The 45,290-nt window shown below is 39.6% G+C and carries 48 protein-coding genes; 16 read left to right on the plus strand and 32 right to left on the minus strand.

Annotated elements, in window-relative coordinates; all coding sequences use genetic code 11:
• Positions 1-216, plus strand: a 216-nt coding sequence (locus tag ACOXY8_RS15025; protein WP_458332428.1) for a hypothetical protein, incomplete at its 5' end; no start/stop codon positions are given.
• 80 nt (positions 217-296) lie between these two features.
• Here the strand turns inward: ACOXY8_RS15025 and ACOXY8_RS15030 are convergent.
• Positions 297-2,009, minus strand: coding sequence for a lamin tail domain-containing protein (locus tag ACOXY8_RS15030; protein WP_458332429.1), 1,713 nt, complete (start codon positions 2,007-2,009; stop codon positions 297-299).
• A gap of 63 nt (positions 2,010-2,072) precedes the next feature.
• Positions 2,073-3,095: a hypothetical protein gene (locus ACOXY8_RS15035; RefSeq protein ID WP_458332430.1), complete on the minus strand. Its 1,023-nt coding sequence runs from the start codon at positions 3,093-3,095 to the stop codon at positions 2,073-2,075.
• Positions 3,096-3,129: 34 nt separating this feature from the next.
• On the opposite strand from ACOXY8_RS15035, the gene ACOXY8_RS15040 reads away from it, so the two are divergent.
• Genes ACOXY8_RS15040 through recO form a run of 3 tightly spaced genes read left to right on the plus strand, consistent with a single transcriptional unit; the run spans position 3,130 to position 4,747 of the window.
• Positions 3,130-3,453 (plus strand): 2Fe-2S iron-sulfur cluster-binding protein, encoded by a 324-nt coding sequence (locus ACOXY8_RS15040; protein ID WP_458332431.1) that lies wholly within the window; start codon positions 3,130-3,132, stop codon positions 3,451-3,453.
• Positions 3,453-4,055, plus strand: a complete 603-nt coding sequence (locus ACOXY8_RS15045) for a thymidine kinase (protein ID WP_458332432.1) — start codon at positions 3,453-3,455, stop codon at positions 4,053-4,055. The genes ACOXY8_RS15040 and ACOXY8_RS15045 overlap by 1 nt, the downstream gene beginning before the upstream one ends.
• A gap of 11 nt (positions 4,056-4,066) precedes the next feature.
• Positions 4,067-4,747 (plus strand): DNA repair protein RecO, encoded by a 681-nt coding sequence (recO, locus tag ACOXY8_RS15050; RefSeq protein ID WP_458332433.1) that lies wholly within the window; start codon positions 4,067-4,069, stop codon positions 4,745-4,747.
• A gap of 48 nt (positions 4,748-4,795) precedes the next feature.
• Here recO and ACOXY8_RS15055 read toward each other — a convergent pair whose 3' ends face one another.
• The gene (locus ACOXY8_RS15055; RefSeq protein ID WP_458332434.1) at positions 4,796-5,527 is read right to left on the minus strand and encodes a superoxide dismutase; all 732 of its coding nucleotides are present in this window, start codon (positions 5,525-5,527) and stop codon (positions 4,796-4,798) included.
• An 88-nt stretch (positions 5,528-5,615) separates the two neighbouring features.
• Between ACOXY8_RS15055 and ACOXY8_RS15060 the strand changes: the two genes are divergently transcribed.
• Entirely contained in the window at positions 5,616-6,587 is a 972-nt protein-coding gene (locus tag ACOXY8_RS15060; protein ID WP_458332435.1) for an isopenicillin N synthase family dioxygenase, read from the plus strand.
• 83 nt (positions 6,588-6,670) lie between these two features.
• Positions 6,671-7,846, plus strand: coding sequence for a chromate efflux transporter (gene chrA / locus ACOXY8_RS15065; protein WP_458332436.1), 1,176 nt, complete (start codon positions 6,671-6,673; stop codon positions 7,844-7,846).
• Here chrA and ACOXY8_RS15070 read toward each other — a convergent pair.
• The 12 genes from ACOXY8_RS15070 to ACOXY8_RS15125 form a co-directional block, all read right to left on the minus strand.
• Positions 7,836-8,735, minus strand: a complete 900-nt coding sequence (locus tag ACOXY8_RS15070; protein ID WP_458332437.1) for a S66 peptidase family protein — start codon at positions 8,733-8,735, stop codon at positions 7,836-7,838. The genes chrA and ACOXY8_RS15070 overlap by 11 nt on opposite strands.
• Positions 8,736-8,828: 93 nt before the next feature.
• The gene (locus tag ACOXY8_RS15075; RefSeq protein ID WP_458332438.1) at positions 8,829-9,386 is read right to left on the minus strand and encodes an OmpH family outer membrane protein; all 558 of its coding nucleotides are present in this window, start codon (positions 9,384-9,386) and stop codon (positions 8,829-8,831) included.
• A gap of 28 nt (positions 9,387-9,414) precedes the next feature.
• Positions 9,415-9,948: an OmpH family outer membrane protein gene (locus ACOXY8_RS15080; protein ID WP_458332439.1), complete on the minus strand. Its 534-nt coding sequence runs from the start codon at positions 9,946-9,948 to the stop codon at positions 9,415-9,417.
• A gap of 2 nt (positions 9,949-9,950) precedes the next feature.
• Positions 9,951-12,611, minus strand: a complete 2,661-nt coding sequence (locus ACOXY8_RS15085) for a BamA/OMP85 family outer membrane protein (protein WP_458332440.1) — start codon at positions 12,609-12,611, stop codon at positions 9,951-9,953.
• 8 nt (positions 12,612-12,619) lie between these two features.
• A complete protein-coding gene (locus ACOXY8_RS15090; protein ID WP_458332441.1) occupies positions 12,620-13,357 on the minus strand; it encodes an isoprenyl transferase in 738 nt (245 codons plus the stop codon).
• A gap of 76 nt (positions 13,358-13,433) precedes the next feature.
• A complete protein-coding gene (porG, locus tag ACOXY8_RS15095; RefSeq protein ID WP_458332442.1) occupies positions 13,434-14,132 on the minus strand; it encodes a type IX secretion system protein PorG in 699 nt (232 codons plus the stop codon).
• 52 nt (positions 14,133-14,184) lie between these two features.
• On the minus strand, positions 14,185-15,063 hold the full coding sequence (locus tag ACOXY8_RS15100) for an NAD kinase (protein WP_458332443.1): 879 nt from the start codon (positions 15,061-15,063) through the stop codon (positions 14,185-14,187).
• 46 nt (positions 15,064-15,109) lie between these two features.
• Positions 15,110-15,775, minus strand: a complete 666-nt coding sequence (locus ACOXY8_RS15105) for a CBS domain-containing protein (RefSeq protein WP_458332444.1) — start codon at positions 15,773-15,775, stop codon at positions 15,110-15,112.
• Entirely contained in the window at positions 15,772-16,539 is a 768-nt protein-coding gene (locus ACOXY8_RS15110) for an alpha/beta fold hydrolase (RefSeq protein WP_458332445.1), read from the minus strand. The genes ACOXY8_RS15105 and ACOXY8_RS15110 overlap by 4 nt, the downstream gene beginning before the upstream one ends.
• Positions 16,540-16,576: 37 nt before the next feature.
• Positions 16,577-17,155 (minus strand): anthranilate synthase component II, encoded by a 579-nt coding sequence (locus ACOXY8_RS15115; RefSeq protein ID WP_458332446.1) that lies wholly within the window; start codon positions 17,153-17,155, stop codon positions 16,577-16,579.
• Positions 17,145-17,666 (minus strand): CvpA family protein, encoded by a 522-nt coding sequence (locus ACOXY8_RS15120; protein WP_458332447.1) that lies wholly within the window; start codon positions 17,664-17,666, stop codon positions 17,145-17,147. Before ACOXY8_RS15120 ends, ACOXY8_RS15115 begins: the two co-directional genes overlap by 11 nt.
• A 6-nt stretch (positions 17,667-17,672) precedes the next feature.
• Complete coding sequence (locus ACOXY8_RS15125) at positions 17,673-18,122, minus strand: GatB/YqeY domain-containing protein (protein ID WP_458332448.1); 450 nt, start codon at positions 18,120-18,122, stop codon at positions 17,673-17,675.
• Positions 18,123-18,263: 141 nt separating this feature from the next.
• Between ACOXY8_RS15125 and ACOXY8_RS15130 the strand changes: the two genes are divergently transcribed.
• The 4 genes from ACOXY8_RS15130 to metK all read left to right on the plus strand — a co-directional run bounded on the left by ACOXY8_RS15130 (position 18,264) and on the right by metK (position 21,875).
• On the plus strand, positions 18,264-18,992 hold the full coding sequence (locus ACOXY8_RS15130) for a pyridoxine 5'-phosphate synthase (RefSeq protein ID WP_458332449.1): 729 nt from the start codon (positions 18,264-18,266) through the stop codon (positions 18,990-18,992).
• Positions 18,976-19,734, plus strand: a complete 759-nt coding sequence (locus tag ACOXY8_RS15135; protein WP_458332450.1) for an alpha/beta fold hydrolase — start codon at positions 18,976-18,978, stop codon at positions 19,732-19,734. The genes ACOXY8_RS15130 and ACOXY8_RS15135 overlap by 17 nt, the downstream gene beginning before the upstream one ends.
• A 47-nt stretch (positions 19,735-19,781) precedes the next feature.
• A complete protein-coding gene (locus tag ACOXY8_RS15140; protein ID WP_458332451.1) occupies positions 19,782-20,507 on the plus strand; it encodes an SAM-dependent methyltransferase in 726 nt (241 codons plus the stop codon).
• An 84-nt stretch (positions 20,508-20,591) separates the two neighbouring features.
• A complete protein-coding gene (gene metK, locus ACOXY8_RS15145) occupies positions 20,592-21,875 on the plus strand; it encodes a methionine adenosyltransferase (protein ID WP_458332452.1) in 1,284 nt (427 codons plus the stop codon).
• 757 nt (positions 21,876-22,632) lie between these two features.
• Here the strand turns inward: metK and hpf are convergent.
• From hpf to ACOXY8_RS15185, 8 genes are all read right to left on the minus strand, one after another.
• Positions 22,633-22,935, minus strand: coding sequence for a ribosome hibernation-promoting factor, HPF/YfiA family (gene hpf / locus ACOXY8_RS15150; RefSeq protein WP_458332453.1), 303 nt, complete (start codon positions 22,933-22,935; stop codon positions 22,633-22,635).
• A 29-nt stretch (positions 22,936-22,964) separates the two neighbouring features.
• Positions 22,965-23,834, minus strand: coding sequence for a tyrosine-type recombinase/integrase (locus tag ACOXY8_RS15155; RefSeq protein WP_458332454.1), 870 nt, complete (start codon positions 23,832-23,834; stop codon positions 22,965-22,967).
• Between the two features lie 57 nt (positions 23,835-23,891).
• Entirely contained in the window at positions 23,892-24,086 is a 195-nt protein-coding gene (gene rpsU / locus ACOXY8_RS15160; RefSeq protein ID WP_458332455.1) for a 30S ribosomal protein S21, read from the minus strand.
• 138 nt (positions 24,087-24,224) lie between these two features.
• On the minus strand, positions 24,225-25,739 hold the full coding sequence (locus ACOXY8_RS15165; protein ID WP_458332456.1) for a GH3 auxin-responsive promoter family protein: 1,515 nt from the start codon (positions 25,737-25,739) through the stop codon (positions 24,225-24,227).
• A 13-nt stretch (positions 25,740-25,752) separates the two neighbouring features.
• On the minus strand, positions 25,753-26,484 hold the full coding sequence (lptB, locus tag ACOXY8_RS15170; protein WP_458332476.1) for an LPS export ABC transporter ATP-binding protein: 732 nt from the start codon (positions 26,482-26,484) through the stop codon (positions 25,753-25,755).
• A gap of 3 nt (positions 26,485-26,487) precedes the next feature.
• Complete coding sequence (gene recJ, locus ACOXY8_RS15175; protein WP_458332457.1) at positions 26,488-28,194, minus strand: single-stranded-DNA-specific exonuclease RecJ; 1,707 nt, start codon at positions 28,192-28,194, stop codon at positions 26,488-26,490.
• 935 nt (positions 28,195-29,129) lie between these two features.
• Entirely contained in the window at positions 29,130-30,530 is a 1,401-nt protein-coding gene (fumC, locus tag ACOXY8_RS15180) for a class II fumarate hydratase (RefSeq protein ID WP_458332458.1), read from the minus strand.
• Between the two features lie 91 nt (positions 30,531-30,621).
• Entirely contained in the window at positions 30,622-31,170 is a 549-nt protein-coding gene (locus tag ACOXY8_RS15185) for an RNA methyltransferase (RefSeq protein WP_458332459.1), read from the minus strand.
• A 287-nt stretch (positions 31,171-31,457) separates the two neighbouring features.
• Between ACOXY8_RS15185 and ACOXY8_RS15190 the strand changes: the two genes are divergently transcribed.
• Positions 31,458-32,564, plus strand: a complete 1,107-nt coding sequence (locus tag ACOXY8_RS15190; RefSeq protein WP_458332460.1) for a hypothetical protein — start codon at positions 31,458-31,460, stop codon at positions 32,562-32,564.
• A gap of 195 nt (positions 32,565-32,759) precedes the next feature.
• Here ACOXY8_RS15190 and ACOXY8_RS15195 read toward each other — a convergent pair whose 3' ends face one another.
• Positions 32,760-33,899 (minus strand): acyl-CoA dehydrogenase, encoded by a 1,140-nt coding sequence (locus ACOXY8_RS15195; RefSeq protein WP_458332461.1) that lies wholly within the window; start codon positions 33,897-33,899, stop codon positions 32,760-32,762.
• 189 nt (positions 33,900-34,088) lie between these two features.
• Here ACOXY8_RS15195 and ACOXY8_RS15200 point away from each other — a divergent pair, with 189 nt between their 5' ends.
• The 5 genes from ACOXY8_RS15200 (at position 34,089) to ACOXY8_RS15220 (ending at position 39,946) form a co-directional block, all read left to right on the plus strand.
• Positions 34,089-35,411, plus strand: a complete 1,323-nt coding sequence (locus tag ACOXY8_RS15200; RefSeq protein WP_458332462.1) for a UDP-glucose dehydrogenase family protein — start codon at positions 34,089-34,091, stop codon at positions 35,409-35,411.
• Position 35,412: 1 nt separating this feature from the next.
• Positions 35,413-36,399, plus strand: coding sequence for a UDP-glucuronic acid decarboxylase family protein (locus tag ACOXY8_RS15205; protein ID WP_458332463.1), 987 nt, complete (start codon positions 35,413-35,415; stop codon positions 36,397-36,399).
• A gap of 9 nt (positions 36,400-36,408) precedes the next feature.
• Entirely contained in the window at positions 36,409-37,437 is a 1,029-nt protein-coding gene (gene galE / locus ACOXY8_RS15210) for a UDP-glucose 4-epimerase GalE (protein ID WP_458332464.1), read from the plus strand.
• Positions 37,438-37,475: 38 nt separating this feature from the next.
• Entirely contained in the window at positions 37,476-38,528 is a 1,053-nt protein-coding gene (gene rfbB, locus ACOXY8_RS15215) for a dTDP-glucose 4,6-dehydratase (protein ID WP_458332465.1), read from the plus strand.
• Between the two features lie 251 nt (positions 38,529-38,779).
• Positions 38,780-39,946: an AIR synthase related protein gene (locus tag ACOXY8_RS15220; protein WP_458332466.1), complete on the plus strand. Its 1,167-nt coding sequence runs from the start codon at positions 38,780-38,782 to the stop codon at positions 39,944-39,946.
• 91 nt (positions 39,947-40,037) lie between these two features.
• Here ACOXY8_RS15220 and ACOXY8_RS15225 read toward each other — a convergent pair whose 3' ends face one another.
• The 8 genes from ACOXY8_RS15225 to ACOXY8_RS15260 all read right to left on the minus strand — a co-directional run bounded on the left by ACOXY8_RS15225 (position 40,038) and on the right by ACOXY8_RS15260 (position 45,089).
• A complete protein-coding gene (locus ACOXY8_RS15225; RefSeq protein ID WP_458332467.1) occupies positions 40,038-40,349 on the minus strand; it encodes an addiction module antidote protein in 312 nt (103 codons plus the stop codon).
• Entirely contained in the window at positions 40,328-40,627 is a 300-nt protein-coding gene (locus ACOXY8_RS15230) for a type II toxin-antitoxin system RelE/ParE family toxin (RefSeq protein ID WP_458332468.1), read from the minus strand. The genes ACOXY8_RS15225 and ACOXY8_RS15230 overlap by 22 nt, the downstream gene beginning before the upstream one ends.
• 202 nt (positions 40,628-40,829) lie before the next feature.
• Positions 40,830-41,681: a GNAT family N-acetyltransferase gene (locus ACOXY8_RS15235; RefSeq protein ID WP_458332469.1), complete on the minus strand. Its 852-nt coding sequence runs from the start codon at positions 41,679-41,681 to the stop codon at positions 40,830-40,832.
• Between the two features lie 271 nt (positions 41,682-41,952).
• Complete coding sequence (locus tag ACOXY8_RS15240) at positions 41,953-42,810, minus strand: hypothetical protein (RefSeq protein ID WP_458332470.1); 858 nt, start codon at positions 42,808-42,810, stop codon at positions 41,953-41,955.
• 152 nt (positions 42,811-42,962) lie between these two features.
• Positions 42,963-43,298, minus strand: coding sequence for a helix-turn-helix domain-containing protein (locus tag ACOXY8_RS15245; protein ID WP_458332471.1), 336 nt, complete (start codon positions 43,296-43,298; stop codon positions 42,963-42,965).
• A 233-nt stretch (positions 43,299-43,531) separates the two neighbouring features.
• Positions 43,532-44,110 carry an NAD(P)H-dependent oxidoreductase gene (locus tag ACOXY8_RS15250; protein ID WP_458332477.1) on the minus strand — a complete coding sequence of 193 codons (579 nt, stop codon included), beginning with the start codon at positions 44,108-44,110 and terminating at the stop codon, positions 43,532-43,534.
• 5 nt (positions 44,111-44,115) lie between these two features.
• Complete coding sequence (locus ACOXY8_RS15255) at positions 44,116-44,454, minus strand: hypothetical protein (protein ID WP_458332472.1); 339 nt, start codon at positions 44,452-44,454, stop codon at positions 44,116-44,118.
• Positions 44,455-44,507: 53 nt separating this feature from the next.
• On the minus strand, positions 44,508-45,089 hold the full coding sequence (locus tag ACOXY8_RS15260) for a Crp/Fnr family transcriptional regulator (protein WP_458332473.1): 582 nt from the start codon (positions 45,087-45,089) through the stop codon (positions 44,508-44,510).
• Positions 45,090-45,290: the final 201 nt, after the last annotated feature.

The following is a 45,290-nucleotide window of genomic DNA, read 5'->3' on the forward strand; positions in this document are numbered from 1 at the left end:
TTACGCAAAGAACCGCAAAGGATTAGGTTTCTTCTCTGCGATCTCAGCGTCTTCCTTGGCGATTCTCTGCGTTTAAATTCTTCTTTTTTCTTAACCGCAGAGGGCGCAGAGATTTACGCAAAGAACCGCAAAGGATTAGGTTTCTTCTCTGCGATCTTCGCGTCTTCCCTTGGCGATTCTCTGCGTTTAAATTCTTCCTTTTTTAAACCGCAATGAACACACAGTTTTCCACAAAGGAATTGAATCAATGCAGCAATGATTTTCAATATTAAAAAAACTGCTAAAGGAATAAATACTTAAAACCGCGTAGCAACCACTATAGTTTCCTTAAAAGATCGCAGTCGACCTTCCATATCATAAATTTCAAAAAGGACGATATAATAACCAATTCTGGCTTTTCGACCAGTTTGATCTGTGCCATCCCAAGTGAAAAAACCCTCAGTGCCCAATAATTCATTTTGAGCTACTTTCTTAATTTCCCGCCCTAGCACATCAAATACGGTGATATTGGCGACATTGCCTTGGTTGGCAAATTGGTAGGAAATAGTAGCGAAATTGGGCGTACCTGGATCGTCGGGAGCAAAACTCTTCGGTTCAATGCTGAAGTTCTCTGCAATTCCATCCACTTGCAATCTTTGGGCGTTTTGATACCCCGGCGTAGCATATCCTTCTGACTGCACACCCGAAGTCCAATTTTCTCTGCTCTCGGTTGGTGTATTTACGGAAATCCGTTCAAGCGAAACCCCTTTGTAATCCTTCACCAATGGATGATGCAAATCTTCATCGTAATTGAGCTGATCGAGGATGGTCACATTATCATCAATCAATATCACACTTCCGCCAGATTGGGGATAGCTGGGCAAACTCATTTGGAGAAATCGCTCGCTTTTACCCTTTGGATATTCAATTGCTAAAACGCTAGAATCATCCGTAAAAACTAGATATTCCTGCGGACCAAACAGAAATACATCTGAAGTAATGGTTCTAAAATTATCTGGATCGCCTGCTGAATTGGCATTTGCCAAACGCCAATTTTGAAGATTTAAAATCTTTTCAGAGGAATTATAAATTTCCACAAACTTAGCTCCTCCCGTTCGTGGGTTTGGGAGTATTTCGTTGATCACAACATCCAATGGTGCGGCTGGAGAAGGAAGACCGAAGTTTGCGCTATTGACAGTTTCGTGAAGTAAATTGCCACTGCAATCTGTAATACCATTCACTTGTATGGAATAATAGATTCCTTCAACAGCTTCATCATTCAGCCGAACAATTACCTCCCGCATGTAAGGCTCCATTATTCCAACACTTTCAATTGCGAGCATTGGCTCAATTTGGATTGAGGCATTTAGTGCCGAAATAGGATCTAACTTTTCATTAAAAATAAGCCTGAGCTGATTTGAATTATCCAAGGCCACTCTTTGTAAAATTGGGCCTTCAGTATCCGGATTCTCCGCCAATACACTGTTTTCTCTCCCTGGCGTTCCTCCACTTTGATCGTCCGACGCGCGCCAATTTGCTTGCGCTACACAAGGAAAATTTAGATCAATTATTTCCAAACTATATCCACCATCAGCTTTGATATTATCTCTATACCAAGTGTCGCTATAGCTAATCGTAAACACCAATTCACCATTTGGTCCTTTGAGGCTAAGGTCATCGCCACCCACATTCAAGGTAGGCCACGGACTAAGCGGAATGATTTTGAAATCTGTGTAATCTTCCCAAAGATCGAGTCGTGTAGCTGGAACGAGAAGCAAATATTCTCCAGCCCGAATGGTTACATCCGGCAAAGGCACTGCACGTGTAGCATCGCTGAAAGTGAAATTCAGAAGAGAAATGGCTGTGGTGCCGGGATTGTGAATTTCTGCATATTCTGAGTCCGGCAATTGGGTACGGTCAGATGGGCGCGCCATTATTTCTGTGATCAACAAGTCGTTGAAAGAATAAAATTGCGCTTGCACTCCTATGCTGCAAAAGCATAAAAAAACTCCAAAAAGAAACCGTTTCATGTTTTCCCTTTGGAGCTAACTTACAAAATTTATATAATAATTACCAGCTAAAATTAAATATTATCACACACCGAAACGGCGAGCAATCAATTCTAAGAATTCTCCAACCTGCTCAGAGTCAAGATTCCAGTTATATTTATCCACATATTTAGAGCTTAGCAAGCCTTCTGCTTCATCATAGTTGGCGCAGGCGTCGAAGGCATCGAGCGCTTTAATAAATTCCTCTCTATTTCCATCGAAAAGCTCATTAGTGAACATGAATTTCTGATTGATCGTCATGATTTTGCTCAGGCTCTCAATCTTTTTATGGCTATGAATATCGGCCAAAGTTCTTTTGGAGTCTACCGCAATTGTATCATAAAAAGTCTTCGATTGATTTCCTCCCGCTTCTTCTTTCTTTGGTTGATTGGCAGGAGCGTTTGATGACACTTTTTCTCTAATTTGATCTTTTACCGAGTGGCCAACATTGTTTGTATACAATATATCTAAATCAGGTGCTGATACTTCCGACAAGGCTTTGATATGCGGGAGGGTATCGTCCAATTCTTCGTCCATCTCCTGCCATACTTTCTTCAGGAATTCTTGCGCTTCCAATACGCCAACGGTGCGCCCCGCCACTTTTGCTTCTAAACCAGTAATCAATCCTGCATTGGTTTTAATGTACTTTTTGAAAGAAGCAATTTCTTCATTACCCACATTTTGCAATTTACCAATGGCGCGATGCATCCACGTAAATGGATCAAAAATCAAGGTGATGGTATCTTTTACCGCTTCTTCGAGCAAGGGTTTAAAATCCTTCTCGCTAATGGAGATATTTCGAGAAAGCACGTTCATCAGCTCATCCATTTGCTCTTGCACTTCCTTAGCATTGAAATCGAAATACGGCGACATCAATTGCCGACGTTCTTCATTCCAGCGATTAAAGAGATTCATAACAATAAGCAGATTTACTTGCTTACTTTGCTTGAGCTTGAGAATATCCGGCCCACTGAGCTTTTTAGTGCTTTTGAACAATTCGGTACAGAATACTTTTACATAATCCTTGCTGTATTTGCTTAGTGAGGCTTGATTGAGCTTGTTCTCCATAACTGAATTTCTTTCTTTTGTAAAGCTAAAAAATATGCTTGAGTTAGTCATCCAAAATTTCCATAATAAGAGCTTCAAATCGTCGCGTGAATCTCAAACCTTGCTAAAGCTCGCTCAAGACCATTATATGGACTGGATGCATGCTTGTGGTGGCAAAGGACGCTGCACAACTTGCCGTGTGGAAGTGATTGATGGCTCCGCAAACTTAGAGCCGATTACTGATGCAGAGCAAAGGTTTTTTGATTTGAACAAACTTAAGCCCAATGAAAGGTTGGCTTGCCAGGCAGTTTTAAAGGGAAAAGTAGTCGTAAAAATCCCTGATAGTTGTAAATTTCCACATCTAGACTATTCCGAGTAGTGTCATTATTTATCGAACCCAACTTCAGGAGCTTTCGCTCCGACAATAAAAATCGCACTGGCTGCATCGAGGTCATTTGTGGATCTATGTTTTCCGGCAAAACGGAAGAACTTATCCGCAGGCTCAATCGAGCTAAAATTGCTCGACAAAAAGTGGAGATTTTCAAGCCTAGCATTGATACGCGCTACCATGAGGAGGAGGTAGTTTCGCACAATGAGAATAGCATTCGTTCCACGCCCGTTCAATTTGCAAATGATATCATGCTACTTGCAGGTGATTGCGATATTGTGGGTGTAGATGAAGCTCAATTTTTTGATGAGGACATCGTAAAAGTAGCTTCATCATTGGCCGATGCTGGCAAAAGAGTGATCTTGGCTGGCTTGGATATGGATTTCGCAGGTAAGCCATTTGGCTCCATGCCTGAGTTAATGGCCATAGCAGAATATGTCACGAAGGTACATGCGATATGTATGGTTTGTGGCGATATAGCGGCCTATTCCTATCGACTGAAAGCATCGGAACAGCAAGTGTTGTTGGGCGAAAAAGAAGCTTATGAAGCTCGCTGCCGAAAATGCTTCAAACAAGGGATGAGCAATAAATAAGGAGAAAAGCCATGCGCTACAAAACTTACGGCATTGTGCTCAGTAATATCAAATACAGGGAGACATCCATTATTGTACGCATCCTAACGGAGAAATTTGGCTTGCAAACCTATATTGTAAATGGCGTCCGCTCTGCCAAAGCCAAAGGGAAAATCTCTCTATATCAGCCACTCACTTTGCTCGATTTGGTGGTGTATCATAAAGGTGATGGCCGAATGAGTAGAATTTCCGAGTTGCATTGTTCACATCCTTATCAGAGTATTCCTTATGCATTTAAGAAAACTACCATTGCCATTTTCCTTTCAGAGGTTTTAGAAAAAGTAGTGCGGGAGGAAGAAGAAAATAATGAGCAGTTTCAATTCCTTTACTCTGCACTCAGGATGTTCGACGAAAAGCGGGAGGGTTTCGAGAACTTCCACCTTCAGCTATTACTCAAACTCACCCAATACTTGGGTATTTATCCCGATTCGCCTGAAGATTTTTACCGAGATACCAATACCTCACTCAAAGGCAATGAGCATATTGCCAGCCACATTTCAGCCCTGATCGATGAGGACTTTGACCATACTTTTCAAATTAGCGGTGCCCACAGAAAGGCCTTATTGATGCAAACGTTAGAGTTTTACAAAACCCATATCGATGGATTTGGAGAACTCCGCTCTTTGGAAATTTTACAAGAAATTATGCATTAAAAAAGCCGAAATTAATTCGGCTTTTCTATATGCTATTTCAAACTGATCTTAACTCATTCTTGCGGCAACTTCATCGTAATTCACCAGGTTCCACCAGTTTTTCACATAGTCGCCTCTTAGGTTTTGGTAGTGGAGATAATAGGCATGCTCCCATACATCTAAACCTAAAAGTGGTGTGCCTTTCAATTCTGACACATCCATCAGTGGATTATCTTGGTTTGGTGTGCTGCCGATCATTAGTTTGCCATTCGACTCGACCAACCAAGCCCAACCTGAGCCAAATCTGCCTGTCGCCGCTTTTGAAAATTCTTCTTTGAATGAATCCATAGAGCCAAATGAAGCATTAATGGCTTCACTCAGTTTGCCAGGAACTTCATTTCCACCCGGCTTCATGATATTCCAAAACAAATCATGGTTGTAGTGCCCTCCCGCATTGTTGCGGATAGCGACAGGATGATTGGATACATTGGCCAAAAGCTCTTCGATATTTGCAGCTGTAATGTTATTTTCTGTTAATGCATTATTGAGATTGTTTACATATCCTGCATGGTGCTTTCCATAATGTATTTCCATGGTCATGGTATCGATATGCGGTTCTAATGCATCAAATGCATAAGGCAATGCTGCCTGAGCAAAACTCAAAGGCGTTTGCTCCATAGTTTCTTCGTTTTCATCTCCTCCCGCTCCATCGGCACATGAACTTAGCATAGGAATACCTGCTCCCACCAAAATAGACGCTTGAAGGCTCTTTTTAATAAATACTCTTCTGTTTGATCTCATAATATGATAGCTATCTGTTAAATACAATTTTACTAAAATTACGTACTTTTGTGACCAACATCAATAAAAATTACAAAAGCTTAACCTTATGGCTGATAAACTGTTTGAAGAAATCCCGTCGTTAGACCTAAATGATTTCACAAAAGGTACTCCTGACCAAAAAGCTGAATTTGTTCGTAAGCTTGGCGAAGCATATACGAGCATTGGCTTTATAGCAGTGAAAAATCACGGTCTTTCTGATGAGTTGAGAGATAAGCTTTATGAGAGTATCATTAAGTTTTTTCAGCTTCCGGACGACGTGAAGAAGAAATATGAGGATGCAGAACTAGCCGGGCAGCGTGGCTATACGGGTAAAGGAAAAGAACATGCAAAGGGCAGATCTACTGGCGATTTGAAGGAGTTCTATCAAATTGGACAAATGGTAGAAGACGGCGATCCTGTGAAGGAAGAATACCCTGATAATATATGGCCTACAGAAATCGCTGAAATGGAAGCGACTTGTACCGAAGCTTACAAAACTTTGGAGAAAGCTGGATTCCAAATTCTAAAGGCTGTGGCAACTTATCTTGGCTTGGAAGAAACGTATTTCGATAATAAAGTGAAAAATGGCAACAGTATTTTGCGTTGCATTCACTACTTCCCAATCGAGAATCCCGACGAAGTGCCTGCAGATGCAGTACGTGCTGCAGAACATGGCGATATCAATCTAATTACGCTCCTGATGGGTGCAAGTGCCGATGGCCTGCAAGTATTGCGTCGCGATGGCAAATGGATACCAATTACCGCTTTGCCGGAACAAATTGTGGTGAATATTGGCGATATGCTTGCACGTCATACAAATGACAAATTGAAATCGACTATCCACCGAGTAGTGAACCCTCCAAAGGAAAAAATGAATGCTTCGCGTTATTCCATTCCTTTCTTTATGCATCCTAAGTCCAATATGGATTTGACTTGCCTAGACAGCTGTGTGGATGAGCAAAACCCTAAGCAGTATGAGGACATTACTGCAGGTGAATTTCTGGATGAAAGACTTCGAGAAATTGGTTTGAAGAAATAAATAGAAAAGCCGGCTAAATGTCGGCTTTTTTGATGCTTTGCTTTATCCATTCTATTGCCTATTTTTCAAGATAATAAAAGCCATTGATAAGGAAAGTTCGCTATCTCATCTTTCTTAAAGACATTCTCATTTTGTCTGTTACTTGCTTTGGTGGAGCGCAAGCACATCTTGCGTTTTTCCTTGAGCGTTTGGTTAAGAAGAGAGCTTATCTCACAGAAGATGATTTGATGGAGCTTACCGCTCTCACATCGATTCTGCCCGGCCCAGCCAGCACTCAAATACTTACATCGCTTGGATTCAAAATCGGTGGGCCAAATCTTGCTTATCTCACACTGCTAGTATGGATAATGCCTGGTGTAATTCTTATGACTACACTTGGAATATTCATCAATTACTTGAACGCTAATAATTTAGACTTAAGCTTTACTAAGTTCATTCAGCCAATGGCTGTGGGCTTTGTAAGTTATGCTGCATTGATGATAAGCACCAAATTGGTGAAATCTAAAGACGCATTGGCCATTATGGTTGTGAGCATCATTGTGACTTATTATGTGAGCTCTCCGTATTTATTTCCAGTATTATTACTTGTGGCTGGTTCGCTTACTGCCTTCAAATACGAACGCCAATCCATTGAAGAAAAGGAGAAGATTAATGTCAAATGGGCAAATTTTCTTTTGTGGGGTGGCGTGTTCATCGCTGCTGCTGTTACTGGTGCCATTACCCAATGGAAAGGAATGTTGATCTTCGAAAACTTCTACAGGAATGGGTCCCTAATATTTGGAGGCGGACAAGTCCTTATTCCTCTTATCTATACCGAATTTGTTGAGTTTAAGGCCTTTTTGAGTTCTGAAGAATTCCTGATTGGCTATGGCTTCGCTCAAGGATTACCCGGCCCGACATTCGCTTTTAGTGCATTTATTGGTGCGCTTTCGATGCGGGAAATGGGCATTGGTGGTGAAATTGGGGGAGGAATACTAGCTTCATTGGGCATATTTCTTCCAGGTACATTTTTGATCTTTTTTGTGATTCGTATTTGGGAGGGCCTAAAGAAATATAGAGTAGTACGTGCTTCACTCGAAGGAATCAATGCCGCCTCGGCAGGGATGGTGGCTGCGACAGCGATCATTCTTTTCGATCCAATTGATGGAAATTTTATAAATATCATGGTGATTGTAGGCACATTTTGCATGCTTTACTTCACCAAAATTCCTGCTCCACTAATCATCCTTGTCGGACTCATTGCAGGGGTCATTTTTTGAAGCTAATATAAGCGATATTTTCAATCACTTTAATTTCAGCTTGTGCTCCCATAATAACTGGGAAGTGTGGAAATTCGTGACCAGAAGGGAAACCGAAAAATACCGGCAAATTGTACTCAGCTACCAAATCTAGGATTAGTTCTTCTAAACTGTCTGAATAATCCTTCTGCTCAGAAATATTTGTGAAATAGCCCAAAAGCAAGCCACTTAAATTCTCGAGCAGGCAAGCTCTTTTTAGCTGCCACAGCATTCGATCTATCTTATACATGGGTTCTCCCACCTCTTCGATGAAGAGTAGTTTTCCTTTGGATAAAGAAAAGTCTTTAGTGCCAATTAGATGGGTGATGAGCGAAAGGTTACCTCCTATAATTTGCCCACTGGTATTTCGAGGACGGTCGTTTTTGGTAATGGGAAAACTCCATTCGGCATTCGTTCCAAATAAGAAACTACGAAGAAGCGGGAGGGATGTCAATGCTTCTTCTTTACCCAAGGCAGCCGTCATCATCGCATGAATCGATGCAACACCTTGTTGCTGAATAGCAAAATGTAAAGCAGTAATATCGCTATACCCAATAATCCATTTTGGATTTTTCGAAAAACCACTCCAGTCGATACGATCTAATAAATGGCTAATTCCAAAACCCCCTCTATTGCAAAAAATAGCCTTGATTTTAGGATCATCGAGTGCTGATTGCAGATCGGCTAATCTTTGCGATGAAGTTCCGGCAAACCTCCCGCTTTTTATCAAGGCATGCTTCCCAATCTTCACTTTCAAGTCCCAGCTTTTCAGTATTTCTACTCCAGAAGATAGTGCCGTTTCTTCAACACATCCTGATGGAGATATAGCTGCTACAAAATCGCCTTTTCGTAAGTACGGAGGAAAAATCATCTAATTGTATTTGCTCTCAATTAAAGCAATAGATTGAACATAAAAAAACCCTGCCTTTTTGAAAAAGCAGGGTTTCAAATATCTTTTTATCGATTAATTGTTGTCGATAATAGAGCTTTCATTTTCTTCGCCATCAGCGGGAGGAGTAATACCCAACTTAGCAAATACTAAATTGGTAATGTTGTCCTGCTCTGGAGCTACAAGTAAAATAGCACCATTTCCATCACTGAACACATAAGTATAACCGTTTTCCTTAGCTACATCTTCAATGGCCTTTTGTGCTTTATCATAAGCAGGTTGTAGCAATTCATTTCTTTTTCTTGTTAGTGACTGTTGAGCCTCAGCTTGGAATTGCTGTAAACTATTGTACATAGTTTGCAACTCAGTTTGTAAAGCTAACATTTGCTCTTCGGTAAGAGTAGCAGCCGTTTTCTCATATGTATCCTGCTTTACTTGTAATTCCTGCTGTTTTGCTTGGAACTGTTGACCAAGTTTAGTCTCGAAAGAGGTAAATTCATTTTCAGCCGCTCTAGTTTCTGGTAATTGGCTTACAATTAAGTCTATGTTAGTATAGCCTATTTTAAGCTGGGCTTGGGCTGCAAAACTCAATGATGTTACTAATGCAACTAGAATGAAAAATTTCGATTTCATGGGAATGTTCATTTAATTAATAATTTTTTTAGTTTCCGGGATTATTTGGATTGTTAAGCCCAAGTTCTTCTAACACAAAGTCTGTATAGTCATGCCTTGGATTTGTAAAGAGCATCACCATCTCACCTGACTTATCAAACAAAAAATCTAATCTTTGTTTTCGACAAACGGTTTCGATTGCTTCGTAAACTTTGTCGTGTATAGGTCGAGTTAGTTCTTGCTGCCTTACAAAGAAGGTGCCATTTGGTCCAAAGATAGAGGATTGAAAATTTTCTACCTCTTGTTCTTTTAATTTAATGGAAGCAAGTCGCTCTTCCTTCATTTCCTTTGTCAACAATACCTCTTCTGCCTGTAAGGCATCGTATAAGCCTTGCACCTCTATTCGCAAATTCTGTACCTCTTTTCTCCAGTCGGCAGCCAAGTCATCCAACTGCTTTTGTGCAGCTGCATATTCAGGCATTTTGCTCAGCACATATTCAGAATCAATATACCCAAATTTCTGTGCATGCGCAGAAAATTGAACGATAATAAATAAAGCTATAAAGGCACAAAACTGTTTCATTACTACCTGAATTGTTGACCAATTGTAAAGTGAACTTGTGCACCACTAGGGGTAGTACTGCCAGGAAGTCTGTCGAAGCCATAGCCCCAATCCACACCAAGTAATCCAAATGCTGGCATAAATACTCGAGCACCTACTCCAGCAGAACGATAAAGGTTGAATGGATTGTATTCCTGATAATTGTTGAATGTATTTCCACCCTCAGCAAAACCTAATAAATAGATTGATGCTTGTGGATTCATAGAAACTGGATATCGCACTTCCATTGTGAATTTATTATACATAATACCTCCACGGAAATTCGTTTGCTGATCAACCGGCTGAATCGTATTATCATCATAACCTCTTAGCGCAATGATTTCCTGCGCTAAAATAAAGCCTTGCTGCCCTGCCAATCCGGAACCACCCATAATAAAGCGCTCGAATGGGCTAAAGCCAGTACGATTATTATACTGACCAATAAAACCCAAATTGGTTTTGGCCATAAGAACAAACTTAGCCGGCAATGGAATGAAGAAGGAAGCATCAAACATCCACTTATGATACTCAACCCATCTGAATTGCTCAGCAGGTTCTAGATCTGAATAAACTTTATCCTTATTAAATACCGAGTATGGAGGAGTAAGATTAGCTGTTAGCATTACAGATCCACCAAATTGAGGGAATCTAGGGTTTGCAATGCTATTTCTAGATATTACTGTATTGAAAGTAATATTGTTAGACAATCCATTATCGAAACCAAGTAGGCTACCAAAGTTATTTACATTATACACCATGTAGGTGACGGAGTTTTGGATTTGGAAGAAGTTATCTGGCCATTTTACTCTGCGGCCTAAACCTACAGTAGCACTAGATACTTTGAATGAGCCTAACTGCTGATTTGTTACAAAATCTATGTTTCGCTGAATTGATCTATTCAAATTGAATGAAAAAGCATTAGGCTTTTTGCCACCTAACCAAGGCTCGGAAAAATCGAAACTATAGCTTTGAAATCTTCTACCATTTGCTTGAATTCTAAGTCCTAGTGATTGTCCATCTCCTACTGGTAATGGTCTCCAAGTACTAGGTTTAGTGAGGTTCTTCGTCGAGAAGTTATTGAAACGGAGACCTACGGTACCTACGAATCCGAAAATACCGCCCCAACCCCCAGAAAGTTCTATTTGATCACTCGGAGTTTCTTCTAAGTCCCAAGCAATATCCACTGTTCCATCATTTTGGTTAGGAATAGGTCTTGGGTTTATTGTTTCAGGGTTAAAATAACCTAAAGCAGATAGTTCACTTTGTGTACGAATAATATTGCTTCGGCTAAACTTCTCGCCAGGTCTGGTAAATAGTTCGCGAATTACCACATGATCGTTGGTGCGGTCATTCCCTGCAATAATCACTTTGTTAATAGTGGCTTGTGGGCCTTCGAACATGCGAATTTCCAAGTCAATGGTATCGTTCTCTACTCTAACTTCAGCAGGATTTGCTTGGAAAAACAAATAGCCATTGTCCATATATAATGAGGCCACATCTTCTTGTGGATCAAAATTTAATTTTCTGTCTAATAATTCTTGATTGTAGATATCACCTCTTTGTACACCTAAAATTGCGGCAAGTTCTTCATCGGTATGAACATAATTGCCAACCCATTTTACATCACCAAAATAGTATCTATTTCCTTCATCAATTCTTAGCAGCACATCTAGTGTGCTTTCACCGGATTTATAAACAGAATCTTGAACTATGGTAGCATCTCTGAAGCCTCTAGCATTGTAAAAGGCAATAACCTTATCCTTATCTTCACGAAATTTATTATCAACAAACTTAGAGCCTCCGAATATATTCAACTTCACGTTATCATAAATGTAGTTCTTTGCAACCTCGAACTCCATTTTTTCTCTTTTGGTAAAGAAGTTTGCCACTTTCTTCGGCGTCAGCTGAGTAATGCCTTTTATGAGATTGCCTACCAAGTGAAATCTAACCTTTTCGTTAGTTCCTTTCATTTGGCCTTTTAACCTTCTACTGTCAAATTCATCATTACCAACAATATGAATATCCTTGATATTAACTTTTTGTTTTTTGTCAACAATAAACGTTAAACGATCTCTTGAACGCATTACAGTATCACGCTCTAATTCGGTTCTAATCGTGGCATTCAAAAAGCCTTTCTCATCAAAGTGCTTTTTGATAATTAATTCCGAATTTTTGATAAGTGAATTTGTAGGAACCTTACCAATTAAATTAACCTTTTCGATCAATTCAGATTGTTCTGTTTTCGTAACCCCAACCCAGTTCACTCGATTTACCGTGCCTCTTTCTGCAATGTAAATGATTAAGGAAACCTTGTCGCCAACAGCATCGGTCACATAAATACCAACATCATCTAGGAATCCTTGATCCCACAGTTTCTTGGTGGCTCTTGAAATTTGCTCTCCAGGAATAGTAATTTTGTCGCCTACATTCAATCCTGCCAAGTTTCCCAGAATGGCTGAATCTAGAATATTTGCTCCTACTACACCTATGGACTCAATCTCATATGTTTTGGGATTGGTATAGGAAAGGTCAATTACATTGATCTCTTCTGGTTTTGTTTCTTGTGACCTCACTCCATATCTAATCTGTGCTTGCAGACTGAAAATGGTCATTAAAAATAATGAGGTAAGTATAATTTTCTTCATGCCAACCACTACGATTTCACTTGTTCACTAATTTTGCCAAATCTTCTTTCTCTTTGTTGATAAGCATAGATTGCATCGTACAAATGCTCTTTGCGAAAATCTGGCCAAAGCACTTCTGTAAAATACAATTCACAGTAAGCCAATTGCCACAAAAGGAAATTGCTAATTCTCATTTCACCGCTCGTTCTTATCAATAACTCTGGATCAGGGAACGCATTCGTATTAAGATGCTCAGAAATTGTATTTTGGCTTATTTCTTCACTAGAAATTTCACCTTTTTTTACTTTTTCGGAAATAATCTTCACTGCTTCCGTTATTTCCCACCTTCCAGAATAGCTCAAGGCCAATATTAAATTGAGCCCCGTATTACTTCTTGTCTCTTTTATTGCTTCTTCCAACTCTGCTTGACAGCCTTTTGGAAGCGAGGTCAAATCGCCAATAGAGTGCAATCTAACGTTATTTTTGGTTAGCACGCGCAGCTCTTTTCGAATGGTGGATACTAATAAACTCATAAGCGCATCTACTTCCTCCCGCGGTCTTCCCCAGTTTTCAGTTGAAAAAGCATACAAAGTCAAATAGTTTACACCTAATTCCGCACAACTTTCCGTGACTTCTCTTACAGATTTGATGGCATTTTTGTGCCCAAAAATGCGCTGAGCGCCCTTTTGCTTGGCCCATCTGCCATTTCCATCCATGATCACCGCTATATGCGACGGAAGTTTATTTTTATCAAGCTTTTCCAGCATGCCTGCTATTGTCCCAAAATTAAGGCTACAAAATTGGCTATTTATTTTTAATAAATCGAATCGAGAGCAAAATCCTTTAGAAATAAGGGTTTGTTGGACAATCGGAACGGAAAATGGTATAGGTCAAATGAACTCCTAAGTAATAATACCAGTCCCGCTTATAGGGGTTGCCGCCAGTGTAGCTTTTGGTAATTGGAGCTTCACTTATATTGTCCAAAGTGTAGGAATAGGCTTTTCTAGCGCTGAATTCTACATCCAAAGTCCATTTGTAAGATACTGGGAAGCGGAGACCCCCACCAATTGGAATAGATGGATTAAATTCTGAATAATCTTCCTCGGCTTGATCTTCGGCAGATAGATAATAGCCAGCAAGTCCTGCGAAAACATAGGGGCTAAAACCATAAGGTGCCCTTTTATCAGTGAAATCGAAAAACTGATATTCTAATAAAGCCGCGCCTTCGAAAATAATTCCTTTAAAGAAGTTGGCGCGATTCACACTGTATATGTCTCTTTGATCTTCTTCGCCTTTTATTCCACCCACTGTACCTGCAATTCGCACGCTGAAAGGTTTTGCCAAATGCTTTTTGTAAAAGATTGTACCAGCAATTCTATTTTGATCTATAGCATATCCTTGCTGCAAATCGCCAGTATAACTAATGCCTCCTAACCCAAAACCAACAGCGGAATCTTGCGCTTTCACGGATGTAGCGCACAAAATCCCAAAAGCTAAGGATAAGTAAAGGGGAAGTATTCGAATGGAAAATAATTGTTTCAAGAAAACCATTTGCATCTAAACGCTAAACTCAATTTTATTATATAATTTGGAATTAATTTCTGGCGTCTAGCCCCCAATTTAGTTTTTGTCTGAGGGTATCAAAAAAACTGTATCCATCGAATTTCACCAATTTGGCCGAAAAATTTTCTTTTCTTACTGCCAAAGGTGTACTTATATCTACTACTTGCGAACGTGAATCTACAGAAATCATCGCATTGCCTAATCTACATTCCACTTCAAAGGAAATGACACTTGCATCGGATACGACCATTGGGCGCACTGTTAAGTTATGTGGGCTCACCGGAGTGATTACAAAATTACTTGATTGAGGCAAAACTAATGGCCCTCCACAACTTAGACTATAGCCTGTAGAGCCGGTTGGCGTGGCGATAATAAGGCCATCTGCCCAATAAGAGTTAAGGTATTCGCCATTAATATAGGTGTGTACCGTAATCATCGAAGACGTATCCGTTTTCAATATGGTGACTTCGTTCAACCCGAAATTTATTCCGCCAAAAAGCTCTCTATCTGACTCTACTTTTACCAAAGTCCGCTTGTCGATACTGTAAGCGTTTTTGAATAGATCATTTATGGCTTTCTTGGTTTGGTCGCGGGGAGTAGTGGCCAAAAAGCCTAAACGTCCCGTATTTATCCCCACAATAGGAATTTCTAATTCGCGCACATGCGTTATGGAATCAAGCAAAGTGCCATCACCGCCTAGACTGAAAAAGAAAGAAACTTTGTGCAAATCGCTCTTTTCATGGTAAACCTTGGCGGCACCGATATTTAGATTTTTGTGTGCAAGTAATTGTTCGTGAAAAGATTGGCTAATTAAAATCTGAACCTTGCGTTGATGAAGTTCATCAAAAAGATCCTGAACATAATTCAGTGATTCACTTTTCAAACTTCTACCATGAATAGCAATTTTCATTTATAATTGGTTATCGTGTTGGTGTAGCGGCGGGAGGATATAAAACTCAAATACTCAAATATTTCATTAACAAATCCCAGCGACTTTTATCATCAGATTCGGTGACTGCGTCTTGGAAGCGGCCTATGATTTTGTATCCAAATCGCTCCAAAGTGGCGATAATATGAGATAAGTTCGTCCTATTAATTTTTAATGTGAGTTTGATTTTAGAAGCATCAAGATGATCGTCTGTAACACAGCAACTCAATATTTTGGCCTCATTTTCTTCTATCAACCGGCTAATTGCAGATAATGAATAATCAATCTGATTCATCGAAAGCACTATTATCGCTCCTGGACTTTGTACTGAAGCCGTTTGAGCAAAGGCAGTGATGGTGTCTTCAATAGTAATTACTCCTTCGTATTCATTGAGATTATTCAGCACAGCAACCATTTTTACATGGTGCTCTGAGGCCATTTTTAATACATTATAGAAATGCTCGTCTTCCTTCACCCAACAATCTTGGCCTATCAAGGGAAAGCTTTTAATTTCTAACTCCGCATTATTCGATTCGAAAATGATGTCTTCACTTATAAAACCAATGAACTTTCCATCTTCTAAAACAGGAATTTCAGAAATTCGCATTTCTTCCATCCAAGAAATTGCCTTTGAGGCAAGATCCGTCGGCTTAAGTGGCGGAATCATTTGATTTATAAGTTCGGCTGCGATCATACGGCTACATTTTCTTCTAATAAAAAGGCTTCCAATAATTCATTGAATTTTTCTGGCTGCTCCATCATCGGTGCATGACAACACTTATCTATAAACCTAAGTTTGGAGTTTTTGATTAATCTATTGAATTCATACCCAACTAAAGGCGGAGTAATAGTATCATTAAGCCCCCAAACTAATAATGTGGGCTGTTCAATTTTCACAATCTCCTCAGCCATATTATGTCGCTGTGCCGACTTGGCAATTGCAACAATCCGAAGGCATTTTGGAATGCTCGTAGTGATTTCAAAAATTTCATCCACAAACTCCTTAGAAATGATTTTTGGATCATAGAAAGTATATTCTACTCTGTCCTTTATATAATCGTAGCTTCCTCTGCGCGGGAATGATCCTCCCATGGAATTTTCGAAAAGGCCGGAGGAACCAGTCAATACTAGATTCTTCACTTTCTCTGGATGCTTAAGTGTGTAGATCAATGCAATATGTCCACCAAGTGAATTGCCCATCAGTGTCATCTTATCAAGCCCTTGTTGCTTAACAAACTCATGAACAAATTCTTCAAGATTATCCAAACCTGCTTTGCGCAGAGGCATTTCATAAATTGGAAGCATTGGGATGATCACCCGATGCGTTTTAGAAAATTTGTTTACCACACCTTCCCAATTACTCAAGGCTCCAAATAAGCCATGAAGTAAAAGCAAAACCTCACCCTCACCTTCATCTATGAAATCAAATTTTCCTTTATGTTTAATTTTTAAGGTCATATAAATAAAGCTTTAAAGCAATATACTCAAAATCTATTTAAGACAGCAAGATATCATCAAGCCAGTTTTTAATCAAAGCTAATCCATTTTGGGTAAGCACGGCTTCAGGATGATACTGCACTCCACAAATGGGCAAAGTAGCATGACGCATTGACATTAGCTCAGCTTCTTGACTTATAGCAGTTTGAATAAGTTCTGTCGGCAAATTATCTAATACTAGCGAATGGTAGCGCACCACATCAAACTGATTAGGCAAGTCTTTGTATAATCCTTGCTGTTCCAAAATCTTGATGGTAGAAATTTTTCCATGCATAGGTTTTAGCCCTTTTTTCAAATTAGCGCCAAAAAACTCACCAATGGCCTGATGACCTAGACATATTCCAAATATTGGCAACTTATCATGAAAATGCTCAACAAATTGCATGAGATTGCCAGCCTTCTGCGGGCTTTCCGGCCCTGGCGATAATACCAAAGCATCTGCTTGTAATTGTTGAAGCTTGGCTAGCGATACGTCGTTTCGTATTACTTGTAATTGAACTCCGCAGCGATGAAAATAATCAACCAGATTCCATGTGAAAGAATCATAATTATCGACAAGTACAATATTAGCTGCCATCGAGCAGAGCCCTTACGATCGTATCGAAGTTTTCGACAATTGAGAAATGGCTAACCATATAATTATAGACATTATAGGTGTACGGTTGGATTACTGCTAATACTTTAGACTCCTCCCGCTGTTCTGTCAAAAATCCAAAGAGCGATGAAATCCAAAAGAACACAGAAATAAAGATGGTAATTTTTACCAAGCCCAAAACAGCTCCTGCAATGCCATCTATTTTCTTTAGAAACAAAGCTTTTAAGATTGTTCTCAAAAACTCAGCAACTGTCGAAAAAACAACCATCACCACAATAAAAATAATCAAGGCTATAATTATTGGCAGATATTCCGATTCATTCACACCCATTGACGTAAGCAGCCCTACTAAGCCATTGGACAAAGTAAGTGCTGCAACTACTCCAACTATAATCCCTAGGACATCTAATAGGCCTTTGACAAAACCCGTACGATACCCAGATGAAATACCGAGTATTAAGGCTATGATTAATATAATGTCAACAAGTGCCATTGTATGCTAGGTGAGTTTGCTTTTTACTAATACTGAAATGGCTTTTCCATCTGCCTTACCAGCAAGTTTTTGGCTGGCAATACCCATCACTTTGCCCATGTCTTTCATTCCTGAAGCGCCAGTTTCTTTAATAATCGCATCTACTTCAGCTTCTAATTCTGCTTCTGTAAGCATTTTTGGAAGGTAACGGTTAATCACTTCGATCTCGCCTTCTTCTACGGCAGCCAAATCCTCCCGCCCTTGAGCTTTGTAGGTTTCGGCAGATTCTTTTCTTTGCTTTACAGCCTTGCTTAGCAATTTCAATTCATCCGCTTCTTCCAATTCTTCTTTGGCTCCTGCTTCTGTTTCGGCAAGTAATATCATCGATTTGATAGCACGTAATGCACGCAACTCATCCTTCTCTTTTGCCAACATCGCTTTTTTGATGTCAGCATCTATAGTTTGCTTTAAGCTCATATCTGTACGATTATTTTTTATAATTTCGATTCAAAATTAAGAAAAGGAATTGATACCATAATTTTTGGGTTACAATTCAATGAATTTCTGTTTAGTAATTCAATACTATACAGTGTTGTAAATAACGATAAATTTTTAGAAATGACACGATTAAGCGTCAATATCAATAAAATTGCTACTTTGAGAAATGCGAGAGGTGGCAACAATCCCGATGTGCTTAAGACAGCATTGGATTGCGAAACATTTGGAGCGGAAGGAATTACCGTACATCCAAGACCCGACGAAAGGCATATCAGATACTCCGATGTGATTGATCTCAAAGATAGAGTGACTACAGAATTTAATATCGAAGGCTATCCTGATGAGCGTTTTTTCGAGTTGGTAGAAATCGCCAAACCTGCACAAGCTACACTCGTACCGGACGGCCCTGATGTGCTTACTTCCAATGCAGGATGGGATACGGTGAGAAATCAGGATTTTTTGAAAGAGGTGATCGACAGATTAAAAGCCCTAGGCACGCGAGTAAGCGTATTTGTGGATCCTAGCATAGAAATGGTGGAAGGAGCCAAAGCAATTGGAGCCGATCGCATCGAGCTATATACCGAACCTTATGCAAGCCAATATGCTATTGATAAAGAAGCTGCTGTAAGGCCTTATACACTTGCGGCTCAGAAGGCCACAGAAATTGGCTTAGGTGTAAATGCTGGCCACGATTTGAGCTTGGAAAACCTAGCTTATTTCATAAAAATGGTGCCCAATGTAGATGAAGTTTCCATTGGACACGCACTTATTTGTGATGCACTTTACTATGGGCTTGAAAATACGATAGGACTTTATTTGAATCAGATTAAGAATGGAACTCAACTTTAAGAAATTAGGCTCTGGGAAGCCAATGGTCATTTTGCATGGCTTGCTAGGCACTTTGGATAATTGGATTACTCTTGGCCGACAGTTTTCGGAAAACTTCAAGGTATACCTAGTGGATTTGCGCAATCATGGGCTTTCGCCTCATTCGGAGGAATTCACCTATGATGCAATGATGGAAGATGTATTGGAGCTTTTCGAGGCTGAAGGAATTGAAAAGCCGATATTATTAGGCCATTCGATGGGTGGCAAAGTGGCTATGAACCTAGCATTGAACTCGCCCAAAAGTATCGAAAAACTAATTGTTGCTGATATTGATGCCAAAGCCTATCACGTACAGCATGAGCAAATTCTGAATGGGTTAAATGCACTGCCAATAGATAAAATCAGCTCTCGCAAAGAAGCCGACGATGAACTCGCCAAATATGTGGATGAGTTTGGAATTCGCCAGTTTCTACTCAAAAATCTGGACAGAACGGCTGCTGGATTTTCGTGGAAAATGAACCTACCTGTAATTACCCGAGACATTGAAAAGGTAGGAGTTGAGATTGGAAAAGGCCAAAGTACTGATTTGCCAACTTTGTTCATCCGAGGAGCAAACAGCAATTACATAAAAGATGAAAATTGGAATGCGCTCAAAGAAAAATTTCCAAAAGCCAAACTCAAAACCATTGAGAATGCTGGCCATTGGCTACATGCAGAGCAGCCTGAAGAGTTTTACAAAATTGTAATGGACTTCGTGAAATAGCGTGTTTTGCTAATTCATTATCTACCTTCACAAAATAAATCTAGATTTTGACAAAAGCAGAAATACAAAAAGGACGTCTATTTTTAATACCTTCCTTGCTATCGGCAGGAGAAATTGATAAAACCATTCCAAAGGGCACGATCGACAATTGCCGTAATCTTCGGTATTTTCTCATGGAAAATCCGCGGGAGGGTAGACGATTCCTCAGCAAATTGCAAATGCCTGTTCCTATCCAAGAACTTCATATTCAGCAATTGGATAAAAATACTTCTGTGGAGTCCATTGGAGAATTGCTGTCTCCACTAAGCGATGGACATGACATGGGTGTGATTTCCGATGCTGGTTGCCCTGGTGTGGCTGATCCTGGCAGCATGGCTGTAGAATATGCGCATAAAATGGGATTCACGGTAATTCCACTTGTCGGCCCATCTTCCTTTTTGTTGGCATTAATGGCTTCAGGTTTTAGCGGACAGTCATTTGCGTTCCATGGCTACATCCCTATAGATAAGCGTGAAAGGAATACTTACTTGAAGCAAATGGAGGAACAATCTTTCCGCAAAAAGGAAACGCAGATATTTATGGAAACACCTTATCGCAATAATAGTCTCCTCGAAAGCTTACTAAGTAGCTGCCGAGGAAATACCCAATTATGTATTGCTGCTGACATCACTGGTGAAGGTGAATTTATTCGCACCCTCCCGCTTTCTTCGTGGAAAAAGGAAAAACCAGATTTGCATAAAATTCCAGCCGTTTTTCTTCTATTTTGTGAATAACAAAAAGAAGCTTTTTCCTTTTTCAAAATTCTTCTATTTTTGACCCTTTATACAATTCTATCTTTGAAACTTAACTAATTCATAATGTCATATTTATTTACATCAGAATCCGTATCAGAAGGCCATCCGGATAAAGTTGCCGATCAGATTTCTGATTCATTAATTGATCATTTTTTAGCTTTTGATAAGGACTCCAAAGTAGCCTGCGAAACACTCGTAACTACTGGCCAAGTAATTCTTGCAGGCGAAGTAAAATCCAATACCTATTTGGATGTGCAGGAAATTGCAAGAGATGTAATTCGTAAAATTGGTTATACAAAGAGTGAATATATGTTTGAGGCAAATTCTTGTGGTGTGCTTTCCGCCATCCATGAGCAAAGCCCAGATATAAACCAAGGTGTAGAAAGAGCAAATATCGAAGACCAAGGTGCTGGTGACCAAGGGATGATGTTTGGCTATGCAAGTAGAGAAACGGACAATTACATGCCGCTTCCATTGGAGCTTTCACACTTGTTGCTTTCGGAATTGGCTGCCCTTCGTAAGGAAGGCAAGAAAATGAAATACCTCCGCCCGGATTCGAAAAGCCAAGTAACTATTGAATATAGCGATAAAGGTAAACCACTTAGAATTGATACAATTGTAATTTCTACACAGCACGATGAATTTGTATTGCCAAATGGCAATAAGACTAAAGAAGTAGCTGAGGCGGAAATGCTAGCGGTGATCAAAAGAGATGTGGAGCAAGTATTATTGCCTAGAGTGAAAAAACTATTGCCACAGCGTGTAAAAAGGCTTTTTGGTGATGATGTGATATTATTGGTAAACCCAACTGGCAAATTCGTAATTGGTGGGCCACATGGTGATACTGGACTTACAGGTCGTAAAATAATTGTGGATACTTATGGCGGCAAAGGTGCTCACGGTGGTGGTGCATTTAGCGGTAAAGACCCATCAAAAGTAGACCGCTCTGCAGCTTATGCTACTCGCCATATTGCTAAAAATATGGTAGCAGCAGGTATTTGTGATGAGGTAACGGTACAAGTAGCATATGCCATTGGTGTAGCGCAGCCAGTAAGTTTATTTGTGAACACCAACAAATCTGCAAAAGTGAAAATGACCGATGGAGAAATCTCTGCCAAAATAAAGGAGATATTCGATATGCGTCCTTTTGCAATTGAGAACAGATTTAAGTTGAGAACTCCGATATATGCTGAAACTGCTGCATATGGCCACATGGGTAGAAAGCCAGAAATCGTGGAAAAATCATTTAAGGATGGGTCTGGAAAAATTAAAACCATGAAAGTGGAGCTTTTCCCATGGGAAAAGGAAGATTACACAGATCAGCTGAAAAAAGCATTTGACTTATAAAGCAAAAGGGCTTCGAAAATTCGAAGCCCTTTTTATTTCTATTTATCCGCGACTACAAATGCGGAATCAGTTTCTCTTTATGCTTTTTGATTTGTCTTTTCCAGACTTTCTCATTTTAGCACTTTTGAAAGATTTGCTTATCACCAATACATATATTAAAAAATTCTTGAAGTTATAGCGTCGAATTTCATTTGGAAGATGAGTTTTTAATTTGGTCTTCTTCCTATTTCTTACCTCCTCGGCCTAAGAGATTTTCCTGTTAAGAAATATGTGGAGTAAATAGGCTTCCGAGATTCAAAGACTGTTTGAGTGCAGCGTTTTCTTTGAATCGCCTATTTATGGAACATATTTTAGGGAAAAGATCCTCAGCCTTGCCTGCCAGACAGGCTTGATTTTTTGCTTCTTTTGTTTCAAAAGAAAGAAAAGGAGGGGTTAGCTGATAAGTTTGCAATTACGCATTGCAATTCTTTTCAATACAAAGAGTTGTTAATGAATTTCTTTATATTATTGAATTGAGAAGCTTTTTGGAATTTTTCTTGTTACTTTTTGTCATTGCCACAAAAAGTAACCAAAAAAGTCTAGACAAAAAGAAGCTTCCTCGCTCAAGGCTCGCGCCGGCCCGCCTTTTTGTCCTCCTACCCGCAAACAGCCGTAATTAAATTAATATGATGGTTACATTCTATTCCAAAAACATTTGGCTTATAAAGCAAAAGGGCTTCGAATTTTCGAAGCCCTTTTTATTTCTATTTATCCGCGACTACAAATGCGGAATCAGTTTCTCTTTATGCTTTTTGATTTGTCTTCTCAATGCTTCAATTGCATCGTCTGTAGCTGCTTCGAATGAGGCTGACCGCCCACCAGCAAATAATTGCTTCCCAGGAATGTTTAATTTTATTTCGGTGATCTTATTTTCATTGACATCACTTTTATCAAGTTTTAGGAAAACCTCTCCGTCAATAATTCTATCATAAAAGGTTTCCAGCTTATCTGCTTTCTTCTGAATAAATTCCAATAGCTTGACATCTGCGTCAAAATGGATAGAGTGAATTTGCAGCTTCATAATCGTTAGTTTTTGTGTTAAAAAATTCATTAAGCTTTTGGGTGAGCCTTTTCAAAAACTGCCTTTAGCTTTTCCATGCTATTGTGTGTGTACACTTGTGTGGCGGCTAGATTGGCATGTCCCAAGAGATCCTTTATGGCATTGATATCTGCGCCATGATTTAGTAAATGTGTTGCATAGGTATGTCTTAATAAATGTGGACTAGAATTTCCTCTTTGTATGTATTTGCGAACTATCCTTTGAATCATCACCGGATAGGCTTGCTCGCCTTTACTATTTACGAAAAACCAAGCTAAATCTTTGCCATTAAAGGCAAGTTTTTTTTCAGTCTGATAGATTTTTATTTGCTCCCCTAATTGAGGTAAAATAGGAATGACCCTTTGCTTATTTCGCTTACCTGTCACTTTCAATGTGTTGGCAAACAAATTCACATCCTCATCCTTCAAATTCAGTAATTCGGAAAGACGGATACCGGTACCATAAAATAATTCTAAAATAAGTCGGTCACGATAGCCTGCATAGTTTTGTGGAAAATTTGTCTCGTCAAGAAATTGATCTAGCTCCTGCTCACGCAAAAAATCAGGCAATTTCTTACCCGTCTTTAGACTTTTCAATCGAAGGGCTGGATTGTCCGAACGGTAGTTTTCCTTTTGGAGATAATTGAAAAAGGAGTGTAAAGTCGCAATTTTCCGGTTGACGGAGCGGGAGGTAATACCTTGCTCCATCAAAAAAATAACCCAAGACCTCAAAATGCTAAAATCAGCATCTGCGGCTTGGGTATTAATATGATGATTTGACAGGTGTTCAGTAAATTGAGTTAAGTCATTTTCATAAGCCACAATGGTGTGCTTACTATATCTCTTCTCAAATTCTAAAAACTGTAAAAATGATTTTATCATCGGTCGAAACTATTTAGCTTCAACTTAGCGAAAATCGTTGAGAATACCTGTTGTTAATTAAATATTATCTGCGTCCTGCATTTTCTGACGGTAAGCAGCACGAATTTTCTCGTGTCTTCTTACCACAGAAGGCTTTTCGAACTGCATTCTGCTGCGAAGTTCTTTCAACACACCTGTACGCTCGAATTTCTTTTTGAAACGCTTAAGAGCCTTATCAATCGACTCGTTTTCTTTTACGTTAACTATAATCATTTCTTTCCTTTGATTTCAAATTGGGATGCAAAGTTAAGGATAGATTTTAATCTTCCCAATATCGTGGATGAAAGTTTTCGAGATTTGCCTTATAAATAGGGATTTAGAACAAAGGAAATACTCTGCAAACCTTCCTTATTAAAGCAAGGCTAATAAATCATCGATATAATCTCTATTATTACTTAGTCTTGGCACCTTATTTTGCCCACCTAATTTTCCTCTACTTTTCATCCACCTATAAAACGTGCCTTCGGGCGCCATGTAAACTTTTGGCAACTCTAAGGCAATATCCTTGTAGCGCTTAGCATCATAGTCAGAGTTGATCTCACGTAGCTTCTGATCCATCAGGCGAGTGAATAAGTCTATATCCTCAGGCTGTTGGTCAAACTCTATTACCCACTCATGGCCAGCTCTTTTTCCCTCTGCAAAGTATTTAGGTGCAGCAGTAAAGTTGGCTATGCTTGCTTTTGTTTCTTTAGCTGCATGAGTGACTGCTTGCTCTGCATTTTCCACAATTACTTCCTCACCAAAGGCATTCATAAAATGCTTGGTACGACCTGAAATCTTGATTCTGAAAGGCTCTAAGGAAGTAAACTTAATTGTATCGCCAATCAAATACCTCCAAAGTCCGGCGTTGGTACTTATAAGCAATACATAGTTTTGACCAATCTCAACCTCATGCAAGGCTAGCACTTTTGGGTCATCGCTTCCATATTCTTCTGCTGGAATGAATTCATAAAAAATTCCATAATCCAGCATCAAGAGCATTTCATCTGAATTGGGTTGATCTTGAATTCCAAAAAATCCTTCGGATGCGTTGTAAGTTTCCAAATAACGCATTTTGGAGGAAGGAATTAGTTTATTGAATACGCTCTTATATGGTCCAAAAGCTACAGCCCCATGCACAAATAGCTCTAGATTAGGCCAAACTTCATGAATATGCGATTTGCCGGTTAATTCGAGGATTCGCTCAAGCAATATAATGGTCCAAGTAGGTACTCCAGCCAAATTGGTTACATTCTCTTTGGAAGTGATTTGCGCCATTTTATCAATTTTGCTTTCCCACTCATCCATTAGTGCTATATCCAAACTTGGCGTTCGAGTGATTTGCACCCAAAATGGCAAGTTCTGCATGATCACAGCAGACACATCACCATAATAGGATTCACCCTGCTTATCAAACTGATTGATTTGATGACTTCCGCCAATTCCTAAACCCTTGCCTGCAAACACCTTGGTGTCCGGATAGTTATTCACATAGATAGAAAGTAAGTCTTTCCCTCCTTTGAAGTGACAATCCTCTAGTGCTTCCGTCGTCACAGGAATGAATTTACTTCGCGCATTTGTAGTACCTGACGACTTGGCAAACCACTTTACTTCTGTTGGCCAAAGGAGCTTTTGCTCTCCCTTCATTAGTCTATCTATATAGGGAAAAAGCTCCTCGTAGCTGACAATTGGCACTTGCTCCATAAACTCCCTCCGATTGCGAATAGAAGAGAATTTATATTTCTTACCATATTCTGTATTTCTAGCTGCAAGCAAAAGGTTATTCAATATTCCCTCTTGTGCTTCAATGGGATTTTCCTTGAAATAGTTGATCTGGTCAATCCTGCGCTTCATAGCCCAGGTAATTATGGAATTGAGTATTTCCATTCGTGGCGACTCCTTATAGTTTTCTTTTCAGTTCGAAATGTTTTCCTAAATATACTCTTCTTACTTGTTCATCAGCTGCTAATTCTTCTGCAGTTCCTGCTTTTAGTAAATTTCCTTCGAACATCAAGTAGGCTCTGTCGGTAATCGACAAGGTTTCATTTACATTGTGATCAGTAATAAGTATCCCAATATTCTTTTGCTTCAATTGCCCTACAATGGTTTGAATTTCTTCCACGGCTATTGGATCTACCCCAGCAAAAGGCTCATCTAACAATACGAATTTTGGATCGACCGCCAATGCGCGAGCTATTTCAGTTCTACGTCGTTCTCCACCTGAAAGCACCATACCCAAATTTTTGCGCACATGGGTTAGGCTAAATTCTTCAAGCAAACTTTCCACCCGCTCCTTTCTCTCGTTTTTGGGCATTTTAGTCATTTCAAGCACAGCCATGATGTTATCCTCAACAGATAGTTTTCTAAAAACCGATGCCTCCTGTGCTAGATAACCAATGCCCAGTTTTGCCCTTCTATACATAGCAAGACCTGTGATATCTTCATTATCAAGGAATATTTTACCATCGTTAGGTTTTATCAAACCCACAATCATATAAAATGTGGTAGTTTTACCGGCTCCATTTGGACCAAGCAATCCCACAATTTCACCCTGACCTACTTCTACAGAGATATTGTTTACAACGGGTCTGCCTTTATACTTTTTGACTAAATTCTCAGCTCTTAATTTTATCATCTATTCAAATTTGATATCCTTCAGCATGGCTTGAAGTGTGGTAGTTCCTCTAAACTCGTTCTCCTCCAAATTGTAGGCCATACTAAGCTGCATTCCACTATTTATCATTTCGGCATAGGCAGCAAAGCCAAATCCTATGACCGTAATCTCAGCATCACTTCCTTCTTCGGTGGCTATAAATTTGATATGTTCCTCCTTCATTACACGCAAGCTATCTGCCTTGGCACGAATACCCGATGATGTAAATACAGGCATCATATTACCCGGCCCAAAAGGCGCCATTTGCTTTAGGATTCGGTAGAACTTATCATTAATACGCTTCAAAGGGATCTCATGATCCACATTCACCACGGGAATCAACATTTCATCTGTGATATGGCGACTTACCACTTCCTCAAATTTACTTCGGAAGGCATCTACATTCTCCAAATCTAAGGTAAGACCTGCTGCATATCGGTGTCCCCCAAATTGCTCTAGCAAATCGGAACATTCCTCTATGGCATTATAAACATCGAAACCGGGCACCGAACGTGCCGAGCCGGTTGCCTTATTATTGCTTTCAGTCAATATAATTGTAGGCCTATAGAAGCGATCGATACAGCGGGAGGCAACAATTCCGATGACGCCTTTGTGCCAGCTGTTTTTGAATAAAACGGTACTCTTGGCTTGCAACAAATGCTCATCTCCTTCTATCATATCCAAAGCCTCTTTGGTGATATTGGAATCGAAACTTCTGCGCTCTTCATTATTTTCGTTTATCAATGCGGCCAAGTCACGCGCCATCGTTTCGTCTTCGGTTACGAGCAAATCTACGGAAGCACGTGCGTGAGCAATTCTGCCAGCTGCATTTATTCTCGGGCCAATGGTGAATACGATTTTTGATACATCCAACTCTCCACGCAATGCGGATATGTCCATCAACGCTCGTAAGCCTGGTCTTGGGTCGGTGTTTAATTTCTCTAATCCGAAATAAGCAAAAACACGATTTTCATCTTCTATCGGCACTATATCGGCTGCTATACTTACGACTAATAAATCTAAAAACTCATAGAGCTCTTCTAGTGGCCAACCTTGATGCATACTTAAGGCTTGCAGAAATTTAAACCCAACTCCGCAGCCCGAAAGCTCCTTGAATGGGTAGGCACAATCCTCCCGCTTTGGATCCAGCACAGCAATAGCGGGAGGAATTTCTGCTCCCGGTCTATGATGATCACAAATAATAAAATCTACTCCCAGTATTGTTGCATCTGCTACTTTTTCAACAGCCTTTATTCCGCAGTCTAAACTTATTATCAAGCTAAATCCATTTGCATGCGCATACTCTATACCTTGACTCGAAATGCCATAACCTTCAGAGTATCTATCTGGAATATAATAATCTAGCAAGGAATATCTGCGACTCAGGAATGAAAAGAAAAGGCTTACAGCTGTAGTGCCGTCCACATCATAATCGCCATAAATCAAGATTTTCTCTCGATTTGCCATGGCAGCAAGCAGGCGATTTACGGCTTTGTCCATATCCTTCATGCGGAATGGATCATAAAGATTGCCTAAGGAAGGGCGGAAAAAATATTGCGCTTCCTCATAGGTGTGTATGCCTCTTTGCAAAAGCAATAAGGAAATATCCTTGCTCACACCCAAACTTGTGCATAAAGCTTCGATAGCTTCTGGTTCGGGTCTGACATTATAATTCCATCGTTTCTGCATTTAGCAAAAGTACAAATAATTGAGGCTTGATTTTTTTTATAAGCTAGGCAAGATTAAAATTAGCCAACACCAAATCGAAATTTACACAAAAAATGAAAGACCGAAAGGTAAATTTGCTTTCTAAAATGGCAGATCACTTAATTTAAAACTCTCCATAGTGTTTCTGTTAACGCAGAAATTATTTTCAGCTTTGACCTCTAGTTTTTTGTGTCAAATGAAAGGAAAGAAATAGGTTTGCTTATAAAGTTGTATTCATGATTTGAAATACTTTTTAATACAATGGGCAGATAAATTATCTGGTTAAATCTTTGGATTTCAATGTTATTTAGAATTTTTCTTGTTACTTTTTGTCATTGCCACAAAATGTAACCAAAAAAGTCTAGACAAAAAGAAGCTTCCACGCACAAGGCCAGCGCCGGCCCGCCTTTTTGTCCTCCCAACCACAAACAGCCATTCTTGATAGTTTTTCTTTCTTCTTCCTTCGGCCTAGGATATTTTACCGTTAAGAAATATGCGTAATAAATAGGCTTTCTAGAGCCAAAGACTGTTTGAGCGCAGCGAGTTTCTTTGGGTCGCCTATTTATGGAACATATTTTAGGGAAAAGATCCTCAGCCTTGATTTTTTGGTTCTTTGGCATCAAGGCAAAAGAACGTAAAAGATGAGTTTATCTATATATTACACTATTAAAAATTGTAAGCTTCTCAGCACAAAGGGCTGTTTATAAATTTTGTTAAATAATTGAATTTCAATGAAATATAAGTGAGTCGTACGCGGCACGCGTTGTGACAGAAAAGAGATCCATTGTCAGCTAATTATTCCTATTTCAAAAGATATACTATTCAATAAATGAATATGAAAAACAGTAAAAAAAGAAAGACCGAAAGGGGATATCCTTTCGGCCTTAACTGTAATGCTATTTACCAGTGAGAATAAATTACTCTAAACCACCCACCATTTTAGCAGGAATCACCCAAGCATCGAATTGCTCATTGGTAAGCAATTCCAAATCGATTGCCGCTTCCCTAAGGGATGTTCCTTCTTTATGCGCTTTCTTAGCTATTTTAGCGGCATTCTCATAGCCAATATGCGGATTCAATGCCGTTACCAACATCAATGAGTTTTCCAAATGGCGCTGTATCATCGAGTGGTTTGGTTCTATTCCCACCGCACAATTTCTATTGAATGAATCACAAGCATCGCCAATCAATCTAGCAGATGTCAATACATTCAAAGCCATCATTGGTTTAAATACATTCAACTCGAAGTGTCCATTCATTCCTCCTACCGACACTGCCACATCCAAACCAATTACTTGTGCGCATACCATCGTCAAAGCTTCGCATTGGGTTGGGTTTACTTTGCCTGGCATAATGGATGAGCCTGGCTCGTTTTCAGGAATCAATATTTCGCCGATGCCTGAGCGTGGGCCAGAGGCCAACATACGTACATCATTGCCGATTTTCATTAAGCTTACCGCCAATTGCTTCAATGCACCGGACGTTTCTACCATAGCATCGTGTGCAGCTAAAGCTTCGAATTTATTCTCAGCCGAAACAAATGGATGACCACTAAATTCAGCTATTTTCTTAGCTACCAATTCTGCATATCCTTTTGGCGTGTTGATGCCCGTACCTACTGCCGTACCGCCCAATGCCAATTCCGATAAATGTGCTAATGTGTTTTTCAATGCCTTCAAGCCATGATCAAGTTGTGATACGTAGCCCGAAAACTCTTGTCCAAGTGTTAATGGCGTAGCATCCATAAAGTGTGTACGACCAATTTTCACCACTTTCATATTGGTCTCAGCCTTTTGCGCCAGCGTATCGCGCAGACTTTGCACTAATGGAATGGTATGCTCTACCACCATTTTGTATGTGGCTATATGCATAGCCGTGGGGAAGGTATCGTTACTCGACTGCGACTTATTCACATCATCATTTGGGTGGATGCTTTTCTTCTCGTCGGTAAGTTTGCCGCCTTGCAATACATGCGCACGGTTGGCAATTACTTCGTTCACATTCATGTTAGATTGTGTACCGGAGCCTGTTTGCCATACAACCAATGGAAACTGATCGTCCAATTTTCCTCCCGCTATTTCTTCGCATACTTTGGCGATGATATCTGCTTTTTCCTGAGGCATCACACCCAATTCAGCATTGGTCAATGCGGCTGATTTTTTCAGAATGGCAAAAGCACGAATGATCTCTATCGGCATAGTGGCCTTTTCGCCACCTATGGTGAAGTTTTGTATAGAACGCTGCGTTTGTGCTGCCCAATATTTGTCTGCTGGCACCTGCATTTCGCCCATTGTATCTTTCTCTATTCTAAAGCTCATATTGTTTATTTTTATTTGAAAACAAAGTTAATTATCAATTGCAAAAACCATTAATAAATGGGATGAAAGCGGATAAATTGATGATATGGACTTAGGAGCCTTTAAGCTGGGCGATACCCACTTTGGACATAAAATCCCATAAAACCACACCAATACATACTGAAATATTGAGTGAATGTTTGGTGCCAAACTGTGGAACCTCCAAGCCAATATCGCATAAAGCAATTGCCTCATCAGATACGCCAAATACCTCATTCCCAAATACAAATGCGACCTTGGAATGGGCGGGAGGTTGAAAAAGCTCCAAGGATTTCCCACCCTCTACTTGCTCCACAGCCACCAATAAATATCCCTTACTTTTCAGGTCTTTCAGCAAATCAACAATATCCGGATGATGCGACCATGCTACAGATTCTGTAGCACCCAAAGCACTTTTCTCAATTTCCCGATGCGGAGGCGTGCCAGTGATGCCCGCCAAATACAAATGCTCCACAGCAAATGCATCTGAAGTACGAAAGGCCGAACCTACATTGTTCAAACTCCTCACACTATCCAAAATAAGTACTGCATTGCATTTAGCAGACGATTTGAATTCATCTACACCCAATCTACCGAGGTCTTCATTCGCGATTTTTTGCATTTGGCAAATTTAGGTATTTATGGGAGAATGGGGTGGGTTTGGGTTTTGGGAAAATTAAAGAAGAAGCGAGAGTTGGGAAATTTTTGAAGGAATGATTTGAATTATCCTACCAGACCCGCAAGGTTTTCAAAACCTTGCGGGTCTTTCGCTATTGTCTAAAGAATAATTCAACCTGATTTTTTAACGGACTATGATTCCTAGAATGCCACTAATAATCAAGGATATTTCAACAACTGAAAAGCAAAACAACTATTGCATAATTCAATTATTTACATAGTTTTACAATTATGTGTTTAAAATTAACCTTTTCAAATTGGTTTAACCTTACTGCGATTCTGATTTTGAGTATAATCCTTTATGGCTGTAACGGCGAACTGAATAAGGAGCCCTCCATAGATTTTGTAAAAGCAGACACCATTTCAATTGAAGGTGAAAAATATTACTCCTTAGCCAATACCAAATTCAAACTTTCAAACAAACGTGAACACTTGGTTATACTCCAAGACAGAGTAATTGATCTTTTCAATCTGAAAACTAATAAAATTCTAAAATTGATAGACTTATATGAAAGCAACTTGGTGCTTCCAGAAGATAATCTTGGAGCAGTAGGATATGATGACGAAACGCGAACTATTGCTTTGTTATTTCCAAATCGGAAAAAGGTGATCTTTTTAAATTCCAATGGACAAATACAAAAAGAAATTACCCTAACAGGCTTGGAGGAATTGAACCATCGAATTTTTAATTATGGCGATTATTTCTACTTTTCAATGGAAGATCAGTTGATATTTGTATCAACAAAGATCTATACTTTAAATTATGACGCTAATTATTACCAAAAATCAAAGTTTGTAAGTGTTTTCAACTTTGAAGGTGAATTATTAACTCAATTTGGAGAGTATCCTGATAGCAGAAAAGAATCTGGCCTTAGCGCTTTGAGTCAAGGTTTATTCTCCTCAGATATCAATATTGATAGGAAAGAGTTTTTTGTAAAAGCTGCTGCAGGAAGTCCGGAAATAGTGGTTTATAACTTTGCAGGTTCGGAAATAAAAAGAGGAGGGATTGAAAGTAAGCACGTTAATTATAATCTACCACCTTACCAAGGAGAAGGTTTAGGTTCAGCTAGGATTGCGGATTCATTCACAGAATTTCTAAGAATCAATGATAACCTTGTTGTAATGCGAGCTTCTCTATTAAGAGATGAGACAATTCACCGTCTCAAAGATCAAGCAACAATCCTAATCGAAGACATCACTAATCAAAAGCTCTATTCTAAAGTTATTGACCCCTTTCAATACCTGGTCTACGCCGATGAAAAAGAGCTCCGCTTCGTCAGAACCCACCCGAAACGAGATGAACTAATTATGGTAAGGGTAGAATATGTTTTGGAGTAACCAAACCACTTTGTAGCTCATTTAAGTTGAGATACAGCTCAAATTTCACACACTATTGAGCTTTAAACAGTGCCTTTATGAGCTTAAAGATTAGTAATGGAATAGTTGGCACTATCTTAACATAAGCTCGTAAAAACCAAAAACCCCAGCTCAATAAGCCAGGGTTTTTAATTCTTAATAAGTATTATCCTTTTACTAATTCAATATCTGTCTTGAAATGACCAATTTCTGGATTTCGGATGTTCCTTCGCCAATTGTACAAAGTTTAGAATCTCTGTAGAATTTCTCTACCGGATAATCTTTGGTATAGCCATAGCCACCAAATATTTGTACTGCTTCCACACTGGCTCTTACAGCCACTTCCGAAGCGAAGTATTTTGCCATAGCCGATTCCTTCGTTACTGGCAATTTGTTGTTTTTCAAATATGCCGCTTGGAAAGTAAGCAATTTGGCCGCTTCCAGCTCAGTAGCAATATCAGCTAGCTTAAAGGAAATACCTTGGAAACTTGCGATAGGCTTGTTGAACTGATGACGCTCCTTTGAATAATCGATAGATGCATCTAAAGCACCTTGGGCAATTCCTAAACTCAAGGCCGCTATGGATATCCTCCCGCCATCAAGCACCTTCATAGCCTGGATAAATCCTTCGCCTACTTCACCTAATCTATTTGCATCTGGAATTCTGCAATCCTCAAAAATCATTTCTGCAGTTTCCGAAATTCTCATGCCTAGCTTATCTTCTTTTTTTCCACCTTTAAAGCCCGGAGTTCCTCTTTCTACCACAAATGCAGACATCCCACGAGAATCACCTATTTCGCCAGTACGCACGATCACTACAGCTACATCCCCAGACTTGCCATGCGTAATCCAGTTTTTGGTGCCATTGATTATCCAATCATCTCCATCTCTTTTGGCTACTGTTTTCATATTACCCGCATCCGAGCCGGTATTTGGTTCGGTAAGTCCCCATGCACCAAGCCATTCGCAAGTCGCCAATTTCGGCAACCATCTTTTCTTTTGCTCTTCGTTGCCAAACTGCAAAATATGTCCGGTACACAATGAGTTATGAGCAGCCATAGACAGTCCAATCGATGGATCTATCTTGGATAATTCCAAAATGGCCGTTACGTATTCTTCATATCCAAAGCCTGAGCCTTGGTATTCGGTAGGCACAAGCACGCCCATAAGGCCTAGCTCGCCTAGCTTAGTAAAAATTTCTCTTGGAAAATGTTGCTCATCATCCCACTTATTCCTGAACGGTGTGATCTCTTTTGCACCGAAGTCCCGGATCATCTGGGCAATCATTTTTTGGTTTTCGCTATATTCAAAGTTCATAAAGAAGGGAAAATTGGGTTAAAACGGGTTTCTAAAATAGATATTACTGAATTCACTACAAAACTAACGTTTGTTTGGCAAAGGTGTTTCCCATTCGTCAATTAATTGATTAAAGTTTGCCTTAACGGACTTATACCCTATTTTTGCTCAGCTTTAGAATTGTGGAAAATTTCAGATAAAAAATAAATTATGAAGGTAGCTGTAGTAGGAACAGGTTATGTAGGTTTGGTTACAGGAACTTGTTTTGCCGAAGTTGGTATCGATGTGGTGTGCATAGACATAGATCACAAGAAAATTGATGGCCTCAAAAATGGTAAAATGCCTATCTATGAGCCGGGTTTGGAGGAAATGGTAATCCGTAACTACGAGAAAGGCCGATTGAAATTCAGCACCGACCTAGCCGAGAGTATTCAAGGTTGCGATGTAGCATTTATTGCTGTAGGAACTCCACCGGACGAAGATGGTAGTGCAGATCTGAAGCACGTACTTGGAGTAGCTAGATCTATCGGGCAAAATATGAATCACTATATGGTGGTAGTCACAAAATCTACCGTACCAGTAGGCACTGCCAAAAAAGTAGATCAAGCTTTGCGGGAGGAATTAGCCAAACGCAATGTAGATATCCCTTATTCAGTAGCTAGCAATCCTGAATTCCTTAAAGAAGGCGCAGCAATCGACGATTTCCTAAAACCAGATCGTATCGTCATTGGCGTAGATTCTGACAAAGCGCAGGAAATAATGAGCCGCCTTTATAAGCCATTTACACTCAATGGCCACCCGGTAATATTTATGGACATTCCGTCTGCAGAAATGACCAAATATGCAGCAAACTCCATGTTGGCTACCAAAATCAGCTTTATGAACGACATTGCCAACCTCTGCGAAATCATTGGCGCAGATGTGAATATGGTTCGCAAAGGCATCGGTTCCGACCCACGTATCGGCACCAAATTTATTTATCCTGGTGTTGGCTACGGTGGTTCTTGCTTTCCGAAAGATGTAAAAGCCCTTATCAAAACTGCCCAAGAAAATGGCTATGATATGCGTGTGCTATCAGCTGTTGAAGATGTGAATGATAGGCAAAAGCATGTATTGTCTGGAAAAGTAAAAAGTCATTTTGGTGAAGATCTAAGTGGAAAAACCTTCGCAGTATGGGGTCTTTCTTTCAAGCCAAATACGGACGATATGCGGGAGGCTCCGGCAGTGGTTATTATCAATGAATTGCTAGCGGCGGGCGCCACAGTAAGAACTTACGACCCGGTAGCCATGCACGAAGCCGAGAGAGATCTTGGCGATACAGTAACCTATGCAAAAGATTCATTCGATGCACTAATCGATGCCGACGCATTGCTAATCGTCACAGAATGGCCAGAATTCCGCTATCCAAATTTTGCGGTAATGGCCAAACTGATGAAGAATCAGGTCATCTTTGACGGACGTAATATTTACGAACCAAAAGAATTGAAAGAAAACGGTTTTACTTATTTTGGAATAGGTTTACCAAAGGCATAATATGAACAAAAGGGTATTAATAACAGGAGCAGCGGGATTTCTAGGCTCACATCTCTGCGATAGATTTATCAAAGAAGGATACGATGTCATAGGCATGGACAATCTCATAACAGGTGATATTCGTAATATCGAGCACCTGTTTAAGCTCAAGGAGTTTGAATTTTTCCATCACGATGTTTCGAACTTTGTGCATGTGCCTGGCCATTTGGATTATATCCTGCATTTTGCCTCTCCAGCTAGTCCAATCGACTACTTGAAAATACCGATCCAAACGCTCAAAGTGGGCTCATTGGGAACGCACAATTTGCTAGGACTTGCGCGTGTCAAAAAAGCGCGCGTATTAGTCGCCAGCACTTCCGAGGTCTATGGCGATCCGCTTACCCACCCGCAAACGGAGGAATACTATGGCAATGTAAATCCTGTAGGTCCACGTGGTGTATATGATGAAGCCAAGCGATTTCAAGAAGCCATCACCATGGCATACCATACCTACCATGGACTGGAAACGCGCATTGTCCGCATTTTCAATACATTCGGCCCGCGTATGCGACTGAACGATGGACGCGTGTTGCCGGCCTTTATCGGCCAAGCATTGCGCGGTGAAGATCTTACCGTATTTGGCAAAGGCAACCAAACTCGCTCTTTCTGCTTTATGGACGATCTGATCGAAGGTATTTACCGACTTTTGCTGAGCGATTATCCTTATCCGGTCAATATTGGCAATCCAGATGAAATCACCATTTTGGAATTTGCAGAGGAAATCATAAAACTCACAGGCACCAGCCAAAAGATCATTTACAAGGATTTGCCAAAAGATGATCCGATGCAACGGCAGCCAGACATCAGCAAAGCCCGCGAAATTTTAGGTTGGGAGCCAAAAGTTTCTCGTGCCGAAGGACTCAAAATCACCTACGATTATTTTAAATCCCTGCCTAACGAAAGGCTTTACGATAGGGAGCATTACAATTTTGATAAATACAAGCGATAGAATTTTACAATGGGAAAAATACTGGTAACGGGCGGATTAGGCTATATAGGTTCGCATACGGTGGTAGAATTACAAAAAGCCGGCTACCAAGTATTGATAGTTGATAGTTTGGTAAATTCGGATATAAAAGTGCTCGATAGCATCACGGCTATTACGGGTAAAAAACCCTATTTCCACCAAGCAGACTTATCAAAAAAGCGGGAGGTTGAAGACATGTTTAGCCGCCATCCAAATATCGATGGCGCCATTCACTTTGCCGCCTTCAAGGCAGTAGGCGAATCGGTGACGAACCCTTTAGCATACTACCGCAACAATTTATGTTCACTCATATTTATGTTGGAGGAGTTTCAAAACCGCCAGCTCAAATACTTCATATTCAGTAGCTCTTGCACTGTATATGGCGATTCTGATCAGCAGCCTTTGCTTGAGTCATCGCCTCGACAGCCGGCAGCCTCTCCTTATGGCAATACCAAAATCATCGCAGAGGACATCTTGATCGACCTGTGCAAAATATATGATTTGCAGGCAATCTCCCTTCGTTATTTCAATCCAATTGGCGCGCATGATTCGGGCTTGATCGGTGAAATTCCAAATGGAATTCCGCAGAATTTGGTGCCATATCTTACGCAAACTGCCTTGGGAGTACGTGATGAGCTGAGAGTTTGGGGCAATGACTACCCGACTAGAGATGGCACTTGCATTCGCGATTATATTCACGTAAGCGATTTGGCCGAAGCGCATGTAATTGCCCTGAAAAGACTCATCAGCGGCAAAAACCAAGAAACGCTGGAGTTTTTCAATATTGGAACCGGCGAAGGAAGCACGGTGCTGGAAGTGATCAAAACTTTTGAAGAAGCTACTGGGCAGAAAATTCCGTACAGAATAGAAGAAAGAAGACCTGGAGATGTAGTAGCCGCCTATGCCGATACCCAAAAAGCACAAACCGAACTGGGCTGGAAAGCGAAACATACCTTAGCTCAAGCATTGGCGTCGGCATACGAGTGGGAGAAAAAAGTGACAGAACAAGAAGAAGAATAAATTAGGATTCTGAATTTCAATAAGATTAATTATCACACATGAGTAAGCATATTTTAATCACAGGCGGAGCTGGGTTTATCGGCTCACATGTAGTACGATTATTCGTAAATAAATATCCTGATTATCAGATAATTAATCTAGACAAATTGACCTATGCCGGCAATTTGGAAAACCTAACTGACATCGAAAATGCACCGAATTACCATTTCGAAAAGGCTGATATTGTAGATGTAAATCAGGTAGAAGCTATATTCCAAAAATATCCGATTGATGCAGTAATTCACCTTGCGGCAGAAAGTCATGTGGATCGCTCCATTTCCCACCCGCTGGAGTTTGTGCAAACCAATGTGATAGGCACCGTAAACCTGCTCAACTCAGCCAAAGCGCATTGGAAACAGCGTAAGGATGTGCTCTTTTACCACATCTCTACCGACGAAGTGTATGGCTCATTAGACGATGGCGGCTTTTTCTTAGAATCTACGCCATACGATCCGCAGTCGCCATATTCGGCTTCCAAGGCTTCGTCTGACCATTTTGTGAGAGCTTACCACAATACCTACAAAATCCCGGTGGTTATCAGCAATTGCTCAAATAACTATGGCCCAAACCAATTTCCTGAAAAACTCCTTCCGCTTTGCATCAATAATATTTGCAATAACAAGCCGCTACCTATTTATGGTAAAGGTGAAAATATCCGCGATTGGCTGTATGTAATCGACCATGCTAGAGCAATTGATGATGTATTCCACAAAGGAAAAGTAGGCGAAACTTATAATATAGGTGGCTTCAACGAATGGCAAAATATTGAGCTGGTGAAGCTGCTTTGCAAAGTAATGGACAGCAAATTGGACAGGCCGGAAGGCACTTCTGAAAAACTAATTACTTACGTAACCGACCGTGCAGGCCATGACCACCGCTATGCCATTGACGCCAACAAAATCAAAAACGAATTGGGTTGGGAGCCTTCAGTTACCTTCGAAATTGGTCTAGAAAAAACGGTAGATTGGTATTTATCAAATCAAGATTGGCTCAATAGCGTAACTTCTGGCGACTACAAGAATTATTACGATAGTATGTATGAAGGCAGGTAAAGCTTAGGTATTTATATGTCGAACCTTCACGTCTTTTTTGTCTAGAACATTTGCGCCGAGGGTGAATCCTTCAGGCAAAAGAATTTATCCCTTTGCGTCCTACCGCCTTAGCGTGAGAAATTTTCTCGCAAAGTCGCCAAGGCGCAAAGAAGGAAAGACGTTTAGATTTCCTCCCGCTTTTTCACAAGAATCAATAATTTTCCCTATCCTATTTCAATTCTTTTTAGTTTTGTCAAAATCTCATTCCTATCATGACTGACAAATACATGCAAAGAGGTGTTTCGGCCTCCAAAGAAGATGTACATGCTGCCATTAAGAATATTGATAAAGGCTTGTTTCCAAAGGCTTTTTGCAAAATAGTACCCGATACGCTGAGTGGATCGGATGAGCATTGCATTGTCATGCATGCCGATGGAGCTGGCACCAAATCTTCGCTTGCCTATTTGTATTGGAAGGAAACAGGTAATTTGTCCGTATGGAAAGGAATAGCGCAGGATGCTGTGATCATGAATACCGACGACTTGCTTTGCGTGGGTTGTACGGGACCAATTTTGTTGTCGTCCACCATTGGCCGAAATAAGAACTTGGTGCCGGGAGAGGTGATTAGTGCGATTATCAACGGCACGGAGGAAGTGCTCCAAATGCTACGTAATCATGGAGTAGACATCATTAGCACGGGAGGCGAAACTGCCGATGTGGGCGATTTGGTACGAACAATCATCGTGGACAGTACTATTGTGGCTAGAATGCGCAAGGACGAGGTGATTTCGAATGATAAAATCCAGCCGGGAGATGTGATTGTAGGATTGGCTTCATTCGGGCAAGCCAGCTATGAAGATGGCTATAATGGAGGAATGGGAAGTAATGGTTTGACTTCCGCAAGGCATGATGTTTTCTCAAAAATATTGGCCGAAAAGTATCCTGAGAGTTTCGATCCTCAAGTACCTAGTGAGTTGGTATATGCGGGAGGGAAAGCCTTGCTAGATGCTGTAGAGGGTTCACCCATCAATGCGGGTCAATTAGTATTATCGCCCACCAGAACGTATGCTCCGGTGATCAAAAAGGTACTTGAGAAACACCGTGCAGCTATTCATGGAATGGTGCATTGCAGTGGAGGCGCGCAAACCAAAGTATTGCATTTTGTGGATGAGCATCATATCATCAAGGACAATTTATTTGAATTGCCGCCGCTCTTTAAGCTGATTCAAGCCCAAAGCAAAACGGACTGGAAGGAAATGTATAAAGTCTTCAATATGGGGCATAGAATGGAAATATATACCGATACGGAAACGGCGAAGGAGATTATTGCTATATCGGAGAGTTTCCAGATTGATGCCAAAGTTGTAGGTAGAGTAGAAGCTAGCGCAACGAAAAAACTCACTATTAAGAGTGAGTTTGGGGAGTTTCATTATGAATAGAAACTATCCTTTTAAAGTCTCTATGGATTGAAGAGGATTGCAAATCCTAAAATAGATTTTCACGCTTTGTAAAATCGCACCAGTTGGTTTTTTAAGCAGATATTGGATCCACTTGAATTTTTCCTCCAATGGCTTTAAGAACTTTCATTATAGTTGAAAATTGAGGTTTGGCTCCATCCGATAAAGCTTTATATAAACTTGGCCTGCTTAATCCTGTTTCTTCGGCAATTTTGGTCATGCCAATTGCCTTAGCAATATGTCCGATTGCATTAATTATATCCGCATTACTTCCTTCCTCCAGTACAGTATTTAGATATTCGGCAATCATTTCTTTGCTATCCAAATAATCCGCTATGTCAAATCTAGAAGTTCCCATTTTCTTTATATATTTAAATTTTTCCATATTTCTTTGGCCTTAGCAACGTCTTTTTGCTGAGTTGATTTATCTCCTCCAATTAGTAAGATAATTATTTTGCCGTCTTTTTCTTTGAAGTAAACACGATATCCTTTGGCAAAATTTACTCGCATTTCATTGATTCCATCACCAACCGGTTTGCAATCACCAAAGTGTTCATCATTTTCTAATTTCTGAATTCTAAACAAGATCTTTGATTTGGCTTTCAAGTCTTTTAGTTTCCTAAGCCATTTATCAAATTCAATTGTTTTCTCAATAAAATACATAAGCACTGTATCTACTTGGATACAAAATTAACGAATTTTTTTTGACTCAGTTATATTTGCATGTATCTATTTAGGTTGTGGCACTTAAGAGGATTGCAAATCCTAAAATAGATGAGTCACGCTTTGCAAAAGCGCGCCAGTTGGTGTAGCAAATTAATGTGATTAAAAATTACATCTAATCTGATCTAAGGCTTTGACTGAATTAACCCAGTTCAAAGCTGGTTACTCCAAAGACATTTTTTATTTCAATATTGGGGGCTGATTTGGTGTACATTCGAGCGGTGCCAAATACCTTTTTCATGCCGTAACTCTCGGCAAATTCGATAGCTGCTAAATTGATATCTGGCACATCTAAAAATACTGAGGCTTTTGGCTCTGCAAAATTGCTCAGCGAAAGATAAAGTTGCTTGGCAACATTCTGATTATTGGCGAACAAAGGGCCTATTTTGTACCCAACTCTGCATTTGCGTATCATCCCATAGCCCGTAATTGTATTATTGTCAACAGCCACCAAAGCCAAACTGTCCTCTTGGTTAAGCCATGCCTCTAGAAATTGAGCTCGTGGCACTGGAAAATGTTTAGCATCATAGTTAGTGATATCAGCAAAAGATACTTTTGAAATAGGAAGGATATCTGCAAATTGTTGATCGTTGTGTATTGCCAATCCTTCGTAACGAATATTGCTATAGGCTAATGTAAAGCCCGATTTTTTGTAATTATCCTGTTGTTCAATAACACCATCCAAGCCGATATTTTGAGTGTTCAGATAGGCCATGGCTTTATCCCAAAGTTTCAAACCATATCCTTTTCCTCTATACGCTGGTTTTACCATATAAAAGCCAATAAATCCGAAGCTATTATCATAAGCAACAGCTGAAATGCAGGAAATAGGTTCATCATTCAACATCCCGACAAAAAAGCCATTAGGATCTGCTGCGTAGAAGGATAAAGCATCATGCAGACCCGGATTCCAGCCTTCATTAGCTGCCCATTCCACAGCTATATTTTCGACCTCCTCTTGGGTCATATTTCGGATTATATAGTTTTTACTCATAAGCAGGTTGATATAGCCTTTGACAAATTTTGCCTCATTTCTAATCATTTATGTTAATCAGTAGATTCTAAAATACTGAACTTTTAACTTATAGACTAATTGGAACTTGGATAGAAATGTTGGTAAGGAGGATTTGTTGCAAGAGCTTGAAGCTTAAAGAGCAGGACGGTTGAAATTAGATTTTTCTTTATCTGATAAAATAATTTATTAGCAATTTTAAGTCGAACTGATTTAGGATTTTCTAACTTAAACAGTTACATCTTCTGTAAAATCACTGTTTAACATGAAAATTTTTGTGGTATATTCTGGGAACTGTTTCTAGAAACCAAGGTTGAGGGTTATTATTAATTCCAATACGCCATGCGGTAATATCATCGATATCAGTTTGTTTGGAAGTTCGCATTATTGACCTTGGGTATCTTTCTAAAATGAAGTTATATTCTTCATTTTGAAATCCATACGTGGTATTCTTATATATATCCCATGCGCCAAATAGGTGTAGAGTTTCATGTGCTGTGACGTTCTTATTTTTTTTCCTCCAATTCTGATCAAATTCAAATACTGTAATATGTTCTGGTAAAATTTGTTCTTCATATCCATTTAATAGAGCAGGTGACGCAGTGCTTACCCCTAATCCTTCGTGATAAATTATTAAAAAATACCCTCCTTCAAACAACAAATACTCTTCCTTCTTAAAAAAGGGAATTTCACTATTTGAATAAAAAGTCCATATTTTTTTTGCGTTATTTTTTTTATACTCGTTACTTTTATTCAAAGGATCTCTTACAACTGGAGGGTTTTTATAATCTACAATTGAGTCAATTTTAAAGTCTTGGTCTAAATTAAATATCTCAAAATGAATATTAAGATTCACATTATATTTTTTTAATTCATTGTTTATTTTCTTAAATGCTCGCCTGTCTCGATTTAGCACTTTTTTTTTATTTTTCATCTCCCAATTATTTTGTGGGCTTGAAACAAAAACCACAATTGCGCAAACCTCATTATTCGTTATTTGCTTCACAGTTCCAACATTGGCAGTTTCATAGTATTTGGTAGTATCAATTAATACTTGACCAGATGCTTTTAGCATGCCCAGAATGAATGAAATTGTTATAATTATTCTCATAGATTATTTGAAGTCTTTTAATTAATGAACTTATCATGCATTGAATAATTCAAGCTTGGATAGAGTTGTCAAATATGGTTTGAATCTGGAAGTTCAATTAGCGGGAGGTTAATGTTTATGAGTTGTGCCAACTCGAATGGTCTAGAAAGCTTTTATTGCGCAACTTTTACATTACTATTCAATAACTCTACATTAAAATTTATTTTGGCTTTCAAGGCTCCAAAAACTCGCAATATTGTTTCCATGGTTATATTGCTCGCATTGTTTTCAAGTTTTGAAATTTGAGCTCTTTGGACTCCAATTAGTTTGCCTAATTGTTCTTGAGTTAAATTCCTTTCAAGTCGAGCTTTCCCGATCAATTCGCCAATGACTTCAAGTTGCAATTCTTGTTCATATTGCGTTCTTCTTTCGGTTCCATTTTCTCCAATAAATTCGTCCTTGATTTGGTCGAAAGTAAAAACCTTCAATTCTGAGTCTTTAGTTGACATTTTCATTTCGTTTTTTAAGTTCAAAATATTTTAACCTAATTTTTATACGCTGATTTAGGAAATTAAATGATCCTCGTGGCATTTGCACAGCTCAAGATTTACCATTATCCCAAACCTTAAATGGTGAATATAAATCAATTATTGATCGTTTCCATGGCTGAAAGACCCAATTAACCAAGAGGGAAATTGGCCTAAAGTGTAACAGTTCTATGCTTTACGAAGCACCGTACATCCTATAAACACTTGAGGCCCAGTTTTTCTACTTTCCTCAAACACTTCATTCTGAATTCTTCTTTGGAAAGCCTTATCGGACCAAAGCTTGTGATGCGTACTCTTTTCACGCCAATGAAATGTAAGGTTCCTTTTCTCATGGCATTATGGCTTGGGCTACCATATACCCAATGGTAATACCAAGCAGGTTGGTCTAATGTGCAGATGATTCTTGCAGTTTTTCCGGTCAGGCATTTGTCGCTAAACAATGAGTTTTCTCTCTTTTTAAAGGCAAATCCCGGAAGTAAAATGCGGTCTAAAAAGCCTTTCATTATGGCAGGCACTGAACTCCACCAAACCGGATATACCCAAACCAAATGATCTGCCCATTGTAATTTGGCTTGCGCGTCTATCAAGTCCGGCTCCAATTCCACCCGCTTTCTATAGCCAAATTCCAAATTAGGGTTGAATTTCAATTCACGGATATTGATTTCCTTTATCTCTGCACCTGATCTTTCTGCACCTTTTTTATAAGCCGCTGCAAGCGCGAAATTGAAACTTTCTTTATCTGGATGTCCATTGATTATTAATATCTTTTTCATCATCACTAGAAGTATTTTTTCATTTTATCTTCGAACTGGTTTCCTGTTAAGTTTTTGATATTGAAAAACTTAAACAGCGTAAAACTAGAGGGTACGGTTAGAAAGATTGTGCAAATAAGGAAAGTGAAAACGCTACTCAATATGGCGAATGCCTGAGCGCCCATTTCTCCTAGCAGGGAAGCAAGAAAAGCGGGAGGTTGGGTAAAATACTGATGAGCAGCTATAGCATAATCATAAAATCGTATGCTAAGCTCGTAGATGAGCCAAGTGGGATAAAACCATTTTCGAAGTGGCTCCCACCACTTCCCAAATATTGAGTTTAGTTGTGTGTTTTTATCTTCCATTTCTTTCTTTTTGCAAAGCTCAGACGAATGGAAGCATTATCATTTGATATAAATCAAATTCGGATTTTAGGATTTCTGATTCTGCTTAGTGTCTCTAGGGTAATGCCGAGATAGGAAGCAATATGGGTAAGTGGAATTCGATTGGTGATCTGAGGGTATATAGACAGCAAATGCTTATATCTTTCTTCTGCTTTGTTGAACTGAACAGTGTAGAGCCTTTCGCAGAGGCCTAGCATAGTCTCAGTGACTACTCTACTAATAAAGCGCTCAAAATCATGGTGCTTGTCCGTGAGGGTATCCATGATTTCTTTAGAAAACTCAAGTACTGTAGAGTCTTCTACAAACTCAACATAATGAGGACTTGGTTTTTCACTAAAAAAGCTGACGATGGGCGCCATAAACTGATTTTCGAAGGTAAACCAGTCGCTAATATCTTTTCCGTCTTTTATATAATAAGCCCTGGCACAGCCCTCAACAATCAGGTAAGCTTTTTTAGAAAACTGTCCTTCTTTTGCGACTATTTCGCCCTTTTTGAATGTGTTTAGTTTTGAATATGAAATTAACTCTTGCCGACATTCTTCACTCAGTGGAGCATACGTTTCTCCGATGGCATTAAGTATATTTTCTATGTTCATTTTTTATGAGAGGAATAATTATTTGGGATAGGGTTGTAAAATTAAATTGGGTAATTCACGATTTGCAAAAGTGCCTCAGTTGGAGTGGTAAAAGACACACTGATTGACAAGCTTTGGCTGGTGTTGTAAGCTTCCCTGATATTTGGGCCATTTAAAAGTTTCTTTTCAGTTGTTATCAAAAGTAGGTGCCTGCTGCATGTA

Source organism: Peijinzhouia sedimentorum (assembly GCF_049340005.1).
GTDB lineage: Bacteria > Bacteroidota > Bacteroidia > Cytophagales > Cyclobacteriaceae > CAXBDP01.

Bases quoted from the DNA above. Each gene is read 5' to 3' on its own strand.
- ACOXY8_RS15030 (WP_458332429.1), bottom strand. From the start codon at position 2,009: ATGAAACGGTTTCTTTTTGGAGTTTTTTTATGCTTTTGCAGCATAGGA.
- ACOXY8_RS15035 (WP_458332430.1), bottom strand. From the start codon at position 3,095: ATGGAGAACAAGCTCAATCAAGCCTCACTAAGCAAATACAGCAAGGAT.
- ACOXY8_RS15040 (WP_458332431.1), top strand. From the start codon at position 3,130: ATGCTTGAGTTAGTCATCCAAAATTTCCATAATAAGAGCTTCAAATCG.
- recO (WP_458332433.1), top strand. From the start codon at position 4,067: ATGCGCTACAAAACTTACGGCATTGTGCTCAGTAATATCAAATACAGG.
- ACOXY8_RS15055 (WP_458332434.1), bottom strand. From the start codon at position 5,527: ATGAGATCAAACAGAAGAGTATTTATTAAAAAGAGCCTTCAAGCGTCT.
- ACOXY8_RS15060 (WP_458332435.1), top strand. From the start codon at position 5,616: ATGGCTGATAAACTGTTTGAAGAAATCCCGTCGTTAGACCTAAATGAT.
- ACOXY8_RS15070 (WP_458332437.1), bottom strand. From the start codon at position 8,735: ATGATTTTTCCTCCGTACTTACGAAAAGGCGATTTTGTAGCAGCTATA.
- ACOXY8_RS15075 (WP_458332438.1), bottom strand. From the start codon at position 9,386: ATGAAATCGAAATTTTTCATTCTAGTTGCATTAGTAACATCATTGAGT.
- ACOXY8_RS15080 (WP_458332439.1), bottom strand. From the start codon at position 9,948: ATGAAACAGTTTTGTGCCTTTATAGCTTTATTTATTATCGTTCAATTT.
- ACOXY8_RS15085 (WP_458332440.1), bottom strand. From the start codon at position 12,611: ATGAAGAAAATTATACTTACCTCATTATTTTTAATGACCATTTTCAGT.
- ACOXY8_RS15090 (WP_458332441.1), bottom strand. From the start codon at position 13,357: ATGCTGGAAAAGCTTGATAAAAATAAACTTCCGTCGCATATAGCGGTG.
- ACOXY8_RS15100 (WP_458332443.1), bottom strand. From the start codon at position 15,063: ATGAAAATTGCTATTCATGGTAGAAGTTTGAAAAGTGAATCACTGAAT.
- ACOXY8_RS15105 (WP_458332444.1), bottom strand. From the start codon at position 15,775: ATGATCGCAGCCGAACTTATAAATCAAATGATTCCGCCACTTAAGCCG.
- ACOXY8_RS15110 (WP_458332445.1), bottom strand. From the start codon at position 16,539: ATGACCTTAAAAATTAAACATAAAGGAAAATTTGATTTCATAGATGAA.
- ACOXY8_RS15115 (WP_458332446.1), bottom strand. From the start codon at position 17,155: ATGGCAGCTAATATTGTACTTGTCGATAATTATGATTCTTTCACATGG.
- ACOXY8_RS15120 (WP_458332447.1), bottom strand. From the start codon at position 17,666: ATGGCACTTGTTGACATTATATTAATCATAGCCTTAATACTCGGTATT.
- ACOXY8_RS15125 (WP_458332448.1), bottom strand. From the start codon at position 18,122: ATGAGCTTAAAGCAAACTATAGATGCTGACATCAAAAAAGCGATGTTG.
- ACOXY8_RS15130 (WP_458332449.1), top strand. From the start codon at position 18,264: ATGACACGATTAAGCGTCAATATCAATAAAATTGCTACTTTGAGAAAT.
- ACOXY8_RS15135 (WP_458332450.1), top strand. From the start codon at position 18,976: ATGGAACTCAACTTTAAGAAATTAGGCTCTGGGAAGCCAATGGTCATT.
- metK (WP_458332452.1), top strand. From the start codon at position 20,592: ATGTCATATTTATTTACATCAGAATCCGTATCAGAAGGCCATCCGGAT.
- hpf (WP_458332453.1), bottom strand. From the start codon at position 22,935: ATGAAGCTGCAAATTCACTCTATCCATTTTGACGCAGATGTCAAGCTA.
- ACOXY8_RS15155 (WP_458332454.1), bottom strand. From the start codon at position 23,834: ATGATAAAATCATTTTTACAGTTTTTAGAATTTGAGAAGAGATATAGT.
- rpsU (WP_458332455.1), bottom strand. From the start codon at position 24,086: ATGATTATAGTTAACGTAAAAGAAAACGAGTCGATTGATAAGGCTCTT.
- ACOXY8_RS15165 (WP_458332456.1), bottom strand. From the start codon at position 25,739: ATGGAAATACTCAATTCCATAATTACCTGGGCTATGAAGCGCAGGATT.
- recJ (WP_458332457.1), bottom strand. From the start codon at position 28,194: ATGCAGAAACGATGGAATTATAATGTCAGACCCGAACCAGAAGCTATC.
- fumC (WP_458332458.1), bottom strand. From the start codon at position 30,530: ATGAGCTTTAGAATAGAGAAAGATACAATGGGCGAAATGCAGGTGCCA.
- ACOXY8_RS15185 (WP_458332459.1), bottom strand. From the start codon at position 31,170: ATGCAAAAAATCGCGAATGAAGACCTCGGTAGATTGGGTGTAGATGAA.
- ACOXY8_RS15190 (WP_458332460.1), top strand. From the start codon at position 31,458: ATGTGTTTAAAATTAACCTTTTCAAATTGGTTTAACCTTACTGCGATT.
- ACOXY8_RS15195 (WP_458332461.1), bottom strand. From the start codon at position 33,899: ATGAACTTTGAATATAGCGAAAACCAAAAAATGATTGCCCAGATGATC.
- ACOXY8_RS15200 (WP_458332462.1), top strand. From the start codon at position 34,089: ATGAAGGTAGCTGTAGTAGGAACAGGTTATGTAGGTTTGGTTACAGGA.
- ACOXY8_RS15205 (WP_458332463.1), top strand. From the start codon at position 35,413: ATGAACAAAAGGGTATTAATAACAGGAGCAGCGGGATTTCTAGGCTCA.
- galE (WP_458332464.1), top strand. From the start codon at position 36,409: ATGGGAAAAATACTGGTAACGGGCGGATTAGGCTATATAGGTTCGCAT.
- rfbB (WP_458332465.1), top strand. From the start codon at position 37,476: ATGAGTAAGCATATTTTAATCACAGGCGGAGCTGGGTTTATCGGCTCA.
- ACOXY8_RS15220 (WP_458332466.1), top strand. From the start codon at position 38,780: ATGACTGACAAATACATGCAAAGAGGTGTTTCGGCCTCCAAAGAAGAT.
- ACOXY8_RS15225 (WP_458332467.1), bottom strand. From the start codon at position 40,349: ATGGAAAAATTTAAATATATAAAGAAAATGGGAACTTCTAGATTTGAC.
- ACOXY8_RS15230 (WP_458332468.1), bottom strand. From the start codon at position 40,627: ATGTATTTTATTGAGAAAACAATTGAATTTGATAAATGGCTTAGGAAA.
- ACOXY8_RS15235 (WP_458332469.1), bottom strand. From the start codon at position 41,681: ATGAGTAAAAACTATATAATCCGAAATATGACCCAAGAGGAGGTCGAA.
- ACOXY8_RS15240 (WP_458332470.1), bottom strand. From the start codon at position 42,810: ATGAGAATAATTATAACAATTTCATTCATTCTGGGCATGCTAAAAGCA.
- ACOXY8_RS15245 (WP_458332471.1), bottom strand. From the start codon at position 43,298: ATGTCAACTAAAGACTCAGAATTGAAGGTTTTTACTTTCGACCAAATC.
- ACOXY8_RS15250 (WP_458332477.1), bottom strand. From the start codon at position 44,110: ATGAAAAAGATATTAATAATCAATGGACATCCAGATAAAGAAAGTTTC.
- ACOXY8_RS15255 (WP_458332472.1), bottom strand. From the start codon at position 44,454: ATGGAAGATAAAAACACACAACTAAACTCAATATTTGGGAAGTGGTGG.
- ACOXY8_RS15260 (WP_458332473.1), bottom strand. From the start codon at position 45,089: ATGAACATAGAAAATATACTTAATGCCATCGGAGAAACGTATGCTCCA.